Source organism: Mesorhizobium sp. M6A.T.Cr.TU.014.01.1.1 (assembly GCF_004022765.1).
GTDB lineage: Bacteria > Pseudomonadota > Alphaproteobacteria > Rhizobiales > Rhizobiaceae > Mesorhizobium > Mesorhizobium mediterraneum.
In genome coordinates, this window is sequence record NZ_RZPG01000007.1 from 113,298 (window position 1) to 170,968 (window position 57,671).

Here is a 57,671-nt window from a genome sequence, read left to right on the forward strand (position 1 = left end):
CGTTCGACACAACGTCACGCCGTTTCGCGCTTCCGATCACCGCCCTTGCAGTCAATCGGCTCAACGATCTCGGCCTGACCGCGCCAAAGGGCAGCCAGGAAGCATTGGAAGTCCGGCGAAGTATCTTGCATGCAATTAGAGTGGCGGACCGTCTGCGGGTGCCCAGGATCATCATTCCGGGTTTTCGCCAGAGCCTCGTTCGGACGTCGCGGGACATGGCTAGAACGGCTGAAGTGCTGCGTTTCGCGCTTGGTCCCGCCCAAGCCGCAGGGATTACTTTGGCATACGAAAGCGGGCTTGACTCCGAAAGAACCCTCCAGATTCTTCAAGCTGTTGGCCAGCCGGGCATCTGCGTACAGTTCGACACGGGAAATCCCGCTATCTACGGGCATTCTGCGGCCTCCAATTGGGCGCGACTTGCTGACGTCGCCTCGCCGGACGTCCACCTTAAGGATGCTTTGTCGGTCGAGGGGGATGTGCCGCTGGGCGACGGTGTAGCCGAACTAGAGCTTACGTTCATTGCATTCGCACACCAGCCGACGCCTACATCCTTCACACTCGAGGGCGACTACAGCGACGATCCTGGACCTCGCATCAGTCGCGACCTCGCTCGCCTGAAGACACTCATCAGAAGGTCGATGTTGTCGAACTGCCTGGACTGCCCAGATGAGCGACGGCACGTCTCTGCTTCAATGTATCGATAGATGGGTGGCTGTATAATGAAACCTGCCATTGCGAACGCCTACAGGCTGATTTTTTTCGGCGGCTCGATGATTGCTCGCATGGGCATCCTGTGCGTCTCAGCCCTGCTCATTCTATTGATTTATGGCCAAGCCAAACTGTCAGCAGAGGAGAATGGCATAACCCTGCATTACACCTCTGGCGGTTCGGCTGCTGCAATCGCGGCCGCGGGCTTCAACCTCGCTGACGTGCAATATGTCGAGCAACTCAATGCGCTTCCTCCCGGGATGAAGGGGCTGATCTGGCTTGACGAGAGCAGCGGCGTCACGCCGCGTTTCATCGCCAAGGTCAAGCCGTTCATCGGCAACCCGAAGCTGTTCGGCTTTCGCCTCTGTGACGAGCCTGACATCACCGGCAAGTACCACTCCCCGGCAGTCAGCCCGGCAGCCCTCAAAGCCGAGGCTGACTGGATCAAGGCCAATGTGCCCGGGGCCGTGACGTTCGTCACGCTGATGGACATGGGGTCTTTTGAAGCCCCCCACTTCATGAACACCTTCAATCCCGCCAACACCGGGATCGATCTCTTCGGCCTCGATCCGTATCCGGTACGCGGCAAGGTCTTCGATTTGGACTTCATCGACAGGACGGTAGAGGCAGCCGTTGCCGCGGGCATCCCGCTCAACAAGATCGTGCCTGTGTTCCAAGCCTTTGGCGGCGGCAACTGGAGGACCTATACCGGCGGGGTCAGAGACGTTTATAAACTGCCGACACCGGACCAGGCCAACCAGATATTCGCGCGCTGGGCCACCTACGCTCCCAATCCCGTGTTTGACTTTGCCTACGCGTGGGGATCGCAGAACGGGGACACCAAGCTGGGCAGCGCCAGTCCAGAGGCACTAAGCCTTCGCGCGGCGTTCAAGGCACACAACACGGCGCGTTCGCGGTAGGCCCGATATCCGAGGACCCGTGTCCACGGTCACGCTTTGGTCTCCAGTTCGAGATAATAATGCATCACGTCGCCGAGGCTCTGCGGAAGATCGACACGGGGCTGCCAGCCGAGCGCGCGCAACCGGCTGACATCGACCACCTGCCGCCCGATATCCACCGCCCGTCCCGGCAACTGCGCCAGCGCCGGATCGGCAATCCCAGCCGCGGCGACGAGCAGATCGTAGACGGTGGCGATCTGCGTCTCGCGCCCTGAGGCGACGTTATAGAAAATATCGCCGGCCCCGGCGAAGCCGATCGCGACCAGCGCACTCGCCACGTCGCGCACGTCGATGAAGTCGCGCCACGCGGTCAGCGGACCGAGGGCGATGCCATTGCGGCGCCCTACCCTTAGCTCTGTGAGTTGGCTGGCGATGCGGCCGGCGACATGGCGCTCCTCCTGGCCCGGACCGACGACGTTGAAGATGCGCGCCACGCGGCCGTCGATCCTTCCCGCGCGCGTTGCGATCCGCACGATGTCCTCGCTGGTGCGCTTGGTCGCGGCATATAGGTCGATCGGCTCGGTGGCGCCGGTTTCGACCAGCGGCAGTCCCCCACCGCCGAGTTCGCCATAGATCGAGCCAGAGGATCCCAGCACCAGCACCGCGCCCCGCCCGGCCAGCGCATCGCAGAGACGGCGCGTGACGACGATGTTGTTGGTCACCAACCGATCGAATGGTTCGTCGCGCAACGATCCGGCAAGATGGAAGACGATGTCAGGCGCGGTTTCCGCGATCAGCCGCGCCGCTGCCGCCGCATCCGACAGGTCGGTGGCGACATAGGCATAATTCGGCCCGTCGGGCACCAGAGCATTTGGCAGCGGCGCGGCGTGCTCGGCACCGCCGGGATGGATGTGGTGCGTGAAGCGTGTCGCATTGCCCGGCGAACGCCCGGCGCCGACCACCCGGCAATCGCCGCGATCGCACAAAGCGCGCACCAGATAGCGGCCAATGAACCCTTGTGCGCCGGTGACCAGGATCGTCCGCGTCACGCCATCTCATCCAGGCAATCGCGCACGCCATCGGCCAGGGTGATCTCCGCCCGCCAGCCAAGCGTCTCGCGCGCAAGCGACACATCGGCGACGAGATGCGCGATGTCGAGGGCGCGCGATCGGTCGCCCTGTTCCTCAACGATAAGCGCGTCCGTTCCGCCGCCGATCCTCGCGAAGGCGGCGGCGAGCGCGGCGACGTCGGTCCCGGCGCCGGAGGCCATGTTGAGCGTAAGGAGGCCCGGTTCGTCGCGTGCGGCGGCCATCAGCAATCCCCGCGCCAGATCGTCGACATGCACGTAATCGCGCGTCGTATCGGCCGAGAAGACGCGCATCGGCTGTCGCAGGCGCGCCTGCGCCGCCAGCCGGCCGACCAGCCCGTTCGCGCGCATGCCCGGGCCGTAGACAGAGAAGGGCCGAACAATGATTGCCGACCTCAGCGCTCCTCGCCGCACCGCAGCCGAGACAAGTTGCTCCACCGCCGCCTTTGCCGCACCATAGGGCGAGAGCGGCAGGAGCGGCGCGCTCTCCGATACGCACGCGGTGTCTGGGCGACCATAGACCTCGGCCGACGACACATGGACGAAGCGCCGCACGCCGATCCGCTCGGCGGCGGCGAGCAACGTCGCCGTGCCCAGCACATGCGCGCGGGCGAATGCCGCCGGCGCGTCGAACGAAGCCGCAACGGAACTAGGCCCGGCAAGATGAACGATGGTGTCGATCCCGGCGAACAACGCCTCTAGCGCCGGCTGATCGCAAATGTCGATCGCTCCCGCTTCCCCGTCGATCGGGCCGACATGCGCCACGCACGCATCCTCGCCGATCCGGCGCAGCACCGCCCGGCCGATAAAGCCGTTCGCACCGGTGATGCCGATCACGCCTCGTACCCCCGTGCGGCGAGGCGACGGCGCACTGGCTCCGGCAGCTCGTCGCTACTGAGCGCACCTGCCGCGCCGACATGGACCCGCAGCACGCCGGCTTCCGTCATCGCGTCGCAGACATAGTCTTCATTGCCGCCCGCGACCCGGATCTCGCGCGCGACCTCCCCCGGCCACCATGCTTCGAAGGCGGTGTCGCCCAAGAGCAAGGCTTCGGCGGCAGCCAGCTTGGCGGCGTCATTGACGTCGATCCATGAAGCCTGGTGGCGATAAAGTCGCACCACCGCGCCACCAGCTATCAACAGATTGGCGGCATCGACCAGGCCGAGCGGCGTGCCCTGCGGCAGGCTGCTCAATGCGGCAGCGGTCACCACCGCCAGCCCGCTGCCGACCAGGATCGGATAGACCGGCTTCTCGCGATAGGCGGTGAGCCGATCAGGATCGTGCGCGTCCACCTCGAGCGCGCCGTAGGGCATGCGGAATGGCTCGTCATGCGCCGCCAGCGTCATCGCCGCGCCGGACGCACGATGCGCAGCGGCCAGCGCCGCCAGATCGAGCGTGGTGAGATTGTCGGCATACACCACCAGCACGTCGCCGGCGTCGCCCGACAGCATCGTCGCCGCGCCGAAATTGCCCTGCGGCACTTCCTCGATCAAGGGAGCTAACGCCACGCCGATGCCGGCGGCGCGTGCGGCGAAATCGGCGATCCTGTCCGCCTCACGCGCTGCATCGGCACGGGTCAGCGCAATGAAGATGCGCCGGCATCCGCCACGCGCCATCATCCAGATGTTGCGCTCGAGCAGGCTGACCCCGCCGACTTCGACCAGCGGCTTGCGCCCGACTACGCCGGAGCGCGCCATGCGCTCGCCCTGCCCGCCGGCCATGATCAGACCGGTCCATGCGCCACTGCTCATCGCGGCGTCTCGATGCCGGTGCCGCGCATCGCTGCCAGCGTCGCCTCCACCATGTGCTGCCGAGTGAAGCCGGACAGGAATCGGGCATAAGCTGCGGTCCGCAGCCGCTCGGCGAGGCCGGGTTCGCGGATCATCCGCTCCAGCGCATCGGCCAGCCGCGCCGGCGCGTGCGGCGGCACGACCAGTGCGTCGATTTCGGGCCGCAGGAAATCGCGCACCCCGACATTGTCGCACGCGACAATCGGGCACCCAGAGGAGGCGGATTCGAGCAAGGCGGTCTGCAATCCCTCGCGATACCACGATGGGATGCAGGCGATGTCCGCCCCGGCGTACAGCGCAGTGATGCTCGGCTGGTACCCGATGAATGCCACATCGGGATAGGAGCGTGCCCGCGCCAGTTCCGCTTCCGTCAGCGCGTCGGCGCGGCCGCTCATCGGGTTCGAGGTGAACACCATGCGATGCGCCACGCCGCGCTCGGACAGGAGGCCCGACGCGGCGGCCGCGTCCAGCACGCCCTTGTCGCGCAACAGTCGCCCGGGAACGAGTATCGTCGGCCGTGCGCCGACCGCGCGCGCTTGCTTGTAGGGGAAGTCCTCCGGCATGACGCCGCAGCCGCCGGTGACGATCACGCGGTCCGCTGCGACGCCGGTGCGCCTGATCAGTTCGGCCTTGTCCTCGTGATTGTGGACGATGACGATCGCGCGACGGCTAGCGAAGGCGAAGCGATAGACAATGCAGATCAGCCGGGTCGTCAGGCTGCCGCGCTGCGACTCCGAGAAGGACGCGCCGAGTCCAGTGACCAGATAGATCGCATGCCGGTTGCTGAGCCTGACCCACGGCCCGGCCAGCAGGATCGACAGTGCCGACCACAGGATGAACACACTGCCCGGACTGAACAGCGCCGCTCGCGCCGCCATCAAGCTGGCGCGCGCCAGCCGCAATAGGCTCGGCCGCCCGCGATTGCGCGAGAACGGCATCGTCCGCGTCGCGATGTCCGGCGCCAGCGCATCGCGTGCGGCATCGATCGCCGGCCTGGAATCCCAGCCGGCGGTGGCGAGCCCGTTGTCGTCCGGCGACCACACTTCCACGGCGTGGCCCGCCTCGGCCAACGCGGTGCTGACATGGTTGAAATCGGAAATCCAGCGCGGCAACGCGGTGACGACGACGATGATGCGGCGTCCCTTGCGCATCACGCGCTGTCGGTCTTGTGCCGTGCGGCGACGAACGCGGTTTGCGGACCGCCCATCGGGAGCCACCGGCCTATCCCGTAGCGCAGGAACATGTGCAGCCGGTAGTAAGGCGCGGCCGCCCAGCCCTGCGCGAGAGGGGCGTGGCTGTCCGGTGCCGCTGCGACGCGCCGGCTGCCCAGCACCGTGCTGAGCGCGGTCGACAGCCCGACCGGATAGCGCCGCATCGCGATCATCTTGAGCCCGGCTGCGTCCAGCAACCGCTCGATCGCCGGCGCATCGAAGAACCACATATGCGTCGGCATGTTCGGCCGCCCGACAAGCCGCTGCCAGAAAGGCGACAGGTTGGAAAACAGCCCGACCTCGAAGCAGACCGTGCCGCCAGGCGCCACCTTCGCCGCGATCGCCCTTAGCGCCGCCACCGGATCGGGGAAGTGACTCAGCAGATCGACATGGAAGCTGGTGTCGTAGCGCCCTTCGGGTAGACGGCTGTCCTCGATCAGAGCGCGCTCCACCGTGATGCCCAGCGTGCGTTCCAGGCGCGTGGCGCGTTCGTCGGACGGCTCGACCGCCTCGACCGTGAAACCGGCCCGGATCGCCGCCGCGGTGAACTCGCCGTCACCGCAGCCGATCTCAAGCAGCCGTCCACGCTGCGTGAACGCCTTCACCCAGCCGACCCGCGCGCGCGCCGGCGCGGAATAATAGACGCTGTGGTGATGATCGATCGACGCGTCCACCGGATGGGCCGGCAACGGATCGATATAGATGACCCCGCACACGCACTGCCGGCCGCTATACTCCCCTTCGCGCAACGCCACCGGACCGGCATTGGTCCGGCAGATTGGACAGGCGCCCGATCGTTGCAAGTTGCTTCCCTCCATACTGCCATCATCATACAGGCAGCGGGACGCTTCTCTGACATCTATCTGGATGATGCCGTCGCCTATAAAGGCGTCTTTATCGGCGGCGTTCAGACGAGCCCGATCCTGGCCAGGTGCTTCATCATGCGCAGCCGGAACATCAACGGCCGCAGCCTGTGAATTGAAAAGCCCGCGCCTCCGGGAGAGGTCGCGGGCAAAGGTCTGTTGGGATCAGAGGGACTGATCCAACTGTAATGTGGGTACCTTCCATGATCAGCGCATCGGTCAAACGGATGAAAGCCCGCGCCCCTGTGTTCCACACGGAAAACAAAACCGTCGCACAAGGATTGGTGAAATAGGTGGCGCTGCTGCTCGGCAAGACGCAGCAATCTTGCTAAAGTCGGCGGTGGGAGGAGACGGACATGCAATCGCTGCCGATAGCCCATCCAGGCGTAGCGAAGGCGACAGCCGGCGCATCGCTTCCGCTGGCCTATTCCACCGCGACGCTCTGCTGGCTTCTGTCAGCCGGCGTCTACATCGCAGCCAAATGGGTTGCCCCCGAGATGCCGCCTTGGGCGCTCTGCTTCTGGCGGCTGGCGCTCGCCTGCGCGATCCTGCTGCCTATCGTCCATCGCCATCATGGGGCGATGCTCGCGCTGATCCAATCCCGGGCGATCGAGGTGCTGGCCATCGGCGCCATCGGGCTGACCCTCTGTCAGGGCATGATCTACACAGGCCTCAGTTACACCAACGCGACGACCGCCGGCATCATCATGGCCTTGTCGCCGATCATGACCATGGTGCTTGCCCGCTTCGTGCTTGGCGAGCCCCTCGGCGTCTGGAAGGCGCTTGGCGCGCTGCTTGCTGTGGTCGGGATGGTGGTGATCGTGGCGCGCGGCGACCTTGCCGCGCTGATGCGGCTCCAGTTCAATCCCGGCGAATTGTGGATCGTCGGCAGCGCGTTTTGCTGGGGCCTCTACACCGTGCTGCTGCGTCGCTCCAAATTCGCTATCGAGCTTCTGCCGATGGTGGTGCTGTTGCTAGCAGCCGGCGCGCTGGCCGCACTGCCCCTCTATCTCTGGGAGCTGTTTTCCGGGGAGCGTTCGGCGCTGCATGCGAACGGCCTTCTGGCACTCGCCTATGTCGCTGGCCCGGGCGGCGCTCTGATGTATTACCTCTACAACCGCAGCGTCGAGACGCTTGGCGCCGGGCGCGCCAGCATGCTGCTCTATCTGCAGACTGTCTTCGTCGCCGTGCTCGCTTACCTTTTCCTCGGGGAAAGCTTGCACGACTACGATCTCGCAGGCGCTGCCTTCATCGTCGCCGGCCTGCTGCTCGCCACCGCGATCAAGCCCAGGCAGCGCACAGTGCATGTCGCGTAGGGACTTGCTGACCGCGTGTCCTCGGCTACACCAGCACGATCAGTCGATTTCCTCGCGATAATGCTTGATATGGCGCTCTCCCGCTACTCCAGATAAATTGAGAGCAAGGGCAGATCATTGCAGTCGGCTGTTGTGTCGTAGCACGAGGCCGACCGCGCCGAGCAATGCGTCGTTCTCTGTGTGCTTGCCAACAATTATCCGCGTCCGCAGGGCGGGGGCGATATCGCGGGACTTGATGAGCGTGTGGCGTTCATATGACGCGATCAGCGGTGCCAGGAGAATGTCGCCTGCCAAAGCCATGCGGCCACCGATGATGATGAGCGGCGGATTGATCACAGAGCCGATCAAGCCAAGACCACGGCCGGCGAACTCGGCGGTGTCCTCGATCATCCGCAACGCCCCGACGTCGCCCTGTTCTGCCATCATGATCACGTCGTCCATCGTGACCGGCCGCCGCACGATGCGCGAAATCTGCTCGAGCGGCCGGGCAAAACTGGCATAGAGCTCCAGGCATCCGCGATTGCCGCACCGGCAAAGATCGCCGCCGGGATCAATGCTGATGTGCCCGAATTCGCCGGCGCCGCCGGCGATGCCCGTCACCAGCCGGCCATGCTGGACAATGGCCCCGCCGACGCCCAGATCGATCTTGAATAGCACGAAATCGTCTTGGCCGACCGCCGCGCCCCACATCAACTCCGCGATGGCCGAGCAGTTGCTCTCGTTATCGGCGAAAATCGGCTGTTCGAGAACCGGCCCGAACACATTGCGGATGTTGACCCCGGCCCAGGTCGGAACAATACTCGCACGCAGCACCACTCCTTCGCGGCTGACAGGGCCAGAGACGGAAACCCCAACCCCCAGGAGCCCCGCCATCGGCAGACCGTTCTCGTCGTAACATTGGGCAATTGCTGACTTGGCGAGCTGGGCCGCCTGTTGCGGCTGGTAGTCCAGACCCATAGGGATAGTTTGTTCGGCAATGACAGAATGCGACACGTCGGCAACGACGCACCGTATCTCGTCGAGGCCCAGATGGATTCCGACGCAGGTGCCCGCAGCGGGATTGAGCGTCAAGGTCGCAGCAGGCCTGCCGATACCCCTAATCCCGTCATGATGGGCCGAGGATTCGATCACCATTCCCGACTTTCTCAAGCCATTGAGCGCGGTTGAGACCGTCGACCGCGCCAAACCGGTGATATGCGCGATTTGCGACGCGGAAAGCACGCCACGCTCACGCAGGCATCGCACGATCAGGCTCTCCGGTGATGCGGAGGGCTGGTCGATCAGCCAATTTCTAAGCGAAGGTTTGTTCATGGTGAGCACAAAGGACGTTGACTGATAGCTCAAATATGTCATCTTGGAAAGAACAGAGATACCTGCATCTCACCGGCGGCGGCTTCAAATCGCGGTCACAAGCGGTCGATACGAACCGTACAGCACATATGGGAGTGAAACGATGGAATATCTGAGGACGGCCCTTGCGGCCGCTACGGCGTACACTCTTGTTGCGGGAGCCGCATTCGCAGAGCCCAAGACCAATCTATTGCATCAATGGGCGACCGGATCGGACGCCCAGGCTATTGCCAAGCTCGGCGAGATGTTCACCGCGAAGGGTGGCACCTGGCAGCAGACTTCCATCGCAGGCCACACGGCCAACACGCTGGCGAAACTGCGCGCCGACGTGATCGCCGGCAACGCACCGCCCGCGGTGCAGCTCAAGGGGCCCGAGATCGCCGAATGGAACGAGACCGGCATGACAGCCAATCTCGACGAACTGGCAAAGGCGGAAAATTGGGAGAAAGTAGTCGCTCCCGAATTGCTGCCGGTGATGAAGCCAACCGGAAGCTGGGTGGCGGCGCCGATGAACATCCACCGCATCAATTGGCTGTGGGCATCGCCGAAGGTCATGAAGGACGCAGGGGTCGCCGAGGTGCCGAAGACATGGGCGGAATTCAACGCCGCCTGCGACAAGGTCGTGGCGTCAGGAAAAATCTGCATCTCGCACTCGACCGCCGACTGGACCGATTCGACAGTCTTCGAGGTCGTGGTCTACGGAATGGATCTCGATCTCTTCAAGAAGGCCTTCGTCGAGGGTGACGTCGAGGCAATGCGCAGCGACGGCATGGTCAAGGCTTTCGAGCAATTCCGCACCATGACGACGAAGTACATGGACCCCGGCATGAACGGGCGCGACTGGGATACCATGTCGCATCTGGTCGGCCGCGGCGAGGCCGCCTTCCACATCATGGGCGACTGGACGCTCGGCCTGCTCACAGCCGGCGGCTTTAAGGAGGGCACCGACTATGTCTGCGCCCAGGCGCCGACTGACTGGGGCAAGCCGGGCTTCATCCTGAATTCCGACTCGGTCGTGTTCTTCCAGCAGAAGGATCCGGACTACGTCGAGGGGCAGAAACTGCTCGCCAGCACGATCCTGTCGCCCGAGTTCCAGACGATTTTCAATCAGACCAAGGGCTCGATCCCGGCCCGTCTCGACGTCGATCTTTCGAATGGCTTCAATCCCTGCCAGCAGCTCTCCCAGAAGGATCTGCAGGCGTCGATCGATGGCGGCACGCTTGTCCGTTCGATGGCGCATAACATGACGATCCCGCAGAAGGTGCGCGGCGCGATCATGGATACCGTCACCGAATTCGTAGCGACGCCGGACATGACCGCGCAGGACGCAGCTAGTGCGATGGCTGATGCGGCCGAAGCGCAGATGTGAAGAAGCTGCCGATGATGGCCTGGCGCGCGTCGCCCGGCCTGACCTTCGCTGGAGCAGCCGATGTCCACGCGTGACCTGACTGTACCAGTTGCGGCTCCCGCGACCCCGTGGCGGGAGCGCCTTGGCACGATGGTGCCCATTCTGGTGCTGGCGCCGTCGCTTGCGGCGAGTTTCATCTACGTTTTCGTGTTCACACTCTGGACGCTGTATCTCTCGCTTTCCAATTCGTCGCTGATGCCGACCTATGGGTTCGTCGGTCTGGACAATTATGCTTCGCTCTGGGCGAACCGGCGCTGGAACATCGCCTATACCAACCTCTTCCTGTTCAGCGGCTTCTATATCGTCGGCTCGATGGCCATCGGACTGCTTCTCGCGATCCTGATCGACCAGCGCGTTCGCGGCGAGGCGGTTTGGCGCACGATCTTCCTCTACCCGCTGGCAGTGTCCTTCATCGTCACCGGCACGGTGTGGAGCTGGCTCTATAATCCCGTCGACGGCATCCAAGCCTTCGTGCGGGGGCTCGGTTGGACCGACTTCAGCTTCGCCCTGACAGCCAACCGCAACACTGCGATCTATGCGGTGATCATAACCGGTATCTGGCAGTCATCCGGCTTCGCAATGGCGCTTTTCCTGGCTGGCCTGAGGTCCGTCGATCCGGATCTCGTCAAAGCGGCGCAGATCGACGGAGCGTCGGTTTCCCGGATCTATCGGAGGGTCATCCTGCCGACGATCGCCCCGATTTTTCTGGCAGTGGCGGTCATTCAGATCCAGTTCGCCATCAAGACGTTCGACCTGGTGGCAGCGTTGACGCGGGGTGGGCCAGGTGTGTCCACCACCTTCCCGGCGATCTATGTCTACGACCTCATGTTCCAGCGCGGGCAAATCGGCGAGGGTGCCGCTGCGGCGATGATGATGCTCGCGGCCCTTGCGGTTGTGCTGGTGCCTTATTCCTTATGGATCGTTTGGCGCAGGCGGGCGGAGGGCCGCAATGGCTGAAATTGCCCTCACCGCCCGGCATGATCCCGAAGCGGCCGCGGCTACGCGGCGATATTTCTGGAACCGCTTTCTTATCTATGCGGTGCTGACGCTTTTTGCTGTCATCTACCTTGCCCCACTGCTGGTCGTGGTCTTCAACTCGTTGCGGGAGCAGTCCGAGATTGCCCGCAACGGCCTCATCTCCCTGCCGCGCAGCTTCCGCCTCGATGCATGGGCGGAGGCTTGGGGCACTTATTGCGTCAGCGGCACCTGCGAAGGCATGAAGCGCAATTTCTTCAACTCGCTCTGGATGGCGATCCCCGCGACGGTCATCTCCACGCTCCTCGGCGCCATGAACGGCTACGTGCTGTCGAAATGGCGCTTCAAGGGCTCGGAAGTCCTGTTCAATCTGATGCTGCTCGGCGTCTTCATGCCCGGCCAGATCTCGCTAATGCCGTGGGCGTTCCTGCTCGGCAAGCTCGGCCTAACCAATTCGACCTACGGGCTGGTCTTGATTCATGTCGTCCAGGGCATCTCGTTCACGACCCTGTTCTGCCGCAACTTCTACGTCAGCATACCGGACGATCTTATCAAGGCGGCACGCATCGACGGCGCCGGCTTCTGGCGGATTTTCCGCAAGATCATCCTGCCGCTGTCGCCGCCGATTTTGATTGTCACCGTCATCTGGCAATTCACCGGTATCTGGAACGAGTATCTGTTCGGCGTTGTCTTCACCTCCGGCCAGCAGCAGCCGATCACGGCGGCATTGGTCGCGCTCACTGCCGGCGGCACGACCGCCCGCGCTTACGACGTGATGAGCGCAGCCGTGCTGATCGGCGCGCTGCCACCGTTGCTGATCTACCTGTTCGGTGGAAAATACTTCGTGCGCGGCCTGACACAGGGCGCCATCAAATGAGGCGTCGCCCGTGTCCACACTGACCATCCGCAACCTTCACAAGAGCTATGGCGGGCTCGAGATTCTGGCCGGCATCAATCTCGAGGCGCAGACCGGAGAATTCGTCGCCCTCGTCGGCCCCTCCGGCTGCGGCAAGTCAACCTTGCTCGCCATGATCGCCGGCTTGGAAACCGTCACGTCGGGCGAGATCTGGATCGGCGACCGGCTGGTGAACTCCGTGCAGCCCAAGGACCGCGACATAGCGATGGTGTTCCAGTCATACGCCCTCTATCCCACGATGACGGTGCGCGAGAACATCACCTTCGGCATGGAAAGCCGGGGCGTGCCCAAAGCGGCGCAAGAGGAAGCGGTAAAGCGGGTTGCCGCACTCTTGCAGATCGAGCAGTTGCTCAAACGCAAGCCCGGCCAGCTTTCAGGCGGCCAGCGGCAGCGCGTTGCGATGGGGCGCGCCCTAGTCCGCGATCCGAAGCTGTTTCTGTTCGATGAGCCCCTGTCCAATCTCGACGCCAAGCTGCGCGTCGACATGCGCACCGAAATCAAGAAGCTTCACCACCGCGTCGGCAAGACGACGGTGTACGTCACCCACGATCAGGTCGAGGCGATGACGCTGGCGTCCCGCATTGCGGTGATGAACCAGGGCTCGGTGCAGCAGTTCGATACGCCGAAGCGGATCTATGATCGGCCGACCAACATGTTCGTGGCCGGTTTCATGGGATCGCCGGCGATGAATTTCATCCCCGCCCGGCTTACGGGCTCGACCAGCATCTCGGTGCGCGCCGCTGACGGCAGCGGCGCTACTCTCACCCTTGCCGCTCCGCTGCCCGCAGGTGCGCCAAAAGACGTGGTGCTCGGTGTTCGGCCCGAACACATCTACCGTTTCACGACGGACCTGAAGGCGCGGAAACCGGCTGTGGAGTCCATGCAGGCGCCGGTCGAATTGGTCGAGCCGACCGGGGCCGAGACGCTTGCCGTCCTCAGGCTGGGTGATCTGGAGATCACTGGCCGTTTCGAGCCGGATGAGGCTCCCGTCATGGGCGAGACGATAACGCTTGGCATCGACATGTCGCGCGCCTGTCTGTTCGATCCAACAACCAAGGCGCTTCTGTGATCTGATGTCCATGCAATTCGCGACTTACCCGAGCTTGACCGATCGCGTCGTGCTGATCTCCGGCGGCGCCTCCGGGATCGGGGCCGATATGGTCCGCGCCTTCACCTCGAATGGCGCCCGCGTGGGCTTTCTTGATGTGCAGGATGGACCCGCGGAGGCGTTGGTGCGCGAGCTTGATAGCGTCGCCGGGCGGCCCCCATTATACCTCCGTTGCGATGTGACCGACGTCGATGCACTGCAGGCGTCGGTCGAAGCCGTGCGTGCGCGGCTTGGTCCGGTCGCCGTCCTGGTGAACAACGCTGCCGATGATCAGCGCCATCCCGTTGACGCGGTGACGTCAGAATATTGGGACCGCAGCTTCGACGTCAATCTCCGGCATCACTTCTTCGCCGCGCAAGCGGTGCATCCGCATATGAAGGAACTCGGCTTCGGCTCGATCATAAACTTCTCTTCCATCGCCTGGCGTTTCGGGGCGGACCAGATGGTGGCTTATGCCACCGCCAAGGGGGCTGTGGTGGCCCTGACCCGCGCACTGGCGCGGTCGTTTGGACCTGACAACATCCGCGTCAATGCAGTCGAACCCGGTGCTGTCATCACCGAGCGGCAGCGCGAGCTGTGGTTCAAGACGCAGGACGCGATCGACCAGACCGTGCAGCGACAATTGATCCGCCGCGTCCTCTTGGGCGAGGAGATTGCGCGGACCGTGCTCTTCCTTGCCGCAGATGACAGCCGCATGATCACCAAGCAGTCCATCGCCGTCGATGCCGGTCTGCGCTGATGCGATCGCTTCCACATCTTTCAACGGGACTGTCACGCTGATGCTTCGTCTCGGCCTCAATCCTTACGGACTGACCTACTATCTCGGCCTACAGGGTCGCGGCACGCCGCGGCACAATCCGGATGGGGCGGGGCTGGAAGGCTTCATGGCGCTCGCGCAGGAACTGGGCGCACTCACGCTCGAGATCTATGAACCGTGGTTGACCGACTTGCCGGACGCCGAGGTCGTCGATCTGCGCAGGCGTCTGGCCGCGCGTGACATCGTCCCGGTGGTGAGCGGCGGTCTTATCGTGGCCGGTCCCCTGGATAATGCGTTTCGGGCGGCGCGCCTGCTCGAGGCGACAACGATCCGTATCGCGCTGACCCCCGTCCTGTGTGGCGACCGCAACGCATGCGGCCAGAAGTGGAGCGAGTTCAATGCGACGATCCGCGCTGCCTTGACGGAATGGGGGCCGCGTGCGGCGGCTGAGGGCCGGGTGCTCGGCATCGAGAACCATCAGGACTTCGGCAGCGATGAACTGGTCGCGTTCTGCGAGCTCGGCGGGCCCGGTGTCGGCATCACCTACGATACAGGCAACACGTTCCCAGTCGGCGAGGCACCGCTTGCCTTCACGCGGCGGATCGCGCCGCATGTCCGCCATGTCCACCTCAAGGACTATCGCGTGCAGTTCACGGATGAGGGCTACCGTCTGGTCCGCTGCGCGATCGGCGACGGCGCCGTGCCATTCGCCGAACTGGCAGCCATCCTCGCCGAGCACCACGACACGCTGACGGCCGTGCTCGAGCCGGGCGCGCTGGAGGCCCGTCACGTTCGCTGTCTTACCGACGACTGGTGGAACGGATATCCGCCGAAGACTGCGCGCGAGTTCGCGGCCTGCCTGAGTGCTGCGCACGTGAACCGCCTTGCGGACGATGCCGACTACCGGACGCCATGGGAGCGCGGCGATGACGGCGCGCTCGTTTCGTATGAGCTCGACATGATCCGGCGCAGCGCCGCCAACATGAAGAAGCTCGATTTCATTGCAATGGAGAAATCAGCATGACTGCCCGAGAACTCAGCGGCCTGACTGCCTTCGTGACCGGCTCAGGACGCGGCCTAGGCCGCGTGATGGCCGAACGCCTGGCCGAGCTTGGCGCAAACGTCGCGATCCACGATCTCGATTGGACCCGGCCATCCCAATATGGCGAATTCGCAGACCTCGGCGAATCCGCCAGGGGTTTGGAAAAACATGGGACACGGGTGACCGCGGTCACGGGCAATATCGGCGACAAGCAAGCCGTCGCCGAAATGAAGAGGAAGATCGAGGCGGACCTCGGCGATGTGCACGTTCTGGTCAACTGCGCCGGCGGCGACATCGGCGCCAAGGGAGTAAAGCCCAGCCCCAACAACGCGCTTGATATCGACTATGAAGACATCAAGGTGCTGACCGAGAACAATCTCATCGGCACGATGCTAGTCTGCCAGGCGTTCATTCCGCCTATGGTCAAGCGCGGCTCAGGCTCGGTGATCAACATAGCCTCAGCGGCAGCGCATATCGGATGCTCGCCGGAGGTGGTCTACTCGACGCTCAAGGCGGCCGTCGTCCATTATACGCGCTGCCTCGCCAAGGAATTGATCGACGATGGCGTGCGCATCAATGCGGTAAGCCCCGGCGCCACCAAGACGGCACGATTCCAAGCAAGTCGCGTGGTCGATCCGGAGCGCATGGATTCGAGTAAGAAATCGCTAAACCGGTATGCGGAGCCCGAAGAGATCGCCGAAGCGGTGGCCTTCCTCGCCGGTCCGCGCGCGCGCTTCATCAACGGGCAGGTCATCCGCGTCGATGGCGGTTTCACAATCTTCCCAGGTTGAATCACGGCCGCTCACATCGGCTGCCAGAAGGGAACGGCTTTGCCATCGAGCGTGTGGCACAAACTCGTCCTCGCGGGTTAAGGCGAGCGCGCGTTCATAGCGCCGGTAGTCTTCGAGGGTGTTTGGGGTCGCCCCTCGACAGGCTCTGCTGGACAAGGGTGGCGAGGAACTTGCCGCTACCAGCATCGCTCGCGGCGCATCTACACCGCGCCTGCAACGGCCGCTACGGCGACTGTTGGTCGCGGAACTGGCAGACAGCCTCGCCAACGGACGGGCGAGGCTGGTAGGTTGATGTTGTCCCGGAAGGAGTTGCCGGGCTCATTGGCCTACGCAGGCACAAAGCCAAAATAGGCTTTGTAGGATGCGCCACTGCCGGAAATCAGAGGTGTTTCCACTTTGAACCCAATCCCATGGAAGGTGGAATTGTTCGTGCGTGCCGCGAGCAGTACCATCTGCTTAGCGGAGATGGTCACTGTGGTGCCGCCAATCCTGTCATCGCCCCAATCAAAGAGATCGCTGATGGCGCCGCCGATCGATGGCATCAACGTTCCCAGGGCTGGGCCGGCAATGGCCGCGATGATGGGCCCCACGACCGGAATAAGCCCCAGAGCGACCGTGCCGGCCGTATGGACGCCCATCACCACCTTCTGCACTTCCTCCTTGTACTTGTTCGGATCACCGAAATCGTTTTCCATCAGCACCGTACCAATATTGATGCCGTAGGGCTTGCCTCGATAGATCTCCATCAGATCAGGTCTCGTATCTCCCCCATCAACGTCGCCGTAGATCTGGCTACGCTTGGTGTCGGCGATCTGCGGCGTTGTCACGCTGACGATCACATAGGGTTCGTCCGCACTCGACCCCTGATCCCAATCAGTCTCGCCAAAGCAATACAGACCAGTATAGTGGACGATGACATCTCTCAGATCGATCGCGCCGGTGTCGGGCCACCAATATATGCCACCGTTTTCAAACAGGTTGGCACGGCCACCATCGGCAAATTCGGTTTCGTCGGTCGTTGGGTATCCCAGATATGACAGTTCCCAGCCCAAGCTTTCCCACTTCTTTCGGATGTCACCATACACCACGTTGGCTCCCGTGTTCGGTGTCCAGTAGATCGAGCCGGCGTTGGAAAAATGGTTGTAGCGCCCGACGCCGTCGGGAGTTCCAGTCTCGTCGGTCACCGGATAGCCAAGAAGTGAGCGCTCCCAACCCATTGCTGCCCATTTGCCGCGAATAGCCCCCCAAATCGCTTGGGCACCGGTATTCGGCGTCCAGTAGATTGAGGCAGTGTTGTCGTTGAAGTGATTGTATCGGCCGACGCCGTCGGGAGTTCCAGTTTCGTCCGTGCAGGGCACGCCCCACGCGAGACCACCGAGGGCAATCCATTTCCTATAGATATCGCCATGGATCTCAAAGGCGTTGTGCATGGCATCGTTGTAGCAGATGCTTGAGCCGTTCTTGAGATACCATACTTTTCCAGTTTCCTTCCTGTCGATCTCACCGAAGCTGGCGCCTCCAAGGGAGTCGTACTTTTGCTGTATGACAGCTTCCGGCGAGAACAGCGTCCAAGGCCCGGTCCTGATCCGATCGGAAAGTCTTGTGGTTCCAGCGCGCATGGCGCCGGCAGGCACTTTCGAAGCTGCTTTGGCAGTATTCGGCATGACCTTTTCCTTCTTGTGAGCGTTGATGCGGGGCTTCAGGCCTCCGTCGATCGGCTGTGATCGACGGCCGATGTTTCCCAGACCGAGACTTACGGATGGCTTACGAGTTCTTTGAGCTCTGGCATATTGCGCGACAGGATTAGCTGCTTCGCGCCATGAAGTTCGAGAGTTAACGAGCCGTGGTCTCCTCCGTGCCCAGAGTGGCCGCTGGTATCGCCTAGGCGCGCCGGTTTAACGGCGTCACTGGACTGTTATGGCGGGTGCGCCGGGCTCGACATGGCCGATCACGCGGGCCGATGCGTAACCGTCCGCGACGATCTTTTCGACCACGGCCGCCGCTCTGTCGCGCTCGCAGGCGACGAGCAGACCGCCCGAAGTCTGTGGATCAGTGAGAAGATGGCGCCGCCACTCCGGCATATCGGCGGGCAGGAGCACCGCATCGCCATAGCTCGCCCAGTTGCGCCACGAAGCGCCGGTGACAAAGCCTTGCTCTGCCAGCAGCACGGCTTTGGAAAAGAGCGGAACGTCATGATCACGGATGACCAGAAGACAGCCTGAGCCGCGCGCCATCTCGAGAGCATGGCCGAGCAGGCCGAAACCGGTCACGTCGGTAATCGCATGGACGCTGTCATCCTGCGCGAGCTCCGATCCGATCCGGTTGAGCAGGGTGGTCGAGGCGATCATCTCGACATAGCCGCTGGGCGGGAGCGCCTGCCTCTTGATGGAGGCGCAGTAGATGCCGACGCCGAGCGCCTTCGTCAGGATCAAGGCGTCTCCCGGCCTCGCACCCGAATTACGCCGGACGTCTTCGGGCCGGCATGTGCCGATCACGGCAAGACCATAGATCGGCTCCGGCGAGTCGATCGAGTGGCCGCCGGCGACCGGGATTCCGGCCGTGGCGCAAACTGCCCGGCCGCCCTTCAGAATGTCGCGGACCATATGTGTCGGCATCTTGTCGAGCGGCATGCCGAGAATGGCCAGCGCCATGATCGGCCGGCCGCCCATCGCGTAGACATCGGAGATCGCGTTGGTCGCCGCGATCCGGCCGAAATCATACGGATCGTCCACCATGGGCATGAAGAAATCGGTGGTGGCGATGACGCAGGTGTCGTCGTCAAGCTGCCAGACGGCGGCGTCGTCTCCAGTCTCGGTGCCGACAAGAAGCTGACGAAAGGGATTGGCCTCGACCTGGTCTGCGAGAAGCTGCTGAAGGACAGACGGCGCCAGCTTGCAACCGCAGCCGCCGCCATGGGCGAGGCTGGTCAAGCGAAGCACAGGAGCGTCGGCGACTTCAGGCGCGAGGACAATTGCCATGGCAAGCCTCCTTGGATTGGCACCGAGCGAGATACCGAGCCTGCGGAACTGGCGTTGGCCGCACGCTGGCGATCGTTCGGGGACCGATTTGACGGAACGGAGAGATCAGACGTGGAAACGGTGAGAGCGGTCCGAAGACGCTTAGTGAGAAAGGAAAAGCGGGACACATGCGCAGCCTCGGAGCGCACGCTTACGCCACCGTCGGCCGTCGTCCGAAAAGCGCCCCGGCACGCGGGAGCCGTTTCCAATACCACGCGGCACTTTAAGATCATCGCTAGACAAGCGTCAATCGCACGCTCTCATCCTAAAACATGAGTAATATCATCAACTATGATTCGACAAGAAAATGCAGAGCACTCGGAACACTTTGCTTCGTTTGACATTGTCCTGTTTTGGATCAAAATGCGCTCGTACCCTTGGTTCGGGATGCCCTTCGGAGCATCCGCTTCGGGAGGACATTCAATGAACATCGAACTGTCACGGCGCGCGTTCCTGCAGACGGCAGGCGCGGGTCTCGCCGGCACTACGCTTGGGGCTCTCGGCTTCGGCGATATCGAAGCGGCACATGCCAAGGCGATACGATCCTTCAAACTCGCCAACACCACCGAGACACGCAACACCTGCCCATACTGCTCAGTGGCGTGCGGTGTGATCCTCTACTCAAAGGGCGATCTCAGGAAGGGCGAAAAGTCCGAGATCACCCATATCGAGGGCGATACCGACCATCCGACCAACCGCGGCACCTTGTGCCCCAAGGGCTCGGCCCTGCTCGGCTTCGTCAAGGCCCCGACCCGCTTGCAACAGCCGATGATCCGCAAGCCCGGGGCGGATAGGTTCGAGCCGACAACGTGGGAAGACGCGCTCGACCGCATCGCCCGCCTGATGAAGGACGATCGCGACCAGAACTTCGTCACGACGAACAATGACGGCGTGACGGTCAACCGATGGATTACCACCGGCTTCCTCGCCGCTTCGGCGACGACCAATGAAACCGCGTTCGAGACCTACAAGGTGGTCCGCAGCGCGGGCATGCTGGTGTTCGATAATCAGGCACGTGTCTGACACGGCCCGACGGTGGCGAGTCTCGCCCCAACATTCGGCCGCGGAGCAATGACGAATTCCTGGACCGACATCAGGAACACCGATCTTGTCGTGATCATGGGCGGCAATGCCGCCGAGGCCCACCCTTGCGGCTTCAAATGGGTCACCGAGGCGAAGGCCAACCGTGGCGCCAAGCTCATCGTCGTCGATCCGCGCTACACGCGCTCGGCTTCGGTGTCGGACCTCTATGCACCAATCCGTCAAGGCACGGACATCGCGTTCCTGCTCGGGCTGATCAACTATTGCATCGAAAACGACAAGGTGCACCGGGAGTATGTGAAGGCGTTCACCAACGCCGGCTATGTCGTCAAGCAAGGCTTCACCTATCGGGATGGCCTGTTTTCCGGCTACGACGAGGCGAAACGCGACTATGACAAGTCGAGCTGGGACTACGATATCGGCGAAGACGGTTTCGCCGTCGTCGATGATACGCTGGCAAATCCTCGTTGCGTCTGGAACCTGCTGAAGAACCATGTCGCGGTCTACACGCCGGAAATGGTCGAGCGCATCTGCGGCACGCCGAAGGACAAGTTCCTGAAGGTGGCCGAGATGGTGGCGGAGTGCTCGTCGCCGACCAAGGCGATGACCTCGATGTACGCGCTCGGCTGGACGCAGCACTCGAAGGGCTCGCAGAACATCCGCGCCATGGCGATGCTGCAGCTCGTTCTGGGCAATATCGGCATTCGTGGTGGCGGCATGAACGCGCTGCGCGGCCACTCCAACATCCAGGGGCTGACCGACGTCGGGCTGATGTCCAACTTGCTTCCTGGCTATCTGACGCTGCCCAACGAGAAGGAACCGGACCTCACCGCCTATATGTCGACGCGCGGTTTCAAGCCGCTCAGGCCGAACCAGATGAGCTACTGGCAGAACTACAGGAAATTCTTCGTCAGTTTCCAGAAGGCCATGTACGGCTCGGCGGCAACCCCGGAAAATGACTTCGCCTACGACTACCTGCCGAAGCTCGACGTGCCCGGCTACGACGTGCTGCGCGCCTTCGACATGATGCACCAGGGCAAGATCAACCTGTATCTTTGCCAAGGGTTCAACGCGCTGCAAGCGTTCCCCAACAAGCAGAAGATCACGGCCTCGCTCTCCAAGCTCAAGCTCCTGGTCGTCATGGATCCATTGGCTACCGAGACGGCGCGGTTCTGGGAGAACCACGGCGCGCACAATGACGTCGATCCGTCGACGATTCAGACCGAAGTGATCGAGCTGCCGTCGACGTGCTTTGCCGAAGACGACGGCTCTCTTACCAATTCGGGGCGCTGGCTGCAGTGGCACTGGGCCGGCGGCACACCGCCGGGCGAGGCCAAGCGCGACACCTGGATCATGGCGCAGATACATCTGCGCCTGAAGGAACTCTATCGCAAGGAAGGCGGCGCCTTCCCCGATCCGATCCTCAATCTCCATTGGCCCTATGCCGATCCGGGCGATCCGACGGCCGAGGAAATCGCCCAGGAGATCAACGGCCGGGCGCTCGCGACGGTGACGGACACGGCCGATCCGACCAAGGTGCTTGCCGAGGCCGGAAAACTGTTGCCGGGCTTCGCCGCGCTGCGTGACGACGGCTCCACATCTTGCGGCTGCTGGATCTATTCCGGCTGCTTCAACGAGAACGGCAACAACATGGCCCGTCGGGATACTGACGATCCCGACGAGACGGGCGCCTACCTGAAATGGGCGTTCTCGTGGCCTGCAAATCGCCGCATCCTCTACAACAGGGCTTCGGCCGACTTGAACGGGAAGGCCTGGGATCCCGACCGCAAGGTGATCGAATGGGACGGTGCGAAATCGTCGGGTTATGACGTCCCCGACATCGCGCCGACAGCGAAGCCCGGCGAAGTCGGCCCCTTCATCATGAATCCGGAAGGCGTGTCGCGCCTCTTCACCCGAGGCATGATGCGGGATGGACCGTTCCCGGCGCATTACGAGCCGTTCGAATCGCCCATCGTCAATCCGGTTGCGCCCAGCGTTCGGGGCAACCCGGCTGCGCGGGTATTCGAAGGGGATTTCAGGCAGTTCGCCGAGCCGGCCTCGGCAGAGTTCCCCTATGCGGCGACCTCCTACCGCCTGACCGAGCATTTCCACTTCTGGACCAAGCACGTTGTCGTCAACGCAGTGATGCAGCCGGAGTTCTTCGTGGAGATATCGGAACAGCTAGCGGCCGAAAAGGGTATCGCCAAGGGCGGTTGGGTGCGTGTTTGGTCCAAGCGCGGCTCGGTCACGGCGAAGGCGATGGTAACCAAGCGGATCAAGCCGCTGACCTGTGACGGCAAGACCGTCCACATCGTCGGCATTCCACTGCACTGGGGCTTCACCGGAGCGGCAAAGAAGGGCTTCGGCCCGAACATGCTGACGCCCTATGTCGGCGACGCCAACATCGAGACGCCCGAATACAAGGCGTTTCTGGTCAATATCGAGCCCATCTCCGGGCCGGTGGCATAGGGAGGCGGCAGATGTTTCCTCCAATTGCCAATCCCTCGGTAACGGACGTGACGCCCCGCTTCTCGGAGAAGGATCTCGTCCGCCGTTCCGCCTCAACCGTACCCGTGCCGGCCGAGCGCCTGACGGAGGTGGCCAAGCTCATCGACGTCTCGAAATGCATCGGCTGCAAGGCCTGCCAGACAGCCTGCATCGAGTGGAACGACACGCATCCGGAGGTCGGCGTCAACGCCGGCGTATACGAGAATCCCGCCGACCTGACGCCGGACATGTTCACGCTTATGCGCTTTAGCGAGTGGGAGAACCCAGAGACGAACAACCTCGAGTGGCTGATCCGGAAGGATGGCTGCATGCACTGCGAAGATCCGGGCTGCCTCAAGGCCTGTCCGGCGCCCGGCGCTATCGTTCAATACTCCAACGGCATCGTCGATTTCGTCCACGAGAACTGCATCGGCTGCGGCTATTGTATCAAGGGGTGCCCCTTCAACATCCCGCGCATTTCCCGCGTCGACCATACGGCCTACAAATGCACACTCTGCTCGGACCGCATCGCCGTCGGACAGGGTCCAGCCTGTGCCAAGGCCTGTCCGACCCAGGCAATCGTCTTCGGCACAAAGGAAGAGATGAAGCAGCATGCCGAGGGTCGCATTACCGACCTGAAGGCGCGCGGCTATGCCAATGCCGGCCTCTACGATCCGCCAGGTGTCGGCGGAACGCACGTGATGTACGTGCTGCATCACGCCGACCAGCCCGAACTCTATTCCGGGTTGCCGAAGGAGCCGAGGATCAGTCCTCTGGTGGAAGCGTGGAAGGGCATCACCAAATATGCCGGCCTGACCGTGCTTGGGGTCGCGGCTGGTGTCGGCCTGCTCCACCATCTGGTAATGGGGCCGAACAGGGTTTCGGACACGGATGAGGAGAATGCCGAACGGCTAGTGCGGAGTGACCGCCATGACAGCGCATGATGTCGAGCCTGGTTAAGTGCATCCGGGCAAGCCCGTGACGGTGGACCGGTATACGGTGGGCGCGCGGATAAATCACTGGATCACTGCGGCGAGCCTGATCCTGCTTGCCCTGTCCGGCCTCGCGCTGTTTCACCCGAGCCTTTTCGTTTTGTCAGGACTGTTCGGTGGTGGCCAGTTCACACGCCTCATACATCCGTGGATCGGCGTCGTTCTCTTCTTCAGCTTCTTCGGGCTTTTCATTCGATTCTGGAAAGCGAATTTGTGGAAGCGCGAAGATGGGACCTGGCTCGCGCGCATCCGCGACGTGCTGGCCAATCACGAGGAGAACGTGCCGGAAGTTGGCAAATATAATGCCGGCCAGAAATTCGTATTTTGGGCCATGTCGATCCTGATCGTCATTTTGATATCGAGTGGTCTGGTCGTCTGGGATCAGTATTTCTCCGCCTACACGACGGTCGGTCAACAGCGGGTGGCGCTCCTCATTCATGCCGTCGCGGCCGTTGCGATGATCGGCGTTTGGATCATCCATTTCTATTCGGCCCTCTGGGTGCGAGGCACGATTCCCGCCATGACACGCGGTTCGGTGACGGGCGGCTGGGCCTGGCGGCATCATCGCAAATGGTTGCGGGAACTTGTTACCAAACCGGGCGGAAGACCGGGATCGAAGCCCGCCGAATGAGCGGGCGTTAATCAGCTAACCAACGTGGCCCGTGTGGTTCGTGAGGTGAGTATGCCAAGGCAGATCGTTCCGTCGGATATCGATCCTACCGCCATCGGTGAAGTCTCGGCGCCGCCTTTCGTCCGTCTGCCTGATCCGGCGCGTCTGTTCGTTCGACGCGCGCAGAGGCTGAACGCACTGGCCGAAATCCATGAACTCGGTCCTTATCTCCGCTTCCTCGCTGCTCTCGCCGATGTCCAGCACAGCATACAGTACGGCCTGTCCGATCCGGATCTGCCGGAAACGGAGATGCGTGAACGGGCGCACGCTTTCGGAATGCCTCCGCTCGATCGTGACAGGTTCGCCTCCGGGGCGTTCTTCGAGACGCTCGACCGCCTGATGCTGGCGGCTTCGGCCATCGAGAAGCCTCGCGCCGCGGCAGGCGCGCTCGACCGGCTGAAGCTGGCTGCGCCTCCGGAGCGCGATGCCATGGTGCGCAACGTGCTCGCCGATGCAATCGCGGCTGACGCATTGGCCGAGCACGTTTATGTCGCGGCGGCGCTGCAGCTTCATTTCGCGCGTCTTGCCGCTTGCCTCGACGCCTCCACGCTGGTCCCGGTAGGTGACGGCGCCTGTCCGGTCTGCGGCGGGCCACCGGTGTCCTCGATGATCGTCGGTTGGCATGGCTCCCACGGGGCAAGGTTCTGTGCATGCTCGCTCTGCGGGACGCTCTGGAACTATGTCCGCATCAAATGCACCCTGTGCGGCTCGACCAAGGGGATAGGCTATGTGGAAGTCGAAGGCGGATCCGGCACGGTAAAGGCCGAGACCTGCGATTCATGCGGCTGCTATGTGAAAATCCTGTATCAGCACAAGGACCCGAACCTCGATCCGGTTGCCGATGACGTGGCGACGCTCGGCTTGGACCTGCTCGTCCGCGAGAGCGGCTACCGTCGTGGGTCGTTCAACCCTTTCATTATCGGATATTGAGGACGCGATGACCGCTTTGCCCGCACGTCGCCTACGCGAGCTTCCATCGGTCGATCAGGTGTTGAAGACGCCGCTTGGATCCACGGCGATCCAGCGCTTTGGCCGGCAAGTCGCGACGGCGGCTGTCCGCGCTGCACTTGCCGGAGCGCGGGAGGCCTGCCTCGGCGGAGCCGCAGTGCCGCAGCCCGGCGATGTCGCCGCCGACGCAGTTGAACAACTCAAGGTCGCAGAGCGCCCTTCCCTGCGTCCGGTTTTCAACCTGACCGGCACGGTGCTGCACACCAATCTCGGCCGGGCGCCACTCGCTGAGGAAGCGATCGAGGCGGTGCGCGCTGCGATGCACGAAGCGGTCGCTCTCGAATTCGATCTCGAGACGGGCAAGCGCGGCGAGCGGGATGATCATCTGCGTTCGCTTGTCTGCGAACTGACGGGAGCTGAAGACGCAACTGTGGTCAACAACAATGCGGCAGCCGTCCTTCTTGTTCTCAACACGCTGGCACTTGGCCGAGAAGCGATCGTCTCGCGCGGCGAATTGATCGAGATCGGCGGCTCGTTCAGGATGCCCGAGATTATGGCCCGCGCCGGCGCCAAGGTGGTCGAGGTCGGAACCACCAACCGCACGCATCCGAAGGATTATGTCGCGGCGATTGGCCAAGAGACCGGGCTGGTCCTCAAGGTGCACGCCTCGAACTATCGCGTCGAGGGGTTCACGGCTGAGGTGAGCGCGCGCGAACTGGCTTCCATCACCAGGGCGCAGGGCGTGCCCCTTGTCCACGACCTCGGCTCCGGCACACTTTTCGATCTTGCTGCCTATGGCCTAAAACATGAGCCAACCGTTCGCGAGGCGATTGCCGACGGCGCAGATCTGGTCACCTTTTCCGGCGACAAGCTGCTCGGCGGACCGCAGGCGGGCTTCATCGTCGGCAGCAAAGCCCTGCTCGCCGCGATCAGCCGCAATCCGATGAAGCGGGCGCTCCGGGTCGACAAGCTTCGGCTCGCCGCGCTGGAAGCGACGTTAAAACTCTACCGCGATCCTGATCGCCTGGCGGAGAGGCTGCCGACGCTGAGACTGCTGGCGCGCCCCTCGGCCGAGATCGCAACCCAGGCGGAGCGCCTTGCCCCCATGGTTGCCAATGCTCTGGGCGAGGCTTTCGTGGTGGAGACGGTGGAATGCCGCAGTCAGGTCGGGTCGGGTGCCCTGCCGCTTGACACGATACCCAGCGCCGGTCTTGCTCTGCGGGTAAATTCTGGCGGCGGGAAGTCGCTGGGAGCGCTGGCAGCGGCATTGCGCGAGCTGCGCGTTCCTGTGATCGGGCGCATCGAGAACCGGGCGCTTGTGCTCGACCTGCGCTGCCTCGAAGACGATGCGGGCTTCTGCGCAAGCCTCGCCGGCTTCGATCCGGGAGGGACCGATGCGCTGGTTTGAGAGCCTCGCGCGCCGGCCGGCCGAAGTGCCCCGGCCGGCCGACGTGCCGGTCGCCGAACGCCTGGCAAAGGCCTTGAAAGCGGCCAGGCGTAGTGATTTTGCGGTCGCCCTGGGCATATGGGAGCCTCTGGCCCATGCTGGGGTCGCACGTGCGCAAAACAATATCGGAGCCTGCTTCGCAGAAGGGTTTGGCGTCGAGCGGGACCACGATCTCGCCTTCCGCTGGCTGGCGCTCTCCGCCGAGGCCGGCGATGCCGTCGGGCAGCGGAACCTGGCGTCGCTCTATTTCCGCGGCGAGGGCGTCGCGCAAGATTACCGTAGCGCAGCCGAGTTCTACCGAGCAGCCGCGGAGCAGGGCGACGGACCGGCGCAGGACATGCTGAGCTGGATGCTGCTCGAAGGCGAAGTGGTCGAACCCGATCCCGCAGAGGCGCGACGTTGGGCGACTGCCGCCGCCGACCAGGGAATAGCGTCGGCCATGACGCGGCTCGGCATGATCCATCACAATGCGCTCGGTGTGCCGCGCGATCCGACTGAGGCAGTCCGCTGGTGGCGCCGCGCCGCCGTGCGCGGTGATACGGACGGGCAGGCCATGCTCGGCGCCGCCTATCACTTGGGGGCGGGCGTGGAAACCGACGCGGTCGAGGCATATGCCTGGCTCCTGCGCGCGAACGCAGCAAGCAGTGCGCTTGCCGAACGGTATCTGCCGGCCGCGCGTGCCGGTCTTACCCCTGACGAGACCGCCGAGGCCAAACGTCGCGCCGCGGCATCATTGACGGGGGCCGGATCATGATCGTCGGCACGGCGGGCCACGTCGACCATGGCAAGACCGCGCTGGTGCGTGCGCTGACCGGCGTCGACACCGACCGCCTGCAGGAGGAAAAGACGCGGGGCATGACCATCGATCTCGGCTTTGCCTACCTGCCGGCACCGAGCGGAGACGTCATCGGCTTCATCGATGTTCCGGGGCACGAACGGTTCGTGCATACGATGCTCGCCGGCGCCAGTGGCATCGATTTCGTGCTGTTGGTCATTGCTGCCGATGACGGTGTCATGCCGCAGACGCGGGAGCATCTCGCAATCATCGATGTACTCGGCATCAAGCGCGGCGCCGTGGTGCTCACCAAGTCAGACTTGATGGTCCCCGCACGGCGCGCCGCCGTTCAGGCGGATATCCACGCCGCGCTTGCCGATACAGCACTTGCCGAAGCAGACATAATCCCCACCTCGGCCGTCAGCGGTGACGGTATCGACGATCTGCGGCATTTCTTGTTCGAGGAGGCGTCGCGCTTTGCCGGCCGCGCATTCTCTGGGCGGTTCCGATTGGCGGTCGACCGATGCTTCATACTGCGCGGCATCGGCACTGTCGTGACCGGCACGGTCCTTTCAGGATCAGTCGGCATCGGCGACCACGTTATCGTCAGCCCGTCCGGCCTGGCGGCGCGTGTCCGCTCGATCCACGCTCAGAACCGGGTGGCCGAATATGGGCGGGCGGGAGACCGGTGCGCGCTCAACCTCGCCGGTGAAGGCATCGGCAAGGAGGCGATCCGGCGCGGCGACGTCATACTCGACCCGGAACTTCACGCGCCGACGGACCGGATCGACGCAAGGCTGCGCGTCTTGCCAGGAGAGCCCAGGCCGATCGGCCAGTGGTTCCCGGTACGCCTCCACCACGCTGCGGCCGAGGTTGGGGCAAGGGTCGTGCTTCTCAGTGACGAGCCGGTCAGACCCGGCGGCATCGCCAAGGTTCAATTGGTGCTGGACAATCCGATCGCGGCTGCTGCAGGCGATGCCTATGTCGTGCGCGACACCTCAGCGCAGCGGACCATCGGCGGCGGACGCCTGATCGATCTGAGGGCGCCGAGCCGGAAGCGGCGCACGCCGGAACGGCTTATCCAGCTCGAAGCATATGCCGTCCCGGACCCCGAGGCGGCTGTCACCGCACTGCTCGACGCGCCGCCTCATTACCTTGACCTTGACGCTTTTGCGCGCGACCGGGCGCTCGGCAGCGACGCGACGCAGAGACTGGTCGACAGCCTCGGACTGGTCTGCATTCCCGTCAGGAAAGCGGTGTTCGTTCTCTCGCTGGCGCGCTGGATCCAGTTCAGGCTCGGCCTGGCGGCGAATTTGAAGACCTTTCACGCAGACAATCCGGATCTGCCGGGCATCGGCATCGAGAGATTGCGCCTTCAGCTCGAGCCGCGGCTTCCGGCGCCGATGTTTGCAGCCGCTCTGCGAATGCTTGGGCACGCCGGTAAGCTCGCCCTTGACGGCGCCTGGGTGCGGCTGCCCGGCCACGAAGTCCGTCTGACCCAGCAGGACGAAACGCTGTGGCTGCAAATCGAGCAGCTCATCGGCGGCTCGACGCGATATCATCCGCCGAGGGTCCGCGATATCGCCGATATGTTGGCGAAGCCGGAAACGGAAATCCGCCGGCTCCTGAAACTTACTGGCCGCATCGGGAAAGTATACGAAGTCGCCCATGACCATTTCTTCCTGCGTCCGGCATTGGCCGAGATTGTTGAAATCGTCGATGATCTGACGGCGGCCGAGCCGGGCGGGCGGTTTAACGCCGCCCAGTTTCGCGATCGTGCAGGCAGCGGACGCAGGGTTGCCATCCATATCCTCGAATTTCTCGATAGGCACGGCGTCACCCTGCGACGCGGCGACCTGCGGCTCGTCAACAGGGATCGACGGGATCTTTTTCGCTCACCGACCGACAATGAGCCGGCAATAGCGGAATCCTCTGGAAGAGCATCGTCCCCGGTGGGGCGTCCGGACTTCAAATCCGGGAGGGGCCGCGAGCCGGTCCTTGGTGGGTTCGACTCCCACTCTCTTCCGCCACTCTCGCAAAGGCGCGATGACGGTGACAACCCGCTTTCTCGTTGAGCTCAAGACAGCAGCCGAGGCCGCCAAGGTCGCCGAAGGCAGCTTCCGGCGGGAAGCTGCAATCCAGATCGCGACGCTCGAACAAGAGCGCGCCTTCGCCTTCAGGCGGCTCAATCTCATGCAGGCGATCGCCGAGGCCATGGGATCGGCAGAGAGCGAGGAGATAGCCGTCGCCAGCGCCTTCGCTACGCTGCGCACGCGACTCGGCTGGAATTCCGACAGCGAAGCGCGTTCGGAGGTGATCGCGCGTTTCGGTCCGGTTGCGCTGGCGGTGTTTCGGGCTCCAGACGAGGAGGAACCTGCCAACGACATTCCTGAGACCCTGGCGGCTTTCGAGCGTTGGTATGCCGAAACGCGGGGATCGCCGTTCTGGCTCCTGTTCGAGCGCCAAATGCAGGACACGCCACGAGTCGACTTCTAAGAAGCGCAGGTCCGTCCGAGGTGCGTTGTTGACGCTCAGGCGATCAGGATCGCGACCGTTTGGCTCCTCTCATTTTCTGAGATACAGCCATAGTGTCGTCGTTGCCAGGATCGCGATCTCGGCAACACGAAAATTCTCTTGGCGACACGCTGACGTTACAGCCCGCTTGTATGCACCCACGCAATGGCTCAGTTCGGTCTACTCTGCGCTCTGAGAAGGCGAAGATTTCCGGATCGAGGCGCTGGGGCACTGCGCGCCAGGGCAGAGCGGCGAACCGCTCCCGTCTACACGTTCAGAGGCGGAACATTAGAGGGTTGGGGGAACAGATGAGGCAAGAGAACGACGTTGAGAAGTTGGTGCGCACGCTGCGTGCTCGAGCACCTGACGACGCGGCCGAATTGCTTGCCCGAGAGTCTCCCGAGTTCATCCGGGACGTATTGAAGTTGTTGCCGGATAGGCACGCCCGGAAGCTGGCGGAGCATTTGCCATCGCATATGAGGCCTGTCACGCCTTATGGCGACGGCAAGGATATCGCGGTCCCCGGGTCCGTCATCGAGCTGATGGACCCGATCCCCGCCAGCGTTCCTGTCGGAACGACGGTAGCCGCCGCGGTCGAGGCCGTCAGGCGCGCGCAGGTGCCGACCGAGTTGACTTACCTCTACATCACGGACGCGGGCGACGAACTCGTTGGCCTGGTGGTCCTGCGCGATCTGATGCTGAGCGAACCGGCCGCCAGGGTGGATCAGATCATGCTGCCGAAACCGTTCGCCCTTCACGTCAATATGCCGTTGGGCGAAGCCTGCAAGGCGGCGGTACGCCGTCACTACCCTGTCTATCCCGTCGTGGACGCAGAGAACCGGCTGCTCGGGCAGGTTCGCGGCTGGCGGCTGTTCGAGCAGCAAATCATCGAGATTTCTGCCCAGCCTGGCCAGATGGTAGGTGTCCAGAAGGAGGAGCGTTCTTTCACGCCACTGTTTTCAGCCTTCTTGAAACGTCATCCGTGGCTGCAGCTCAACCTGCTGACGGCCTTCATGGCGGCTTTCGTGGTCAGTTCGTTCACAGGCACGATCGAGAAGATTGTCGCCTTGGCGGCGTTCCTCCCGGTGCTGGCCGGGCAGAGCGGAAACACCGGCTGCCAGGCACTGGCCATGACGTTGCGTGGTCTCGCCCTGGGGGATGTGGACAAACGACCGAAGCTGCACCTGGTGCTGAGGGAGGGGGTGCTCGGGATCGCCAACGGCGTGCTCGTCGGACTCGTGGCGGCCGCGGCCATGTGGTTCTACGCGTCGCGGCAACCGGAGTCGGCAGCCCAGGCGCCCATGCTGGCGCTTGTGATCCTGCTCGCAATGTCCGGATCGTGCCTCATGTCCGGGATCTCCGGCGTGCTGATCCCGTTGGGCCTGCGGCGGGTCGGCGCCGATCCGGCCGTGGCTTCCGCGATCTTCCTTACCACGGTTACCGATATTGTAGGCATGGGCCTGATGCTGGGGCTTGCCACTACGCTCGTGCTGTAGTGGCGCACATTTGCGCAGGCCGTCCTGAGAAGCATCGCCCGCCAGCTCTCCGAGCGCTTGCGCAACGCGGCGGAAGACCTTCGGATGAGGTGCATGTGACCCTGATGCGTCAAGCCGCGACCAGATACTTGCAGAATCGCGCAAACAATATTGATCTTGTCGGCTGCGCAATCCACGGCTCACTATGATTTGGCTTAGTTGCCGTTTGTAGCGAATACTTGCTCGAAGTCCAGCAACGCCGAGAAGATGTTTGGTCAACCAGCGTAGGAGAAATGCGAATGAACCCGATAGTTTGTTGCGCCGCTGCAACAGCTGCTGAAGACTCGGAGATCTCGTGACAGTTCTGTCGTTTTTTTTTGTGTAGGCGTGCTAGATCCGCTGCACTAGTCGGGTTGGGTGGGGTTCTCGGCATGCATTCCTCGTTTTCAATGATCTTCGGCTTCGCCGCGGCACTGCTCTGTGCCGGCATATCGCCGGCCCGCGCACAAGGTCTCTATCCGGCCTATGACGATGCGTTTTCGGCCCGCATCGCCAATCCGACCGACAACGGAACGCTAGCTCAATTCGTCACAGTTGCCGTCAACGCAGGGCAGTACGATCAGGCGATCTCGTCGATCGAGCAGTATCTCATCAAATATCCCCGCGATGCGCGCGCCCGGCTGGCGGCCAGCCGGTTGTACTATCATGTCGGCTCCTACGAATTGGCCCGGCGGCAGGTGCAGTACGGCATCGAAGTCGGCGACCTGTCGACAGCTGAGGAGCAGGAAGCCGTTCGCCTGCTCGCCCGCATCGAGCGCGCGTTGCGTGGCATCACCTGGGAACTCGCTCTGACCGGCGGCGCGTTCAGCGCATTCACCGATTTTGAGCCCGGCGGGGCTCAGGACGACAATAGCTTCGTCTCGCCCTACGGACGGGCGGAAGGCTTTGTCCGGTGGGACCTCGGCACGCCAAGTGCCGACGCTCTCGTCCTTTCGGGGGCGCTGACGGCGACAGAGCGTTTTTTCACGCCAGACCTGTCGGTTCCGGGTAGCAAGGAGACTTTCATCCACGGCAACGCCGCGATCACCTGGGACAAGGGGTTGCCCAACAGTGGGATCGATTCGCTGCGCCTGCTGCTTTCCGCGTTCACCGTTACGGATCGCTTCGACAGCGATGTCCACGAAACCGGCATCGGCCTCAGCGGACGCTTCCTGGTGCGCCCGACGGTCGAGACGACCCTTTTCGCCGGCGGCGGCTACATCGATCTAAGCGCCTCGCAAGGCATTTTCGCCGATAGCAGGGTTTTTTATGAGGCAGGCGGCAGCTACCGCTTCCGCAACGGCCAGGCGCTCGGACTGCGCTTTGTCGGCTCGAATGACTTTGCCTCCGGATCCGGCGAAATCGGCCGCAGCTACATGGGCGAGGTCCGCTATGGCGGCCTGTTGATGAACGTACCGGATCTTTTCGCATGGTCGCACCAGGTCGCCTTCTCGGCCGGCCATAGCGACACTCCCGATCTGTCCATCGGCATTGGCACAAATATCAAGAGCGACTTCTGGCGCATTGCCTCGGAAAGCGATTTTCAGCTGACGGAGTCGCAGAAGATCAGCGTCGATCTCGCCTATCGCGAAACCAACTTCGATCTCGCCAGCCGCGACCGAAAATCGTTCGAAATGCTGATGAGCTACACGTTGACGCTCAATTGAAAGAGGCTGCGATGAGGACCCTGAATCGTCAGATCGCCATTTTTGTCGCCTGCCTTGCCTTCGCGGCACCGTCCGCTGCTGAAACGGTGGGGTCGATGACGGCCTACCAGACCAACATCGTCCGCAACAACGGCGGGACAATGAACGTCGGCGCCGGCGTCGAACTCGGCGACCAGCTGCGCAGCAATCCCACTGGTCTTGGAATGCTGGTGTTCCGGGACGAGTCGAGCGCCAAGATTGGTCCGAACACTAGCCTGACGATCGATGAATTCGTATACAATCCGGGCTCGGGATCTGGAAAGATCGACATCGGGATGAACAGCGGCCTCGCTCGTTTTTATGGCGGCCAGGTTTCGAAAGGCGGCGTCATGCAGGTTGCGACGCCGCACATGGTGCTCGGGGCCAGAGGCGGCATCATCGAAGTGCTGGTGGCAGCTGGCCAGACCGTCGGCATACTGCGCGCCGGCCGCATGACCTGCACGATGAATGGCAAACGGCTGGTCATCACAAACCCGGGCTTCGCCTGCACGTCAGAAAATGGCAAGCTGCTGACCGGCTACGGGGGAATCGACACCTTCCCGATATTGGACAGCATCGACCGGATAGCCGGCACGGGCCTGCCAGGGGCACCGGGTCCGGGATTGGACGTAAGCGCGATTTGTGCGTCGGCACTCGGCGGCTCGCTCAAAATCTGCGACTCCACCGACGGGGCATTGCCAGGAGTGGTCATGGAGTTCCCCGACAGCCTAACGCCACCTGTGGGCGGCGGCGTGGATAACGGTGGGTGTGAGGGTGAGGGTTGCTGCTATCCAGACTGTAGGTAGACCCGTCCGACCGGCATGAGCCCCTTGTTCGATTGGCGGCAAGCTGCCAGGCGCAAAATATCCGGCCTTGCGGTCGTGCTCTTGCTGGTCGCTTGCCATTTGGCTTTCGACGGGCCGCTGTCGCGCCTCCGCGAGCGTACGTACGACTTCTACCAGTTCCTCGCCCCGCGCGAGGCGACGAGCAATCCTGTTGTCATAGTCTCGATAGATGACGCGAGCCTTAAGGCATATGGGCGATGGCCTTGGAACCGTGGCCTTTTGGCCGATCTGGTCGATGGTGTCGCCGAGTCTGGTGCCGCGGTGATCGGGCTTGCGCTGGTGCTGCCCGAGGCTGACATCTCTCCTGATGGCATCGCCGGAGACAAGCGCCTCGCGAGCGCACTGGCGAAACATCGAACGGCGCTCGCCGTCAGTCTGGGCAATGAGGCGACGGTTTCAGAAACAGAGCCCAAAGCCGGCTGGTCGATCGTCGGGCAAGTACCCGAGACGCTTCCTGGCTTCACCGGTCTGACAGGCTCGCTTGCGGATTTCTCGAGCGCCGCTGCAGGCCTCGGCGTAATTCGCACTTTGCCCGATCCCGACGGCGTATTACGCCATGTGCCGCTGCTCTGGCTCCGAAATACGGCTCAAGGCGTGCAGCTCTGGCCGTCCTTCGCGCTCGAACTCCTGCGCCTCTACGCCGGAGAGAACGGCTACGTGGCCAGGATGAATGCCGCCGGGTTTGACGCACTCAGGATAGCCGGCACCATTGTGCCACTCGAGCCGCAGGGCAGCATCCGCCTCTGGGAAAGCGACACCAATACGCCGCGCATATCTGCCAGTGATATTCTTTCGGGCCGCGGCGATCCGCTGCTGCGGAACGCCATCGCTATTGTTGATCTGTCGGCCGTGGGACTGACCCAGTATCTGCCCACCCCGACGCGTCCGGCGCGACCAGGCGTGGACATCCACGCTGATGCAATCGGCCAGATGCTTGCCGGGCGCTATCTTGTAGAGCCAACGCAAGCGCGTACGCTGGAGCGGCTGTGGTTGGTGCTCAGTGGCATCGTTTTCATCGGACTTTCGGGAGTTCTCGCCCAGCGTGTCTTGCTTGGCGCCCTCGCTCTGGCGCTCCTGGCTGCCACGCCCTTCGCGTTCGGCGCTCTCGAATACAGCCTGCAGGGTGCGCTCTATGACCCACTGCAGCCGGCGCTTGCGACCATGCTTGTAGCTGGCTTCGAAGGATATGTCCTCTACAGGCGCAGCGAGCAGCGTCGGTCCACCCTGGCACGGCAGTTCTCCCAATATCTGTCGCCCTCCGTGGTGCAGCGCCTCGCAAATTCGGATACCGAAGCGATCCTGTCCGGAGAGAAGCGCGAGATCACAATCCTGCTGAGTGACATACGCGGCTTCACGACGATGAGCGAACAACTCGGTGCCCAAGAAATCGGAAAGGTGGTCAATCACTTTCTCGGCCTTGCGACCGATGAGATACTCAAGCGCGACGGGACCATCGATAAGTTCATGGGCGATGCCGTGCTAGCTTTCTGGAACGCGCCGCTTGATCAGCCAGATCATCGCGAGCGCGCGCTCGAGGCGGGGCTTGCCCTGATCGAACGGGTGGAGCGCGAAAACGCCACGTTCACCGCGCGCGGGCACCCCCCTATCGAAATCGGCGTCGCCATCGAGACTGGCGTCTGCTCCGTAGGGAATTTCGGCTCCGAACGGCGCTTCGACTACACCGCGATCGGCTCGCCGGTGAACCGCGCGGCACGGCTCGAGTCAACGACCAAAAAGCTGAGGATTCCTCTGGTGCTTGGTCCCGGATTTGCGCAGGGAGCATCAATGCCGGTTGTGCAGGCGGGTGCGTTCGAACTCCAAGGCTTCAAGGGCGAGGTGCCGGTTTTCACCGTTCCGGAGATACACCCCTCGTCGCAATCTGCCGAGGAGGTCGCGTGATGTTTGGCACCAGTTCAACTCGCTATCTCATTGGCAGCCGGCGAGCGAAAGCCAAGGGCGGCGGAAATCCGATGGGCGGCCCGCGCCACCATGTCGCCCAGTTCGCCTATGCGCTCTTCCGGCACCCGGTTTTCCGGGGCAGCGATGTTCAGCGCCGCGATTATCTTACCCGGTGCCACGAAAACCGGTGCGGTGATCGGCACCGTTCGGGCCCAGGATGGCGAAAATCATGCCGCGCGGCACATCGAGATCGATACGATCGACGGCGCGCAGCTTGCCGAACGTTTGACCAGGCCGCGGGCGGAAATGGCTGACTGGGCAAGACCCGTGGCGGGCACACCCATAGGAGAAGTATCGTTCATGCAATCATCCGGCAGTCGCAAAGTGAAGCCAACTTTGGCGCAATGGCTGCGTCGTCAATTCCTCTGCAGATACGAGCTTACCGTCTGGCTTATCCTCATGCCAGAGGCTCCGACACTACCTGGCCGCCGAGTTGAAGCGCCGGTCAGATCATATGTCGGACAGGCCGCTACCCATCGTGGGGTTTCTCACTCGATCACGGCGCAGGCCTGACGATTTCCGGCATCGCCGGCAGGCTGGCTTTTGTAGTCGTCCTGTCCGCCGTGGACCATCAATGCCTTGCCTCGTATCGCCGTTTCCCCACCATCCAGTTTGACCATGCTGTTGAAAGCCTGGGCACGCAAAACGCCGTCGGCGCCGACCCGCTGATTTGGCATGTCGCCCGCGTGCGGGCCTTTTCCAGTGAGATATCCATGTTCGGCATTCGTCGGATTGAAGTGCCCACCTGCCGAGTCATGGCCGGTCTGATGGTCGCACTTTCCGGTTTCATGAACATGGAACGCGACCCATTCACCCGCCGGCAGTCCTGTTACCTCCAACGCTATCAGCACACCCTGCGCCGTCTCGGTCAGCGTGGCCGTTCCATTCTTCTCGCCAGCCATGTTGACGAATTCGGCTTTCGCGGTCGCGGTGTCCTGAGCCGCTGCAGGCATCGCGACCGCCAGCGCCAATCCTGTTGTTGCAAGCAAATTATTCATCAGTTGGCCTCCGGTTTACAAGGACCCCAAACAACAACGGGGCCTCTTCGTTCCATTTGAGAATGGAGTTTTGTCTCCGGCGCGCCCGCTAGAGAAGCGGGGCGATGCGTGGAACTCGATAGTATCTCCGTGTCATGAGTGTCACGACGTTGGTTTACACCAATTCGAAGAGTTCCGCGGTTTGCCAACCTGCCAGCAGTATGATGAGAATACCAACGAGCCTAAGGAGCGTCTTTTCTGCGATTGACTTCACGACCAATCCGGCCATCGGCGCTGCGACCACGCCGCCAAGGATCAAACCGGCAACGGAGAGCAGATTTTCGGTTAGCTCTCCTGCCTCCTGCCAATGGCCCGTTAGCAACGCAAACAAGAAGGTCAGAGACACCGAGAATGTGATAAGGAACTCGCTGGCATTTACCGTGCCAATAACGTAGCGGGGCGTCCCGCCAAAACCGAGAAGGCCGGTCGTTACGATTGGTCCCCATCCGCCACCCCCTGCGGCATCGAGAAATCCACCACCAAGCCCAAGGGGAGGTACCACGCCTGCAGGGACCGGATTGCTTGGGATCCGCCGGAATGAACGGAACAGGAGCCAAGCTCCGACCAGCGCAAGGTATGTGGTCACATATGGCTTCATGATGGCTCCCTCGAACGAGGTGAGCACAAAAGCGCCGAGAACTCCGCCGAGCACGCCAAATGGCATCAGCCGCCAGAAAAGCTTCCAGTCAATGTTGCGGTGATAGAGGTGAGCCGAACCTGAGGCCGCAGTGGTAAACAGCTCAGCAGCGTGAACTGAAGCCGAAGCGTGTGCAGGAGACACGCCAAACCCCAGTAGTGTTGTCGAGGAAACAACGCCGTAGGCCATGCCGAGAGCCCCGTCCACGGCTTGAGCTACAAACCCCACGAACGCAAAAAGAAGAAATTCTTGCATTTGGCTCTCCGATAAAAGCGCGGGTCGTAATTGGCGAAGAGGAACCCGCCGCGTGCAACATGTGCAATTGCGTCTTCATGCTTCCACAATTCACTAAACGCCTGGCATCGATAATGGTGACGACGAACGGGAAACTGTGCGCTCGACCGACGCCTTTCCTCATATCTTCAAAGTCATGTAGACTCTCAAAATATTGAGAGCGATCTCGAACAGGATGCCAAGTTTAGCACCCTCTTAAGTTGAAGCCGCGCATTAATCTACCGTCCTCGAAAGACCACGCCAATCGCTCAAGCGATGCTATCTTTGATGATGCCATCCGGTAGCGAGACGACCTGAGCGACCACTGCTGAGGCAGCCGCCTCTGACCTAGGGTTTCACGGGTCGTGACGCATACTTGCAGCTCCACCCTTTATCTGTTTAATTGCCGCCATCCACAGGGGTGCTCCGTATCGTCGGGGCTGAGAGATGGGCTGCAAGCCCGTAAACCCTAGAGCTGATCTGGATAATACCAGCGGAGCGAGGCGGGCGATGTTTTCTGGCGCACAGATTTTTCTTTTTCCGATGTCCGGCGATTTCGTGGGCCCGCCCGAGGACCATATCACGATCGACCTCACGGTCGCGGCCAACGGCCCGACCCCGCGCTGATCTTTCGCGCCGGAGGTCTCGCATGTCCCAGTCTTTCTCCGCTGCGCCGCGAATCGCAGCCTTGTTCGCCAAGGTCGGACCGGCCTTGCTGTCGGCCGGCACGCTGGTTTTGGCTTGGGAGCTCTATGCGCGCATCTCGGGCATCTCGCCCACCACGCTGCCGGCGCCGTCACGAGTCCTCGCCCAAGCCATCCAGCAGCGCCAGGCGCTGTTCGACAACACCGTGCCGACCATCAGCGCCACATTGGCGGGTTTCGCCTGCTCGCTGGCCGTTGCCTTCATCCTTTCGGTGCTGATCGACTTCTTCAAGCCGCTGCGCCGCGCCCTGTTCCCGGTATTCATTATCAGTCAGACCCTGCCGCTGGTGGCGATCGCCCCGCTGGTCGTTCTCTGGTTCGGCTTCGGGCTGACGCCGAAGATCATGCTGGTCGCGCTCGTGACTTTCTTTCCCATGCTGGTCGCGCTGGTGCAGGGTTATGAATCGACGGATCGGGACATCTCGGCGCTTCTGAGTTCGATGGGCGCTTCCCGCATGCGCATTTTCCTGCTGGCCCGCCTGCCCTCCTCGCTGCCCTATTTCTTCGCCGGGCTGCGCATCTCGATCACCTATGCCGTGGTCGGCGCCATCTTCGCGGAATATGCCGGCGCGGCCAAAGGGCTCGGCATCTACATGCTCAACGCCAAGAACAATTTCCGGCCCGATCTCGTGCTCGCGGCCGTGCTGGTCAGCGCGTTGCTCACGCTGGCCCTGTTTGCCGCCACGGTGCTGATCCAGCGCGCCGCCATGCCATGGGAGCGGCTCGATGCCGCACGAAAACCATGAGCAGGCGGCTGGAACTGCGCCAAGTCAGCAAGAGTCTTGGCGATATCGACGTGCTTGCCGGCATCACCCTGCACGTCGAGCCGGGCGAATTCGTTTCAATCCTCGGCCCCTCCGGAGCCGGCAAATCCACGATCTTCAGGTTGCTGACGGGCGATCTCGATGACTACGGTGGCGATGTCGACTTCGACGGCCGGCCACTGGCCGAAGCGCGACGACCGTTTGCCTTCATGCCGCAGCGCGATGCCCTGATGCCTTGGCGCACGGTTATCGACAACACCGCGCTCGGTCTTGAAGTGCAGGGCATGTCCCGCAAGGCGGCGCGCGACAAGGTGTCGCCGCTCTTCGGCGAATTCGGCCTTGCGGGCTTCGAGCAAAAGTATCCGGCGCAGCTCTCGGGCGGAATGCGCCAGCGCGCAGCGCTGTTGCGTACCGTCGTGCAGGACCGTGCCATGCTGTTGCTCGACGAACCGTTCGGCGCACTCGACGCCCTCACGCGCACCGGCATGCAGCGCTGGCTTCAGACGATGTGGGACCGACATCGCTGGACCGTCCTGCTGATCACCCACGATATCCGCGAGGCGGTCTTCCTGTCCGATCGCATCTATGTGCTGAGCGGCCGCCCTGCCCGCGTGCTGCGCGAAATCGCCATTCCTCTTCCGCGCCCGCGCAAAGATCTTGCCTCTCCGGAAGCCACCGCCATCGAAGCCGACATCCTCGATACCCTTCTCGATCCACAGCTCGCCCAAAGGATATGACCATGCTTTCCAGACGCCTCTTCATCGCTGCCGCATTGATCGCCGGGCTCGGACCCGTCACGCCCGTCTTCGCCCAGCAGACTGTCACCGTCGCTCTCGACTGGACGCCGAACACAAACCATGTCGGGCTCTATGTCGCCCGGGCGAAAGGCTTCTACACTGAGGCCGGGCTCGACGTGCAGATCCTGCCCTACACCGACACTGCGGCCGGTACGCTGATCGCCAACCGCGTGGCCGATTTCGGTATACTGGGATCCATAGGATTGTTCACCCAACGCACGGCCGGCGCCGACCTCGTCGCCACCTACGCCATCATGCAGACGGAAACCGGCAGGCTGGCCTTCAATGCGGACCGCACCGATATACAATCCCCCAGGGACCTGGACGGACTGACCTATGGCGGTTTCGGCAGCGCCTGGGAGAATGCGCTGATCGGCACCATCATCCGTCATGACGGAGGCGAGGGCAAATTCGAAACGGTGACGCTGGGCACCTCTGCCTATGAGGCCTTGGCCAATGGCGCAGTCGATTTTACGCTCGAAGTCTACACTTGGGAGGGGATCAAAGCGGAGCTTGACGGCAAGGCCCAGCGCGCCTTCCGCTACGCGGATTTCGGCGTGCCCGACCAACACACCAATTTCATTGGCTCGAGCCGCGCCTACCTCGAGAAAAACAAGGACACGGCAACCGCGTTCATCGCCGCGACTAGGCGCGGCTACGCGTTCGCCGTCGAACATCCGAAAGAAGCGGCTGACATGCTGATCGGAGCAAACAGCGACGTGCTGACCAACCGTCCGTTGATCGAGGCATCACTGAAGGCGCTGGTCGACGGCCACTATCTACAAAGCCCCGCCGGGGCGATCGGCACGATCGATCCCGCAAAGATGGAGGCTATCGGCGACTACCTGTTCAAGGCCGAAATCCTGCGCGACGGCGATGGAAACCCGGTCAGCGAACGACCCGATTTCGCGGCCTCTTACAGCAACGCCTATCTGGCCGACCAAAAATGAGCCCGCCGCGGCGCATGCATCTCAATGCCGTGATCTTCGGCCTCGGCAGTCACGAGGCCGGTTGGCGTATGCCCGAAAGCGACCCGCTTGCCTCGACCAGCCTGGCCTACTGGGTCGATATCGCCCGGCGCGCGGAGGCTGCCGATTTCGACGCTCTGTTCCTCGGCGATGTGCTGGCCTTGCAGGGTGGTGCCGATCGGCATCTTTCCGACGCGATGGATCCGCTGCTGATCCTATCGGCGATCGCTGCCGTCACCAGCAGGATCGGACTGATCGGGACTGCATCGACCAGCTTCGATCACCCTTTCCACCTCGCCCGGCGCTTCGCCTCTCTCGACCACATCAGCAAAGGCCGTGTGGGCTGGAACATCGTCACCTCGTCCAACGTGCTCGAGGCCCGTAACTTCGGACTGGACGCCATGCCGGAGCATGACGAGCGCTATGCCCGCGCAGCCGACGTGGTCGACGCAGCCATAGCGCTCTGGCAAAGTTGGGCTCCCGATGCGCGGACGCCGGACAAGGCCGCCGGGCGATACTTCGATCCTGACAAGGTCCGGCCCGTCGATCACGCCGGTCCGTTCGTGCGCACCGCGGGCCCGCTCAACGTGCCGCGATCGCCCCAAGGTCGGCCGCTCCTGGCGCAGGCCGGCTCGTCGGAAGCTGGCCGCGCCTTCGCCGCCCGTTACGCCGACATCGTGTTCACCGTCCAGGCGACGCTGACGGAAGCGCAGGACTTCTATCGCGACATCAAATCACGAGCGGCCGCCGTCGGGCGCGATCCAGACACGGTCCTGGTCTTTCCGGGAATCGTTCCGATCGTCGCTCATACCAGGCAAGCAGCCGAAGAGCGGCTGGCCGCGCTGAATGGCTTTACCGTGACCGACCATGTCCTTGCCAAGCTCGGCGAATTCCTCGGCGAGGATCTAGCCGATGCCGAGCTCGACGCGCCGCTACCGCCCCTGTCGAGCGCGCGGCCGAACCAGTCCAGCCAGAGCCGGGTCGGCGTGCTGGTCGGAATCGCAAGGCGGGACAGGCTGACACTAGGCCAGTTGCTCATGCGCCTCGCAGCTGGCCGCGGTCATCTGCTCGCCGTCGGAAATGGCCGCGACATCGCCGACACGATGCAGCAATGGTTCGCGGGCCGAGCGGCCGACGGCTTCAATGTCATGGCGCCCGTCATGCCCGCCGACCTGCAAAGCTTCGTCGACGAGGTAATGCCTTTGCTGGAGCGTTCGGATGTTTTCGGCGCCGGGCGCACTCTTCGCCAGCGATACGGTCTTCCGACGCTTTAGGGTCCAGAGTCCAGATCCAATCCCGTTCGTCCGATCAGAGCGCCGTAAGCCGCCAGGCGCTGCTTTGCTGCGCGGACAGGTCATCACCGTCCCGCCCTTTCGAGCATGCCGGAATTGACACCCTCGCACAGGCATGCTCCTGGCAATCCAGACCTTCGAACAGAAAAAGCGTCCCAATGCTTCGTAGATTTTTCTCCTACTACCGCCCCTGGAAGGGTCTGTTCATCCTGGATTTCTGCTGTGCGGTTCTGTCTGGCATGCTGGAACTTGGGTTCCCGATGGCAGTCAAGGTGTTCGTGGACGACCTGCTGCCGACGCAGCAATTGCTGCTGATCCTTGCTGCGTCGGCCGGCCTGCTTGCCATCTATGTGCTGAACACCGGACTGATGGCGGTCGTGGTTTACTGGGGTCATATGCTCGGCATCAACATCGAGACCGAGATGCGTCGGAAGAGCTTCGATCACCTGCAGAAGCTCTCGTTCCGCTTCTATGACAACCACAAGACCGGCCACCTCATCGCCCGCGTCACCAAGGACCTGGAGGAAATCGGCGAGGTCGCCCATCATGGTCCCGAAGACCTGTTCATCGCGATCATGACCTTCCTCGGCGCCTTCGCACTGATGTTCCTGGTCAATCCGCAGCTTGCATTGATCACAGCGGCAATTGTGCCGCTGGTCGCCTGGGTGACAAGCCGCTATGGCGCGCGCATGACGCGCAACTGGCAGGCGCTTTACGGGCGGGTCGGCGATTTCAATGTTCGCATCGAGGAGAATGTCGGCGGCATGCGGGTGGTGCAGGCGTTCGCCAATGAGGACCACGAACGCAATCTTTTCGCGCGCGACAACGCCAGCTACCGCAAGACCAAGCTCGATGCTTATCGCATCATGGCCGCCAGCACGTCGCTGAGCTACATGAGCATGCGGTTGATCCAACTGGTGGTAATGATCGCCGGAAGCTACCTCGTGCTGCGTGGCGAACTTTCCAGTGGCGGCTTCGTTGGCTTCCTGCTCCTGGTCAATGTGTTCTTCCGGCCGATCGACAAGATCAATTCGGTGATCGAAACCTATCCGAAAGGCATCGCCGGATTTCGCCGCTATGCGGCTCTCCTCGATACTGAGCCTGACATTGCGGATCGGCCTGGCGCAGTTGATGCACCGACGCTCAAAGGTGACATCAGCTACCGGGATGTCACCTTCGGCTATAGCGGCGAACGGCCGGTTTTGAAGAACGTCGATCTTGACATAACAGCAGGACAGACCATCGCCTTCGTCGGGCCGTCAGGCGCCGGCAAGACGACCCTGTGCTCACTACTGCCGCGTTTTTACGAGGTCGACAGCGGCGCCATCACAATCGACGGTTTGGATATCCGCGACATGACGCTGGCCTCGTTGCGCGGCCAGATCGGCATCGTGCAGCAGGACGTGTTCCTGTTTGGCGGCACGATCCGCGAGAACATCGCCTATGGCCGGCTGGACGCGGTCGAAAGCGAGATCGTCGAGGCCGCGCGCCGCGCGCGCCTCCACGAACTCATCGCTTCCCTGCCGGAAGGCCTCGATACGATCATTGGCGAGCGTGGCGTAAAACTGTCGGGTGGTCAGAAGCAGCGCCTGGCAATCGCGCGTATGTTCCTGAAGAACCCGACAATCCTCATCCTGGACGAGGCGACGTCGGCACTCGACACGCAGACCGAGCGGGAGATCCAGCAGTCGCTGGCAGAACTTGCGCAGGGCCGGACCACCTTGGTGATCGCGCACCGGCTGGCGACGATCCGCAATGCCGATCGCATCGTCGTGGTCGCCGAAACGGGCATCGTCGAACAAGGTCCCCATGATGAACTGGTCGCGCGCGGCGGTGCCTACTCACGACTAGGCGCGGCTCCGGACTGACGTGATGGCTTCGTGTCGCGCTTTGACGCCGGTTCCGCCTCGGGTTGGTCGTTCAATCGTTTCTTGAGGATGTCAATGAGGCTGATGGTGACCGCGATCACCGCAGGGCCAAGGACGAGCCCGGATGCTCCAAAGAGAACGATGCCACCGACCGCGCCGATAAAGGCCACCACCGTGTGGAGCCGCAGCCGGCTCCCGACAAGCATCGGATAGAGCAGATTGTCGATGCCGGCGACGATGACGCCGCCCCAGATGGTCAGTATCGCCGCGCTCGCCCAAGCCCCTTCCAGCGCGAGATAGATCGCTGCCGGCACCCAGATCACGAATGCGCCGAGCACTGGCACGATGGCAAGAAGTCCCATTACCAGACCCCAGAAGACCGGAGTTGGCAGGCCCAGCCACCAGAACATCAGGCCGCCCAGCGTTCCCTGCACAGCGGCGACAAACACGGTGCCTATCAGGATCGCATGTACCGTCTCGGCAAGGCGGGACAGTATGTATGCCGTCTCCGGTGCACGCAGGGGCGAGAGACCCTCGATCCCCTGTAGAGCGGGTTCGCGGTCCCGCAGGAAATAGAACAGCAGATAGAATGTCAGCACGAACATCACGGCCTGATTGATCGAGCCGCGCAAAAGCGATGTGCTTTGTCCCGTCAGCCATTGTACAAATGCGGCGACCGTACCGGCCGGATCGACTTGGTTCTCGATCCACTGGGCAACGGCCGAAAGCCTGGGATAGTTCGACATGAAGCCGTCTGCGTTCCAACCCCGGATGACCTCCTCCAGATAGGTAGCGCCGTTTACCGCCTCGCGAACAAGCTGCTGTGCCACGAAGATGAGCGGCAGGCCGACGGCAATCGCCGCGACGCTCACCGATATCAGTGCAGCCAGGTTTCGATTCCTGAGCCTTTCCTCGACCCGCCGATGGGCCGGATACAGAATGATTGCCAACACCAGCGCCCAGGTCAATGCGGGCAAAAAAGGCAACGCCAAGAGATAGCAGACATACAGACCGATCGCCGTCGCAGATACGATGCCGAGCAATCTCATCTGTTTCATATCGGGCATTTGTTTCAGGTCGGGCATCTCTCGCCGTCTCGCAAACCAGACGAGCCTAGTGGATTTCCTGACAGAATGGCAGCTGCCGTTGCCGTACCTACGGCTAGGTCGCTGTCGAGTGTGACGAAAATGGCCCGGCCATTTTCTCGCTCTTCGGGCTCATTATGCTGATTGGGCGCCCGTGCGCGCTGGCTTCACAGGACCAATAGAAAAAAGGCCGGACTGCAAAAGTCCGGCCAAGCATGAAGGTTCAAAACCTCCAGAGGGGAACGCGCCGGATGCAATGGGAGGAAAACATCCGACGCAATCGGTATATGGGTCGGCACAGGTGACGTTTCAACGACATACTGTGGGCCACGTCAGCCGCTGCATAGAGCCACCAGCGCCGATTAAAAGTGCTCACGGCCCGCGTATCAGTTTTAGCGTGACAGCCATAACGGTTGGCAACTTTTTGCGCTATATGGCAGTTATCCGCCAGCCTCTGGACATAGCCGTGAAGGCTGAAGCCGTGATCGGTGTTCGCCATTGGAAGGCTTGATTGGGCTCGGCGAGGATGGCGCTAAACTTGGAAGATATTGCCTGCCGTCCGGCATTTCGTCGGTCAGTTCGGGCTCAGTCGCAGATGCTGCTCCAGGCCTACGAAGCCAACCCGCGGCTCGCTTCCGTGTTCGCTACGCAGCAGCGCTGGCTGATGGCTCACATCGGTCTTGCCTTGCACTTCAGACGGCAACCACATGACGATCGCACCAGACTGACGACCACACGTTTTATCGACATGATACACCGCTGTTCGGTGGCCAGCCGCAACACCGCCGACGCTTTCATAAAGGAGATGCTGCACTACAATTTCATTCGTGATCTGTCGACGAATAGAGACAGAAGGGTCCGCCCCCTGCAGCCGGCTGCGACCACTCTGGAAACGCTCGCCGGATGGGTCTTTGCCCATCTGAGAACGCTGGACAGTCTCGACGGCGGAAGTCGACTGACCACATTCGCCGCGAGACCGGACGCGCTTGCCAGATTGCAGCCGCTGGTGGCGGATGGCCTGCTTTCGTCCCATGCCGTGCGCGAGCCGAAACAGACCTTTTCCCTGTTCACCTGGCTTAACAATGGCGGCGTCGTCATGGATTGGCTGATGTCCGGCGTCGATCCCGACCATGCCGGCCTCGACCGAATTCCGACCGGCATTGTCTCGATCGGAGACTTCGCAAACTGGCTCAAGCTTTCCCGCACCCATCTTTCACGCAAATTGCGCGACGCCGAAAACCTCGGCAGCATCGGCTGGCTGGGTCAGCGGGGCCATTCGGTCATGTGGGTGTCGAACCATTTCTATCAGGAATACATGACCGCCCAGGCCGTGAAGCTCGCGATCATCGATGCGGCCTTCCAGAATTGCTTTCACAATCCAGGAACCCCGGAATAGAGAGCAACATGGCGATCGTGGCGGCCATTGCGACCGCCACGATCGGAGTTCTCAGTCGATGTCGAAGGATACGCCTTGGGCCAGCGGCAGCGCTTTCGAATAGTTCACCGTGTTGGTGGCGCGCCGCATGTAAGCCTTCCAAGCATCTGAGCCGCTCTCGCGGCCGCCGCCGGTCTCCTTCTCGCCACCGAAGGCACCACCGATCTCAGCCCCCGATGTGCCTATGTTGACGTTGGCGATACCGCAGTCGGACCCGTCGACGCCGAGGAAGCGCTCGGATTCCTGCAAGTCGCGGGTGAAGATCGACGACGACAGCCCCGCGCCGACCGCATTGTGCTCGTCGAGCACGGCGTCGAAATCCGAGTACTTCATCACATAGAGGATCGGCGCGAAGGTTTCTTCGGTAACCGGTGAGACCTGCTTGGGCATCTCGACCAGCGCCGGATGCACGTAATAGGCGTCGGGATGGCCGTTCTCCACCCGTGTGCCGCCGGTCACCTTGCCGCCTTGCGAAGCCGCCTCCTGCAATGCCTTCTGCATGGCATCATATGCTGCCTTGTCGATCAACGGTCCGACCAGCGCTGATGTCTCCAGCGGATTGCCGACCGAGACGCTTTCATAGGCCTTCTTCAGGCGCGGAACCAAGGCATCATAGATGCTTTCATGCACGAACAGGCGCCGCAGCGTCGTGCAGCGCTGGCCGGCCGTGCCCATGGCGCCGAAGGCGATGGCGCGCAAGGCCATGTCGAGATCGGCCGTCGGGCAGACGATGCCGGCATTGTTGCCGCCGAGCTCCAGCACGGCGCGGGCAAAGCGCTTCGCCAGCCGCGGACCGACATCCCTGCCCATGCGGGTCGAGCCGGTGGCCGAAACCAGCGGCACCTTGGGATGATCGACCAGGATTTCGCCGACAGCGCGGTCGCCGATCAGCACCGACGTCAGGCCTTCCGGAGCATCGCCGAAACGTTCTGCCGCACGCTTGAAGATCGCCTCGCAGGCGAGCGCCGTCAGCGGCGTCTTTTCCGACGGCTTCCACACCACCGCGTCGCCGCAAACCAGCGCCAGCGCTGCGTTCCACGACCACACCGCGACCGGGAAATTGAAAGCGGAGATGACGCCGACGACGCCCAGCGGATGCCAGGTCTCCATCATGCGATGACCCGGACGCTCGGTGGCGATGGTCAAGCCGTACAATTGCCGGGAGAGGCCGACGGCGAAATCGCAGATGTCGATCATCTCCTGCACTTCGCCGAGCCCTTCGGACGGGATCTTGCCGACCTCGATCGACACCAGCCGGCCAAGCTCGGCCTTGTGTGCGCGCAGTTCCTCGCCGAGCAGCCGCACCAGTTCGCCGCGTTTCGGCCCTGGCACCAGACGCCACGCCTGGAAGGCCATATGGGCCTTGTCGATGGTCTTTGCCGCATCGGCCGGCGAGATCGTCTTCAGCGCGGCAATCTGCTCGCCCGTGACCGGGCTGCGCACGATTAGATCACCGCCCGAAAGCGCGGCCTCGGCAACACCCAGTTTCGCCAGTAGCCCGGCTGTTTCCTTCGCAATCGTCATTCTCTGTCCCTTTCCAGATGCCGTCGCTCATGTGGCGTCGGTTAAAGCCTTGTGCCATGCCGTCCCTGTGCCGATCGGCACATCAGGCGCTGTCAAGGCGTGGCATTACTCGTTTCAGGGAAAAATCTCCACCCCGGCATGGTCTAAGCCAAGGTCGGACCGTTGAACCAGCGAGTCGTTCAGCGCGCTGTCTGCGCGGTTCCCCGCGCGGCGCCTTCCTTCATCAACCGGTCGATATGCATGCGGATATGCGCGGCCTCGGCTGCCGTGTTGGCAAGCGCGATGGCACGGTCGAAGGCGATGCGCGCCTCCTCGCCACGACCAAGCTGCATCAACAGGCCGCCCTTGAGGCCGAAGAAATGGAAATAGCCGGAAAGCCTCTGTTCCAGCGGCTCGATCATGGCAAGTGCCGCTTCCGGCCCGCGCACCTTGGCGACCGCGACGGCGCGATTGAGCGTCACCACCGGCGACGGCTGCATCTGTTCAAGCAGGCTATAGAGCAGGTCGATCTCGTTCCAGTCCGTATCCTCTGGCCTTGCCGCCCGCGCATGCAGGGCAGCGATCGCCGCCTGCACCTGGTAGGGACCGGGCTTCTGGTGGCGCAATGCCTTGTCGACCAGCGCTAGCCCCTCGTCGATCATCTTGCGGCTCCACAGGCTGCGGTCCTGGTCCTCGAGCAGCACGATCTCGCCGCTCTCGTCGAAGCGCGCCGGCGCACGCGCATGCTGGAGCAGCAGCAGCGCCGTCAGGCCCATGATCTCCGGCTCGGTCTGGAACAGCCGCAGCAGCAGCCTGGCCAGCCGGATCGCCTCTTCGCAAAGCGGGGCGCGGGCGGGAGCCTCACCGCTGTTGGTCGAATAGCCTTCGTTGAAGATCAGATAGACCATGGCGGCGACGGCGGCGAGCCGTTCCGAGCGCTCGACCGCACCGGGCGTCTCGAATGGCACGCCGGCATCCGCAATACGCGCCTTGGCGCGGGTGATGCGCTGCTCCATGGCGCTTTCGCCGACGAGGAAGGCGCGGGCGATCTGCTTGACGCTCAGGCCGGAGACGATGCGCAATGCCACAGCGATCTGCTGCGTCGCCGGCAGGTCGGGATGACAGCAGATGAACAGCAACCGCAAGATGTCGTCGCGGTAGTGCGCGCCGTCGAGCCGTTCGGCGATGTCGGTCTCGGCATCCTCCAGATCGGAGATCTGGTCTTCCTCTGGCAGCGGCGCCTGCTTGGCGCGCTTGCGCACCGCGTCGATGCCGCTGTTGCGCCCGACAAAGATCAGCCAGGCTGCCGGATCGCGCGGCGGGCCGTTTGTCGGCCAGTTCTTCAGAGCTCGCAGGCAAGCGTCCTGGAAAGCTTCCTCCGCCGCATCGAGATCGCGGAAGTAGCGCAGCAGCGCGCCCATCGCCTGTGGGCGGGCGGTGCTGATCGCCGTGCTGATCCAGGTAAGGTCGGTCATGCGGAAACCTTGGCGGGATTGAAGAGCGAAACCGGCCGTATCTCGTAAGAGCCGCCGCTCGGGTTGACCTCGGAAAGCTCGCGCGCAAAGTCGACGGCCTCGTCGAGATCGGCGCATTCGAGCGTGTAGAAGCCGAGGAATTGTTCCTTGGTTTCGGCAAACGGGCCGTCGATGACGACCGCTTCGCCCTTGACCTTCCGCAGCGTTGTCGCAGCGGTCGTCGGCAGCAGCCGCGCCACCGGGCCAAGCCGGCCCGCCTGAGCGTATTTTTCCTGCACGCCCAGGAGTTTTTCCATGACAGCGTCATCTTGTTCCTTGCTCCAGGAGCAGACGACGTCTTCGGAGGCATAGCAGAGGATCGCGTAGAGCATGGGTGGTCCTTTTCTCTGTCAAAGGACGAAACACTAGGACCTATCCCGACATGACGTCGACAAAAAATTACGCCCTGCACGGATCACGAAACTGCGGCTGCTCTGTCCGGTTCAGCTTTCCTGCGCCTTCAGCCATCTCAGTACGAGAGCCTCTTCGTCATCGAGACCGGGTATCGATCGTTTCCGCTTGTTCGCATCCGCTATTTCGGTGAGCAGCCGTCCTTCGGACCAGGCATCGAAAACTTGCGGGTGGATATAGCATCTGCGGCAGATGGCGCGCGTGTTGCCCAGCCGCTCGGCGACCTTGTCGATGAGGCCGTTCATCACCCGCTTCTGTTGTGCCTGGCTTTCGGGTCGTTCGGTTTGCGCAAACAGCGACGCAGCATGGATGGTGCCGCCCCAGGTTCGGAAATGCTTGGAGCTGAAATCGGCCCCTGCCATCTCCCTGATGTAGCGGTTGACGTCGTCGGAGCGGATCGGTCGCCTGCTTCCGTCCTCGTCGAGATACTGGAACAGCTTCTGGCCCGGCAGATCCTGGGCCCCGCGCACGATCCTGGCGATCCGGCGATCGGCGAGCTTTAGCTTCCATTCCTTGCCGGACTTGCCTTTGAAAGCGAAACGCAGGCTCGAGCCATTGATGTCGACATGACGGTCGCGCAGCGTGGTCAGCCCAAAGCTGTTGTTGTCGCGAGCGTAGGCGGAATTGCCGACGCGGATCATCGTATTGTCGAGCAGCCAGACCACAGCGGCGACAACCCGCTCCAGCGGCAGGCCGTGACGGCGCAGATCGGCATCGATCTGGCGTCGCAGCTCGGGCAGGATTTCTGCAAAGGCAACCAGGCTCGAATATTTGACGCCGTCACGCTCCTCCGCCCATAGCGCATGGTAGCGATATTGCTTGCGTCCGCGCTGGTCCCGGCCGGTCGCCTGTATGTGACCGTCAGCAACGGGCGAAATCCACACATCTGTCCACGCCGGTGGAATGGCGAGCGCCTTGATGCGGGCCAAAGTGTCCTCGTCGACGCCCTGCCCGTCAGGCCCTTTGTATGAAAATCCCTTGCCAACCCTCAGACGGCGGATACCGGGCTCGGCGTCAGTGATGTAGGTGAGTGAGGCTCGATCGGCAGAGGCTTGCGACCCATTTGTCGGCGCCCCTGGAGCAACCTTCCTGCTAGCCGACCGGCCAGGCGACGACCCGGATTTGTCCAGCATGTCCTCTCCACGGAATTTCCCGTAGATAAGCGACGGATCGGCCGCTGGTTCCGCCATGGCTTCCACAAAGATACCAGGCTCACCACATCCGCGTTCGAGAAGCAGCCTTCTGCCGATGTTCAAGATCGAGTGTGGCCTCGCTTGCCGTCATGCCTTTTCAAGCACGACCGGAATGACGTCGACTGCTTGCTCGCCGACCTGCCCTCCCGTCGTCTTCAGGACGCCGACGATCGGCGCTACATCCGAATAGTCGCGGCCATGGCCGACGGTGATATGGTCGTTGCTTGCCCGCATGCCGTTGGTCGGATCGAATTCCTGCCATCCGGTGTCGCGCCCACACCACACCTTGACCCAGGCATGCATGGCGTCGGCCCCTTCGAGCCGCGGTTTGCCACGCGGCGGAATGGTGCGCAGGAACCCGCTGACATAACCGGCGGGAATACCGAGGCCGCGTAGGCCGGCGATCATGATGTGCGAAAAATCCTGGCAGACGCCCCGCCTCAGGTCGAAGGCATCGCTCGCCCGGGTCTGCACCGTGGTCGCCTCGCCATCATAGGTGAAATCGCGATGAATGCGGTTGCACAGGTCCACCGCAGTGCTGACAGCCGAGCTGCCGGCACTGCCGCGCGCGTAGGCCGTGATCGCAGCGTCGATGCCCGCGTGATCGCTGGCGGCCAGGAAATGATGCGGCGATCCGGGCGACAGCGACCGCACCGCGTCGAGTTCCTCGCGCAGCCGGCGAATGTCGGGCGACACATCAAGCCCAGGCTCCGGCCGCGAGACGGCGACGCGCGCGCTCATCCTGATGTCGAGCGCATCATGGGCATCGCGAAAGGCGATCGACGTGACATTGTTGCCAAAGAAATCGGAAAAGTCGGAGCGTTCGCTCGGCGCCGGCGCGAAGGACAGCGAAGCGGCGATCACGCGCTGCACGCCCGAAATCGTCGGCGGCAGCACGCGCACCTGATGGCGGCCGCCGCCAGCCGCCGCATCATAGTCGTAACGCAGATTGAGCCTGATGTCGTAGAGCATGCTCACCCGAAATAGGCTTTGGCGAGGCTGTTGTAGAGGCCGCCGATCTCGGTGGCGAGATCGTCCAGGGCCTTGGCCGTCATGTCCGAGGGCTCCTTGATGGCGATTGCCGTGTTGAGTTGCAGGATCTCCTTCGCCGCTGGCGACATATGCCCCTCACCGACAGCAGGCAACAGCGCGATTTCGGCCTTCAGCCGCTCGAGCTGGAACAGGATGGAGCGCGGGTTGAGCGGATCGAGCACCAGGAGATCGATCACCGTGCGCCGGCCGGCCTGCACCGGATACTGCCGCCGGTGGGTCATGACGCTGTCGCCGATCTCCAGCATCATGTCGAGCGCGCCATCCGGCGCCGCAGCCCTGGTCAATCGGGCGAGCGTGCGGGCGATCTGGATGCCGCGTTCCAACCGCCGGCCGATCTCCAGGAAGCGCCAGCCGGTGAAGCGGTACATATTCTCATGCAGCAGGCCCGAAAACCCGGCGAGCTTGCGCAGGATGACCGTCATCGCCCGCGTCGCGTCATCGCCCGGCGCCACCGTTGTCGCGAATTGATGAATGGTCTTCGACAGATCCTTCAGCGCCAGCCAGCCATCGGGCGAGAAGCGGTCGCGGATCTGTCCGGCGCTGTAGACGGCGCTGTCCAGCGTGCCGATCAGCCCCGGCGGGATCGCCGTCGCGACGTCGATGCCGAACGGTTCGAGATAGTCTCTGATATCGGCAAGCAGCGGCATGTCCGGGTCGGAGGCCTCGGCCAGCCGCACGTGATAGGCGCGCAGGATGCGCACCGTGTCTTCCGATCGCTCGATGTAGCGGCCGAGCCATGTCAGGTTTTCCGCCGCGCGGCTGGGCAGGCTGCCCGGCAAGGTGCGGGTGAAGCTGTCGTGCTCCTGCGGCAGCAGCGTCTCGCGCTCAACCGGTCTGTCGCTGACCACCCACACATCCGCCGCCTGGCCGCCGCGCTGCATGGCGATTGCCGTCGGGTCGAGCGAAAAGCCGACACGGGCAAAACCACCGGGCATCACCGTCCAGCCTTCGGGCGTTCGCGCCAGATAGACGCGCAGGCTTGCTGGCCGCGGCTCCAGCCAGCCGCCGACATAGACCGGCGTGGTCGAAAGCGTTACCGCTTCCTGTCCGACGAAGTCGCCACCGCCGCGTTCGATCTGGGCTATCAGCTCGGCCCGCTCCCCGGCAACCAGCGCCGAGCCCAGCCTGGTGCAATCGTCATCCTCGAAGGCAAGCCGCGTCGACAGCGCCGGACCGATCACCATGTGGTCGAGGTTAGCCAGCACATGGTCACGGTCCGTGTCCCGGCCGCACCACCATGTCGCGACGCTCGGCAGCAGAAGCTCCTCGTTGCGCAATTCGCGCGAAATCTTCGGCAGGAAGGCGGACATCGCCCGCGTTTCCATCAGCCCGGAGCCGAGCGCGTTGACGGCCGAAACGGCTCCCCGGCGGATCGCCTCGACCAGCCCTGGCGTGCCGATCTGCGACTCCGGCCGCAACTCCAGCGGATCGGCGAAGGCGGCGTCGAGCCGTCGCCAGAGCACGCTGACCGGCATCAGTCCCGAAACGGTGCGTACCATGAGCCGGCCGCCGGAGACGGTCAGATCCTCGCCTTCGAGCAGCATGATGCCGAGATAGCGGGCGATATAGGCATGTTCGTAATAGGTTTCGTTGAGCGGCCCCGGCGTCAGGATGGCGACACGGCCGCCTGATACCTTGGCCATGCCGTTCAGCGCATCGCGAAAGCGGCGGAAGAAGCCGGCAAGACGGTGCACATGCATCTCGCCATAGATGTCGGACAGCGCGCGCGTGGTGGCGACGCGGTTTTCCAGCGCAAAGCCGGCGCCCGACGGCGCCTGCGTGCGGTCGCCGAGCACCCACCAGCGGCCGTCCGGTCCACGGCCGAGCTCGAAGGCGCAGAAGTGCAGGAAATGGCCGCTGGCCGGCCTGGTGCCGACGACCGGCCGCAAATATTCCGGGCTGGCGGCGATCAGCCCCGCCGGCAAAATGCCTTTCTCGACCAGCCGGTTCGGCCCATAGATGTCGGCGATCGTTTCCTCGAACAGCTCCGCCCGCTGAACCAGGCCGGCACTGATCGCAGCCCATTCCTGCTCCTCGATCAGCAGGGGCACATGCGCCAACGGCCATTCGCGCTCATTGGCGCCGGCCTTGTCGTAGACGCGGTAATAGACACCGGCGTCGCGCAGATACTGGTCGGCGCGAGCGAAGCGCTGGGCGAGCTTTTCAGGCCCCAGCTCTTCCAGTGCCTCGATGAAGTCCTTCCAGACCGGACGAGGATTGCCTGATGCGTCGACCATCTCGTCGACGACACCGTCGATCGGCTGGTAGTGCTCCAGCAGGTTATGCGGTCTGCCGCGTATTTTCCTGTGATTCCCCTTTGCCATGGCTGATCAGAGTCTTGCAGGCCGCCGCAGGTCAAGGGTCATCGGGAAATCCTCAGAGGCTTGTTCGTCGCGCAGCACGTAGCCGGACGGCGTATGGCCGCGCGACTCGAAGCGGGCGAGCCGCCGCGCCTCCGCTTCGTTGCCGTTGACCGGGAAGGTGTCGTAGCTGCGCCCGCCGGGATGCGCGACATGGTAGACGCAGCCGCCGACCGCCCGGCCCGACCACCGATCGTAGATGTCGAAGACCAGCGGCGTGTTGACTGGCAGCGCTGGATGCAGGCCCGATGCCGGCTGCCATGCCTTGAAGCGGACGCCCGCCACCGCGATCTCTCTGGTGTCGGTCACCTTCATTGGCACGATACGGCCGTTGCAGACGACGGCATGACGCTCCGGGTTGAGCCCTTCCGTCTTCACCTGCAGCCGCTCGACCGAAGAATCGACAAAGCGCACGGTCCCGCCGATGGCGCCCTGCTCGCCCATGACATGCCACGGCTCCAGCGCTTGCCGCAGCTCCAGCTTGACACCGGCATACTGGACCTCGCCGCAGAACGGAAAGCGGAATTCGAGCTGCGCGTCAAACCATTCGGGGCGGAATTCAAAGCCGTTCAGCTTGAGGTCGTCCAGCACGTCTAGAAAGTCAGCCCAGACATAGTGCGGCAGCATGAAACGGTCATGCAGCGACGTGCCCCAGCGCACGAAGCGGCCGTCGAGCGGGTTTTTCCAGGCGCGGGCGATGATGGCGCGCACCAGCAATTGCTGCGCGAGGCTCATGCGCGCATTGGGCGGCATCTCGAAGCCGCGGAATTCGACCAGCCCCAGCCGGCCGGTCGGGCCGTCGGGCGAAAACAGCTTGTCGATGCAAATTTCCGAACGGTGGGTGTTCCCCGTCACATCGGTCAGAAGATTTCGGAACAGCCGGTCGACCAACCACGGCAATGGCGCATTGCCCTTGTCTGGATGCGGCACCTGCGCCATCGCGATCTCGAGCTCGTAGAGCGAATCGTGGCGCGCCTCGTCGAAGCGCGGCGCCTGGCTGGTCGGGCCGATGAACAGGCCCGAAAACAGATAGGACAGCGACGGGCGGCGCTGCCATTGCAGGACAAGGCTTTTCAGCAGATCCGGACGGCGCAGGAACGGGCTGTCGTTGGGCGTCGCGCCGCCGACGACGACATGGTTGCCGCCGCCTGTGCCGGTGTGGCGCCCGTCGATCATGAACTTGTCGGCGCCAAGCCGTGTCTGCCGCGCCTCCTCGTAGATCGCTGTGGTCGTCGCCACGCAGTCCTGCCAGTTCGCAGCCGGATGGATATTCACCTCGATGACACCGGGATCCGGAGCCACACGGATGACGTTGAGGCGCGGATCGTGCGGCGGGCCGTAGCCCTCGATATGCACCGGCAGGCCGATAGCCTTTGCCGCGTTCTCGGCCGCCGCGACCAGTTCGAGATAATCTTCCAGCGCCTCGACCGGCGGCATGAACACACAAAGCCGTCCGTCGCGCGGCTCGACCGACAGCGCGGTGCGCACCGCGCCGCCGATCTCGGTGATCTCCTGTTCGACACGGTCCTGCTGGCCGGTCGCGGCGGTGAAGGACGCCGCATGCTGGCGGCGCGCCATTTCGTCGGCGCCTTCCAATTCGGCCGGGGCAGCGTCCGGCAACGGAGCGGCCTCAGGCAAAATAGCCTGGCGCGCCGGCAGTGGTCCACGCGGCAGCGAAGGATCGACCGGCACGATGTAGGGGAACTGCGCCGGCGGTACATGGGGCAGCGTGCCGAGCGGCAGGCGGTAGCCGACCGGCGAATCGCCCGGCACCAGGAACAGCTTGCCGCGCCGTGTCTTCCATTTCTCCGAACGCCAACGCGGCCCCGACGCCTGGCTGTTCCAGCGCTGGACCGGCAGCACGTAGCCCGACGGCTTGGTCAGGCCGCGTTCGAACACTTTTGCCAGGCGGCTGCGCTCTTCCGGGTCTTCCAGCTTCGAATTGGACGGGTCGACATTGTCGGGCAGCTTGCCTTCCTTGAGCAGCCACTCGGCCGGGTCCTCATAGGCTTCGCTGACCATGGTCTTGTCGATGCCGAGTTCATCGGCAATCGTCGTCAGCAGGCTTTCAGCCTGCTTCGGTCCGACATCTGCTTCGCTGTTTTCCCGTGCGATCAGCGACGGGTCGCTCCACACCGGCTCGCCGTCGGTGCGCCAGTAGAGCGAGAATGTCCAGCGCGGCAGACTTTCGCCCGGATACCACTTGCCCTGACCGTAATGCAGGAAGCCGCCGGGCGCGAAACGCTCACGCAGCCGGCGGATCAGCGCATCGGCCTTCTCACGTTTTGTCGGGCCGACGGCGGCGGTGTTCCACTCCTCCGCCTCGAAATCGTCGATCGACACGAAGGTCGGCTCGCCGCCCATGGTCAGCCGCACGTCCCCGGCCTCGAGCGCGGCGTCGACCTGGACGCCCAGGGCATCGAGCGCCAGCCAGCTTTCGTCGGAGAATGGCTTGGTGATGCGCGGGTGCTCGGCGATGCGATCGACCCGCATGTCGAAGCCGAATTCGACATTGGCGAAGCTCGCCATGCCGGAAATGGGCGCGGCGTTGCGGAAATGCGGCGTTGCGGCGAGCGGCACATGGCTTTCGCCGGTGAGCAGGCCGGAGGTCGGGTCGAAGCCGATCCAGCCGGCCCCCGGCAGATAGACCTCGCACCAGGCA

Annotated in this window: 47 protein-coding genes, 1 tRNA gene, 1 pseudogene and 1 riboswitch (2 of these 50 cut by a window edge); of the genes and pseudogenes, 31 read left to right on the forward strand and 18 right to left on the reverse strand. The window is 63.0% G+C overall.

Annotation, left to right across the window (positions count from 1 at the left end; genetic code table 11):
* Together EN885_RS10240 and EN885_RS10245 are read left to right on the forward strand one after the other, a co-directional pair.
* On the forward strand, window positions 1–704 hold the 3' portion of the coding sequence (locus tag EN885_RS10240) for a TIM barrel protein (RefSeq protein ID WP_128241882.1). Its footprint begins 208 nt before the window's first position; 704 of the gene's 912 nt are visible here — the last part of the coding sequence; the start codon falls outside the window, past its left edge; its stop codon occupies window positions 702–704.
* A 15-nt stretch (window positions 705–719) separates the two neighbouring features.
* On the forward strand, window positions 720–1,628 hold the full coding sequence (locus EN885_RS10245) for a hypothetical protein (protein ID WP_245493044.1): 909 nt from the start codon (window positions 720–722) through the stop codon (window positions 1,626–1,628).
* Between the two features lie 29 nt (window positions 1,629–1,657).
* On the opposite strand, the gene EN885_RS10250 is transcribed toward EN885_RS10245, so the two are convergent.
* Genes EN885_RS10250 through EN885_RS10270 form a run of 5 tightly spaced genes read right to left on the reverse strand, consistent with a single transcriptional unit; the run spans window position 1,658 to window position 6,498 of the window.
* On the reverse strand, window positions 1,658–2,656 hold the full coding sequence (locus EN885_RS10250; protein WP_128241880.1) for an NAD(P)-dependent oxidoreductase: 999 nt from the start codon (window positions 2,654–2,656) through the stop codon (window positions 1,658–1,660).
* The gene (locus EN885_RS10255) at window positions 2,653–3,531 is read right to left on the reverse strand and encodes an NAD-dependent epimerase/dehydratase family protein (RefSeq protein ID WP_128241879.1); all 879 of its coding nucleotides are present in this window, start codon (window positions 3,529–3,531) and stop codon (window positions 2,653–2,655) included. The genes EN885_RS10250 and EN885_RS10255 overlap by 4 nt, the downstream gene beginning before the upstream one ends.
* A complete protein-coding gene (locus tag EN885_RS10260; RefSeq protein ID WP_128241878.1) occupies window positions 3,528–4,445 on the reverse strand; it encodes a sugar phosphate nucleotidyltransferase in 918 nt (305 codons plus the stop codon). Before EN885_RS10260 ends, EN885_RS10255 begins: the two co-directional genes overlap by 4 nt.
* On the reverse strand, window positions 4,442–5,635 hold the full coding sequence (locus EN885_RS10265; RefSeq protein ID WP_126105189.1) for a glycosyltransferase: 1,194 nt from the start codon (window positions 5,633–5,635) through the stop codon (window positions 4,442–4,444). The genes EN885_RS10260 and EN885_RS10265 overlap by 4 nt, the downstream gene beginning before the upstream one ends.
* Window positions 5,635–6,498, reverse strand: a complete 864-nt coding sequence (locus tag EN885_RS10270; RefSeq protein ID WP_245457944.1) for a class I SAM-dependent methyltransferase — start codon at window positions 6,496–6,498, stop codon at window positions 5,635–5,637. Before EN885_RS10270 ends, EN885_RS10265 begins: the two co-directional genes overlap by 1 nt.
* Here EN885_RS10270 and EN885_RS34160 point away from each other — a divergent pair.
* Window positions 6,493–6,672, forward strand: a complete 180-nt coding sequence (locus tag EN885_RS34160; protein ID WP_245493045.1) for a hypothetical protein — start codon at window positions 6,493–6,495, stop codon at window positions 6,670–6,672. The genes EN885_RS10270 and EN885_RS34160 overlap by 6 nt on opposite strands.
* A gap of 242 nt (window positions 6,673–6,914) precedes the next feature.
* The gene (locus EN885_RS10275) at window positions 6,915–7,874 is read left to right on the forward strand and encodes a DMT family transporter (RefSeq protein ID WP_126105187.1); all 960 of its coding nucleotides are present in this window, start codon (window positions 6,915–6,917) and stop codon (window positions 7,872–7,874) included.
* Window positions 7,875–7,988: 114 nt separating this feature from the next.
* Here the strand turns inward: EN885_RS10275 and EN885_RS10280 are convergent, their stop codons facing one another.
* The gene (locus EN885_RS10280; protein WP_128241876.1) at window positions 7,989–9,227 is read right to left on the reverse strand and encodes an ROK family transcriptional regulator; all 1,239 of its coding nucleotides are present in this window, start codon (window positions 9,225–9,227) and stop codon (window positions 7,989–7,991) included.
* A 100-nt stretch (window positions 9,228–9,327) separates the two neighbouring features.
* Between EN885_RS10280 and EN885_RS10285 the strand changes: the two genes are divergently transcribed.
* The 7 genes from EN885_RS10285 to EN885_RS10315 are packed head-to-tail and all read left to right on the forward strand — an operon-like array spanning window position 9,328 to window position 16,221.
* Window positions 9,328–10,593 carry an ABC transporter substrate-binding protein gene (locus EN885_RS10285; protein ID WP_128241875.1) on the forward strand — a complete coding sequence of 422 codons (1,266 nt, stop codon included), beginning with the start codon at window positions 9,328–9,330 and terminating at the stop codon, window positions 10,591–10,593.
* 60 nt (window positions 10,594–10,653) lie between these two features.
* Entirely contained in the window at window positions 10,654–11,589 is a 936-nt protein-coding gene (locus EN885_RS10290; RefSeq protein WP_128241874.1) for a sugar ABC transporter permease, read from the forward strand.
* Window positions 11,582–12,484: a carbohydrate ABC transporter permease gene (locus tag EN885_RS10295; RefSeq protein ID WP_127203800.1), complete on the forward strand. Its 903-nt coding sequence runs from the start codon at window positions 11,582–11,584 to the stop codon at window positions 12,482–12,484. Before EN885_RS10290 ends, EN885_RS10295 begins: the two co-directional genes overlap by 8 nt.
* 10 nt (window positions 12,485–12,494) lie before the next feature.
* Window positions 12,495–13,592, forward strand: a complete 1,098-nt coding sequence (gene ugpC / locus EN885_RS10300) for a sn-glycerol-3-phosphate ABC transporter ATP-binding protein UgpC (protein ID WP_128241873.1) — start codon at window positions 12,495–12,497, stop codon at window positions 13,590–13,592.
* 34 nt (window positions 13,593–13,626) lie between these two features.
* A complete protein-coding gene (locus tag EN885_RS10305; protein WP_348631635.1) occupies window positions 13,627–14,370 on the forward strand; it encodes an SDR family oxidoreductase in 744 nt (247 codons plus the stop codon).
* 40 nt (window positions 14,371–14,410) lie between these two features.
* Window positions 14,411–15,412 carry a sugar phosphate isomerase/epimerase gene (locus EN885_RS10310; RefSeq protein WP_128241871.1) on the forward strand — a complete coding sequence of 334 codons (1,002 nt, stop codon included), beginning with the start codon at window positions 14,411–14,413 and terminating at the stop codon, window positions 15,410–15,412.
* Window positions 15,409–16,221, forward strand: a complete 813-nt coding sequence (locus EN885_RS10315; protein ID WP_128241870.1) for an SDR family oxidoreductase — start codon at window positions 15,409–15,411, stop codon at window positions 16,219–16,221. Before EN885_RS10310 ends, EN885_RS10315 begins: the two co-directional genes overlap by 4 nt.
* Before the next feature lie 326 nt (window positions 16,222–16,547).
* Here EN885_RS10315 and EN885_RS10320 read toward each other — a convergent pair whose 3' ends face one another.
* Both EN885_RS10320 and selD read right to left on the reverse strand, forming a co-directional pair.
* Window positions 16,548–17,885 (reverse strand): hypothetical protein, encoded by a 1,338-nt coding sequence (locus tag EN885_RS10320; protein ID WP_128241869.1) that lies wholly within the window; start codon window positions 17,883–17,885, stop codon window positions 16,548–16,550.
* A gap of 240 nt (window positions 17,886–18,125) precedes the next feature.
* Window positions 18,126–19,199: a selenide, water dikinase SelD gene (gene selD / locus EN885_RS10325; RefSeq protein WP_128241868.1), complete on the reverse strand. Its 1,074-nt coding sequence runs from the start codon at window positions 19,197–19,199 to the stop codon at window positions 18,126–18,128.
* Window positions 19,200–19,661: 462 nt separating this feature from the next.
* Here selD and fdnG point away from each other — a divergent pair, with 462 nt between their 5' ends.
* From fdnG to EN885_RS33520, 14 genes and pseudogenes are all read left to right on the forward strand, one after another.
* Window positions 19,662–22,748, forward strand: coding sequence for a formate dehydrogenase-N subunit alpha (gene fdnG, locus EN885_RS10335; protein ID WP_128241867.1), 3,087 nt, complete (start codon window positions 19,662–19,664; stop codon window positions 22,746–22,748).
* A gap of 11 nt (window positions 22,749–22,759) precedes the next feature.
* Window positions 22,760–23,710: a formate dehydrogenase subunit beta gene (fdxH, locus tag EN885_RS10340; protein ID WP_128241866.1), complete on the forward strand. Its 951-nt coding sequence runs from the start codon at window positions 22,760–22,762 to the stop codon at window positions 23,708–23,710.
* A 16-nt stretch (window positions 23,711–23,726) separates the two neighbouring features.
* Window positions 23,727–24,389 (forward strand): formate dehydrogenase subunit gamma, encoded by a 663-nt coding sequence (locus EN885_RS10345; protein ID WP_245493047.1) that lies wholly within the window; start codon window positions 23,727–23,729, stop codon window positions 24,387–24,389.
* A gap of 51 nt (window positions 24,390–24,440) precedes the next feature.
* Complete coding sequence (fdhE, locus tag EN885_RS10350; RefSeq protein ID WP_128241865.1) at window positions 24,441–25,358, forward strand: formate dehydrogenase accessory protein FdhE; 918 nt, start codon at window positions 24,441–24,443, stop codon at window positions 25,356–25,358.
* A 7-nt stretch (window positions 25,359–25,365) separates the two neighbouring features.
* Window positions 25,366–26,784, forward strand: coding sequence for an L-seryl-tRNA(Sec) selenium transferase (gene selA / locus EN885_RS10355; RefSeq protein ID WP_128241864.1), 1,419 nt, complete (start codon window positions 25,366–25,368; stop codon window positions 26,782–26,784).
* The gene (locus tag EN885_RS10360; protein ID WP_128241863.1) at window positions 26,771–27,577 is read left to right on the forward strand and encodes a tetratricopeptide repeat protein; all 807 of its coding nucleotides are present in this window, start codon (window positions 26,771–26,773) and stop codon (window positions 27,575–27,577) included. Before selA ends, EN885_RS10360 begins: the two co-directional genes overlap by 14 nt.
* Window positions 27,574–29,406 (forward strand): annotated as a pseudogene (selB, locus tag EN885_RS10365) (selenocysteine-specific translation elongation factor); the annotation flags it as partial. The gene EN885_RS10360 and the pseudogene selB, both read left to right, overlap by 4 nt.
* A 126-nt stretch (window positions 29,407–29,532) precedes the next feature.
* Window positions 29,533–29,628 (forward strand) — tRNA-Sec (locus EN885_RS33515).
* 16 nt (window positions 29,629–29,644) lie between these two features.
* A complete protein-coding gene (locus EN885_RS10370) occupies window positions 29,645–30,094 on the forward strand; it encodes a hypothetical protein (protein WP_128241861.1) in 450 nt (149 codons plus the stop codon).
* 326 nt (window positions 30,095–30,420) lie between these two features.
* Window positions 30,421–31,608: a magnesium transporter gene (locus EN885_RS10375; protein ID WP_128241860.1), complete on the forward strand. Its 1,188-nt coding sequence runs from the start codon at window positions 30,421–30,423 to the stop codon at window positions 31,606–31,608.
* Between the two features lie 410 nt (window positions 31,609–32,018).
* Complete coding sequence (locus EN885_RS10380) at window positions 32,019–33,293, forward strand: tetratricopeptide repeat protein (RefSeq protein WP_128241859.1); 1,275 nt, start codon at window positions 32,019–32,021, stop codon at window positions 33,291–33,293.
* Window positions 33,290–34,117 (forward strand): FecR domain-containing protein, encoded by an 828-nt coding sequence (locus EN885_RS10385; RefSeq protein ID WP_128241858.1) that lies wholly within the window; start codon window positions 33,290–33,292, stop codon window positions 34,115–34,117. Before EN885_RS10380 ends, EN885_RS10385 begins: the two co-directional genes overlap by 4 nt.
* 24 nt (window positions 34,118–34,141) lie before the next feature.
* The gene (locus tag EN885_RS10390) at window positions 34,142–36,055 is read left to right on the forward strand and encodes an adenylate/guanylate cyclase domain-containing protein (RefSeq protein ID WP_164897816.1); all 1,914 of its coding nucleotides are present in this window, start codon (window positions 34,142–34,144) and stop codon (window positions 36,053–36,055) included.
* A gap of 144 nt (window positions 36,056–36,199) precedes the next feature.
* The gene (locus EN885_RS33520; RefSeq protein WP_164897813.1) at window positions 36,200–36,628 is read left to right on the forward strand and encodes a hypothetical protein; all 429 of its coding nucleotides are present in this window, start codon (window positions 36,200–36,202) and stop codon (window positions 36,626–36,628) included.
* On the opposite strand, the gene EN885_RS10405 is transcribed toward EN885_RS33520, so the two are convergent.
* Window positions 36,604–37,113 carry a superoxide dismutase family protein gene (locus EN885_RS10405; RefSeq protein ID WP_128241855.1) on the reverse strand — a complete coding sequence of 170 codons (510 nt, stop codon included), beginning with the start codon at window positions 37,111–37,113 and terminating at the stop codon, window positions 36,604–36,606. The genes EN885_RS33520 and EN885_RS10405 overlap by 25 nt on opposite strands.
* 154 nt (window positions 37,114–37,267) lie before the next feature.
* A complete protein-coding gene (locus tag EN885_RS10410) occupies window positions 37,268–38,044 on the reverse strand; it encodes a sulfite exporter TauE/SafE family protein (protein WP_128241854.1) in 777 nt (258 codons plus the stop codon).
* 425 nt (window positions 38,045–38,469) lie between these two features.
* Window positions 38,470–38,582, forward strand: a riboswitch (TPP riboswitch).
* A gap of 129 nt (window positions 38,583–38,711) precedes the next feature.
* Here EN885_RS10410 and EN885_RS10415 point away from each other — a divergent pair.
* From EN885_RS10415 to EN885_RS10435, 5 genes are all read left to right on the forward strand, one after another.
* The gene (locus EN885_RS10415) at window positions 38,712–39,512 is read left to right on the forward strand and encodes an ABC transporter permease (protein ID WP_164897817.1); all 801 of its coding nucleotides are present in this window, start codon (window positions 38,712–38,714) and stop codon (window positions 39,510–39,512) included.
* Window positions 39,509–40,267: an ABC transporter ATP-binding protein gene (locus EN885_RS10420; protein ID WP_128241853.1), complete on the forward strand. Its 759-nt coding sequence runs from the start codon at window positions 39,509–39,511 to the stop codon at window positions 40,265–40,267. Before EN885_RS10415 ends, EN885_RS10420 begins: the two co-directional genes overlap by 4 nt.
* Window positions 40,264–41,277 (forward strand): ABC transporter substrate-binding protein, encoded by a 1,014-nt coding sequence (locus EN885_RS10425; protein ID WP_128241852.1) that lies wholly within the window; start codon window positions 40,264–40,266, stop codon window positions 41,275–41,277. Before EN885_RS10420 ends, EN885_RS10425 begins: the two co-directional genes overlap by 4 nt.
* Window positions 41,274–42,569: an LLM class flavin-dependent oxidoreductase gene (locus EN885_RS10430; RefSeq protein WP_128241851.1), complete on the forward strand. Its 1,296-nt coding sequence runs from the start codon at window positions 41,274–41,276 to the stop codon at window positions 42,567–42,569. Before EN885_RS10425 ends, EN885_RS10430 begins: the two co-directional genes overlap by 4 nt.
* Before the next feature lie 176 nt (window positions 42,570–42,745).
* Window positions 42,746–44,455, forward strand: coding sequence for an ABC transporter ATP-binding protein (locus EN885_RS10435; RefSeq protein WP_128241850.1), 1,710 nt, complete (start codon window positions 42,746–42,748; stop codon window positions 44,453–44,455).
* Here EN885_RS10435 and EN885_RS10440 read toward each other — a convergent pair.
* Window positions 44,425–45,513 (reverse strand): AI-2E family transporter, encoded by a 1,089-nt coding sequence (locus tag EN885_RS10440; RefSeq protein WP_245493048.1) that lies wholly within the window; start codon window positions 45,511–45,513, stop codon window positions 44,425–44,427. The two genes, EN885_RS10435 and EN885_RS10440, sit on opposite strands and share 31 nt — an antisense overlap.
* A gap of 553 nt (window positions 45,514–46,066) precedes the next feature.
* Between EN885_RS10440 and EN885_RS10445 the strand changes: the two genes are divergently transcribed.
* On the forward strand, window positions 46,067–46,936 hold the full coding sequence (locus tag EN885_RS10445; RefSeq protein ID WP_126105169.1) for a hypothetical protein: 870 nt from the start codon (window positions 46,067–46,069) through the stop codon (window positions 46,934–46,936).
* A gap of 51 nt (window positions 46,937–46,987) precedes the next feature.
* Here the strand turns inward: EN885_RS10445 and EN885_RS10450 are convergent, their stop codons facing one another.
* The 7 genes from EN885_RS10450 to EN885_RS10480 form a co-directional block, all read right to left on the reverse strand.
* Window positions 46,988–48,499 (reverse strand): aldehyde dehydrogenase family protein, encoded by a 1,512-nt coding sequence (locus EN885_RS10450; RefSeq protein WP_095484113.1) that lies wholly within the window; start codon window positions 48,497–48,499, stop codon window positions 46,988–46,990.
* A 179-nt stretch (window positions 48,500–48,678) separates the two neighbouring features.
* Window positions 48,679–49,953 carry an RNA polymerase sigma factor gene (locus EN885_RS10455; protein WP_095484112.1) on the reverse strand — a complete coding sequence of 425 codons (1,275 nt, stop codon included), beginning with the start codon at window positions 49,951–49,953 and terminating at the stop codon, window positions 48,679–48,681.
* A complete protein-coding gene (locus EN885_RS10460) occupies window positions 49,950–50,324 on the reverse strand; it encodes a YciI family protein (RefSeq protein WP_095484111.1) in 375 nt (124 codons plus the stop codon). The genes EN885_RS10455 and EN885_RS10460 overlap by 4 nt, the downstream gene beginning before the upstream one ends.
* 111 nt (window positions 50,325–50,435) lie before the next feature.
* The gene (locus tag EN885_RS10465) at window positions 50,436–51,536 is read right to left on the reverse strand and encodes a DNA topoisomerase IB (RefSeq protein WP_095484244.1); all 1,101 of its coding nucleotides are present in this window, start codon (window positions 51,534–51,536) and stop codon (window positions 50,436–50,438) included.
* Window positions 51,537–51,683: 147 nt separating this feature from the next.
* On the reverse strand, window positions 51,684–52,568 hold the full coding sequence (locus tag EN885_RS10470; RefSeq protein WP_126105166.1) for a transglutaminase family protein: 885 nt from the start codon (window positions 52,566–52,568) through the stop codon (window positions 51,684–51,686).
* Window positions 52,569–52,570: 2 nt separating this feature from the next.
* Window positions 52,571–54,973, reverse strand: coding sequence for a circularly permuted type 2 ATP-grasp protein (locus tag EN885_RS10475; RefSeq protein ID WP_095484109.1), 2,403 nt, complete (start codon window positions 54,971–54,973; stop codon window positions 52,571–52,573).
* Between the two features lie 6 nt (window positions 54,974–54,979).
* Window positions 54,980–57,671: the 3' portion of a transglutaminase family protein gene (locus EN885_RS10480; protein WP_128241848.1), read on the reverse strand. 686 nt of this gene lie beyond the right edge of the window; the window shows 2,692 of its 3,378 coding nt (coding positions 687–3,378); its start codon lies off the right edge, out of view; its stop codon occupies window positions 54,980–54,982.

Bases quoted from the DNA above. Each gene is read 5' to 3' on its own strand.
- EN885_RS10245 (WP_245493044.1), top strand. From the start codon at position 720: ATGAAACCTGCCATTGCGAACGCCTACAGGCTGATTTTTTTCGGCGGC.
- EN885_RS10260 (WP_128241878.1), bottom strand. From the start codon at position 4,445: ATGAGCAGTGGCGCATGGACCGGTCTGATCATGGCCGGCGGGCAGGGC.
- EN885_RS10265 (WP_126105189.1), bottom strand. From the start codon at position 5,635: ATGCGCAAGGGACGCCGCATCATCGTCGTCGTCACCGCGTTGCCGCGC.
- EN885_RS10275 (WP_126105187.1), top strand. From the start codon at position 6,915: ATGCAATCGCTGCCGATAGCCCATCCAGGCGTAGCGAAGGCGACAGCC.
- EN885_RS10280 (WP_128241876.1), bottom strand. From the start codon at position 9,227: ATGACATATTTGAGCTATCAGTCAACGTCCTTTGTGCTCACCATGAAC.
- EN885_RS10285 (WP_128241875.1), top strand. From the start codon at position 9,328: ATGGAATATCTGAGGACGGCCCTTGCGGCCGCTACGGCGTACACTCTT.
- EN885_RS10290 (WP_128241874.1), top strand. From the start codon at position 10,654: ATGTCCACGCGTGACCTGACTGTACCAGTTGCGGCTCCCGCGACCCCG.
- EN885_RS10295 (WP_127203800.1), top strand. From the start codon at position 11,582: ATGGCTGAAATTGCCCTCACCGCCCGGCATGATCCCGAAGCGGCCGCG.
- EN885_RS10310 (WP_128241871.1), top strand. From the start codon at position 14,411: ATGCTTCGTCTCGGCCTCAATCCTTACGGACTGACCTACTATCTCGGC.
- EN885_RS10315 (WP_128241870.1), top strand. From the start codon at position 15,409: ATGACTGCCCGAGAACTCAGCGGCCTGACTGCCTTCGTGACCGGCTCA.
- EN885_RS10320 (WP_128241869.1), bottom strand. From the start codon at position 17,885: ATGCCGAATACTGCCAAAGCAGCTTCGAAAGTGCCTGCCGGCGCCATG.
- selD (WP_128241868.1), bottom strand. From the start codon at position 19,199: ATGGCAATTGTCCTCGCGCCTGAAGTCGCCGACGCTCCTGTGCTTCGC.
- fdxH (WP_128241866.1), top strand. From the start codon at position 22,760: ATGTTTCCTCCAATTGCCAATCCCTCGGTAACGGACGTGACGCCCCGC.
- fdhE (WP_128241865.1), top strand. From the start codon at position 24,441: ATGCCAAGGCAGATCGTTCCGTCGGATATCGATCCTACCGCCATCGGT.
- selA (WP_128241864.1), top strand. From the start codon at position 25,366: ATGACCGCTTTGCCCGCACGTCGCCTACGCGAGCTTCCATCGGTCGAT.
- EN885_RS10360 (WP_128241863.1), top strand. From the start codon at position 26,771: ATGCGCTGGTTTGAGAGCCTCGCGCGCCGGCCGGCCGAAGTGCCCCGG.
- EN885_RS10370 (WP_128241861.1), top strand. From the start codon at position 29,645: ATGACGGTGACAACCCGCTTTCTCGTTGAGCTCAAGACAGCAGCCGAG.
- EN885_RS10375 (WP_128241860.1), top strand. From the start codon at position 30,421: ATGAGGCAAGAGAACGACGTTGAGAAGTTGGTGCGCACGCTGCGTGCT.
- EN885_RS10380 (WP_128241859.1), top strand. From the start codon at position 32,019: ATGCATTCCTCGTTTTCAATGATCTTCGGCTTCGCCGCGGCACTGCTC.
- EN885_RS33520 (WP_164897813.1), top strand. From the start codon at position 36,200: ATGTTCAGCGCCGCGATTATCTTACCCGGTGCCACGAAAACCGGTGCG.
- EN885_RS10405 (WP_128241855.1), bottom strand. From the start codon at position 37,113: ATGAATAATTTGCTTGCAACAACAGGATTGGCGCTGGCGGTCGCGATG.
- EN885_RS10410 (WP_128241854.1), bottom strand. From the start codon at position 38,044: ATGCAAGAATTTCTTCTTTTTGCGTTCGTGGGGTTTGTAGCTCAAGCC.
- EN885_RS10415 (WP_164897817.1), top strand. From the start codon at position 38,712: ATGTCCCAGTCTTTCTCCGCTGCGCCGCGAATCGCAGCCTTGTTCGCC.
- EN885_RS10420 (WP_128241853.1), top strand. From the start codon at position 39,509: ATGAGCAGGCGGCTGGAACTGCGCCAAGTCAGCAAGAGTCTTGGCGAT.
- EN885_RS10425 (WP_128241852.1), top strand. From the start codon at position 40,264: ATGACCATGCTTTCCAGACGCCTCTTCATCGCTGCCGCATTGATCGCC.
- EN885_RS10430 (WP_128241851.1), top strand. From the start codon at position 41,274: ATGAGCCCGCCGCGGCGCATGCATCTCAATGCCGTGATCTTCGGCCTC.
- EN885_RS10435 (WP_128241850.1), top strand. From the start codon at position 42,746: ATGCTTCGTAGATTTTTCTCCTACTACCGCCCCTGGAAGGGTCTGTTC.
- EN885_RS10440 (WP_245493048.1), bottom strand. From the start codon at position 45,513: ATGAAACAGATGAGATTGCTCGGCATCGTATCTGCGACGGCGATCGGT.
- EN885_RS10445 (WP_126105169.1), top strand. From the start codon at position 46,067: ATGGCGCTAAACTTGGAAGATATTGCCTGCCGTCCGGCATTTCGTCGG.
- EN885_RS10450 (WP_095484113.1), bottom strand. From the start codon at position 48,499: ATGACGATTGCGAAGGAAACAGCCGGGCTACTGGCGAAACTGGGTGTT.
- EN885_RS10455 (WP_095484112.1), bottom strand. From the start codon at position 49,953: ATGACCGACCTTACCTGGATCAGCACGGCGATCAGCACCGCCCGCCCA.
- EN885_RS10460 (WP_095484111.1), bottom strand. From the start codon at position 50,324: ATGCTCTACGCGATCCTCTGCTATGCCTCCGAAGACGTCGTCTGCTCC.
- EN885_RS10465 (WP_095484244.1), bottom strand. From the start codon at position 51,536: ATGCTGGACAAATCCGGGTCGTCGCCTGGCCGGTCGGCTAGCAGGAAG.
- EN885_RS10470 (WP_126105166.1), bottom strand. From the start codon at position 52,568: ATGCTCTACGACATCAGGCTCAATCTGCGTTACGACTATGATGCGGCG.
- EN885_RS10475 (WP_095484109.1), bottom strand. From the start codon at position 54,973: ATGGCAAAGGGGAATCACAGGAAAATACGCGGCAGACCGCATAACCTG.